This is a genomic window from Streptomyces sp. NPDC058662 (genome assembly GCF_042716255.1).
Lineage (GTDB): Bacteria > Actinomycetota > Actinomycetes > Streptomycetales > Streptomycetaceae > Streptomyces.
In genome coordinates this window covers 12114-69784 of record NZ_JBHXRU010000020.1, presented here as the reverse complement: position 1 = coordinate 69784, position 57671 = coordinate 12114, and the positions used below count along the sequence as shown (strand labels likewise).

Below are 57671 nucleotides of genomic sequence, written 5' to 3'. Positions count from 1 at the left end.
CCTCGACCACCGCTTCGAGGTCGTCCGACGGCGCAGCGAGTTCCGCCGCACCAAGCGCCGCGACCGCCTGCACCTGGTCGAGGGCCTGCTGGTGGCGCTCATCGACATCGACGAGGTCATCCGGCTCATCCGGGACAGCGAGAACTCCGCGCAGGCCAAGTCCCGGCTGATGGAGCGGTTCTCGCTGAGCGAGGTCCAGACCCAGTACATCCTGGACACCCCGCTGCGCCGGCTCACCAAGTTCGACCGGATCGAGCTGGAGTCCGAGCGGGACCGGCTGACCGGCGAGATCGACGAGCTGACGGGGATCCTGGAGTCCGACTCCGAGCTGCGCAAGCTGGTCTCGGCGGAACTGGCCTCGGTCGCGAAGAAGTTCGGGACCGAGCGGCGCACCGTGCTGCTGGAGTCCGCCGGCACCGCGGTCGCGACGGTCCCGCTGGAGGTCGCGGACGACCCGTGCCGCGTGCTGCTGTCCTCGACGGGCCTGCTCGCGCGTACGGCCAACGGCGAACCGCTGCCCGAGGAGGAGGGCGGCAACCGCGCCAAGCACGACCTCGTCGTCTCCCAGGTCGCGGCGACCGCCCGCGCCGACGTCGGCGCGGTCACCTCGTACGGGCGCCTGCTGCGGCTCTCCGTGATCGACCTGCCGCAGCTGCCGGACACGCACGCGGCGCCGAACCTGGCGGGCGGCGCACCGGTCTCGGAGTTCCTCTCCGGGCTGGAGGCGGACGAGACGGTGGTCTGCCTGACCTCGCTGGACGAGGCCTCGCAGGGACTGGCGCTGGGCACCGAGCAGGGCGTGGTCAAGCGCGTCGTGCCGGACTACCCGGCCAACAAGGACGAGCTGGAGGTCATCAGCCTCAAGGACGGCGACCGGATCGTCGGCGCCGTCGAGCTCCGCACGGGCGAGGAGGACCTGGTCTTCATCACGGACGACGCCCAGTTGCTGCGCTATCCGGCGGGCCAGGTGCGCCCGCAGGGCCGCCCGGCCGGCGGCATGGCGGGCATCAAGCTCGCCGCCGGCGCGAAGGTGATCCACTTCTCCGCCGTGGACCCGGCCCGGGACGCCATGGTGTTCACCGTGGCGGGCTCGCACGGGACCCTGGACGACTCGATGCGGTCGGGGAAGCTGACCCCCTTCGACCAGTACCCGCGCAAGGGCCGGGCCACCGGCGGCGTGCGCTGCCAGCGGTTCCTCAAGGGCGAGGACGTGCTGGTACTGGCCTGGGCCGGGGGCAACCCGGTCCGCGCGGCGACGGCCAACGGCAGCCCGGCCGGGCTGCCGGAGGTGGACCCGCGGCGGGACGGTTCGGGGATCCCGCTGCCGGCGTCCGTCGCCGCCCTGGCGGGAGCCGCGCTCCAGTGAGTACGAGGTCATTCGGGTGGTACGTCCGGGGGACGTACCACCCGAATGGCGACTAGTGTTTTCCCTCTTGGCACTGTCGGGTGGGGCGGGGAGACACGCAGCTGATGAGTCGTCGGTCGGGCCAATTGATCGGAGACTGGGCCGAGGCCCAGCGCCGGCAGCAGCAGACGCAGCTGATCCAGCAGCGCGAGGCGGAACGCCGGCAGCGGGACCACGAACGCGACGCGGCCCGCGGCCGGCGGGAGCAGCAGGCCGCCCACCGGCAGCGCCGCGAGGCCGAGGCCCGGCGGCAGACCGAACTGATCGAGACGGAGGTGGCCCGGCTGCGCGGGCTGCTGGCCGCAGGGTGCCGGGCGCCGGCGTTCCGGATGGCCGCGCTGGTCCGGTCCGAGCAGCCCGCGCCCTTCGACCCCGGCACGCTGGGCCACCCCGTACCGATGCCTCGCATCGAGCAGTTCCAGCAGCAGGACGCCGGCTGGACGCTCGGCTCCAACCGGCGGGGGGAAGCGGAGCGGGAGGCGCACGCCCGGTACACCCGGGCCTGGCAGGACGCGACCGCCGCCGAGGCCCAGCGGCAGCGGCAACTGGCCGCGTACCGGCAGCAGTACGACCGGTGGGCGGCGGAGCAGCTCGCGGGGGCGCGCGCGCACAACAGCGGGCTCGCCGAGCTGGCCGGGGCGCTGCGCGCGGGTGATGTGGAGGCGGCGGTGGAGTACTTCTCGGCCGCCCTGTACGCCTCGACGGCCTGGCCGGAGTCGCTGCCGAGGCAGGTGGCGGCGGCGTACGACCCGTCGGCGCGCCAGCTCGTCCTGGACTGGGAGCTCCCCGGTTTCGCGGTGGTGCCGGAAGCCAGGTCGGTGCAGTACCTGCCCAGTACGGACCAGGACAGGCCGAAGCCCCGTCCGGCCACGGAGCGGCGCGCACTGTACCGGGACCTGCTGGCGCAGTGCGTCCTGCTGGTGGTGCGCGAGCTGTACGCGGCGGACGAGTTCGGGGTGCTGGACTCGGTCGTGGTGAACGGCTTCGTGGACTGCCACGATCCGGTGACGGGGCAGGAGGCGCAATTCGTACTCGCCGCCGCGGCGGTGGCGCGAACCGCCTTCGCGGGGCTGCGGCTGGAGCAGGTCAGCGCGGTGGACTGCCTGGTGGACGGGTTGCGCGGGCAGCTGTCCGCGCGGCCCGACCAGCTGGCCCCGGTCCGGGCGGGGCGCCGGCCGGACGAGGTCGGCGGAGAGGTCGTCAGCCACGGGCACGCGGGCGGCGGCGAGGAGGAGCCCGACCTGTTCGCGATGGATCCGATCGCCTTCGAGAACCTGGTGGCCGAGCTCTTCCGGGCGATGGGCATGGAGGCGGTCACGACGCAGCGGTCGGGCGACGGCGGAGTCGACGTCGAGGCGCTGGACCCGGCCCCGATCCGCGGCGGCCGGATCGTGGTGCAGGTCAAGCGCTACCGCAACACCGTGCCGCCCACGGCGGTACGGGACCTGTACGGCACGGTGCAGGACAAGGGGGCGAACAAGGGGGTGCTGGTCACCACCGCGTCCTTCGGTCCCGGGTCGTACACCTTTGCCAACGGCAAGCCGCTGGAGTTGGTTCCCGGAACCAGGCTCGTGGAGCTGCTGCACCAGTACGGGCTGCGCGGGCGGCTCGGCGGCGGTCCCGCGGCCGAGGTGCCGGCGCGGCCGGCGCCCGACCCCGCCCCCGCCGCGGACCACAACGTGCTCGGCATGTCCTGGTCGGGCGCGGTCGCACTCGACGTGTGCGCGATGGTCTGCGCGGGCGGCCGGGTGCTGAGCGAGGAGCACTTCGTCTTCTACAACAACCCCCGGACACCGGACGGCTCGGTACGGGCCCGGGCCCACGCGGAGCCCGACAAGGCCGCCCTGGAGGTCGCCTTCGACGCCCTGCCGGCGCGGGCCGACCGGCTGGTCCTCGTCGCCGCGATCGACCCGGAGGCCGATCCGCACGCCGACCTGGCGGGTTTCACGGACGCGCGGATCCGGCTCCTCGACGCGGCGGGCGCGGAGGTGGGGCGGCTGGAGGTCTCCGACGGGCGGGCCGGTGAGACAGCCCTGGTACTGGGCTCCTTCCGGCGCCGGGCGAACGGCGACTGGGACTTCGTGATCGGCGGCAAGGGCTACCGGGGCGGCCTGGAGGACCTGCTGCGGGAGTACGGCGTGGAGGTCGCGTAGCCGGCGGCCGGGAAGCCGACGGCGGGCAGGCGGGCCGACGGCCGCCCGGCCGCCCGCGCCGGCTTCAGTACCCGGCCGGTCCGAGGCCCGGGCGCGGGTCGGGGTCGAGGTCCGGGTCCGGGTCGAGGTCCGGATCCGCGACCAGGTCCGGATCCGCGAGCGGGTCCAGCTCCGGATCCGCGAGCGGGTCCAGCTCCGGACCGGCGTCGTCACCCGGGGCCGGCGCCGGCCCCGGCGGCTGCGCCACGTACCGCAGCACACCCCACATGCTCTCGGGGCCGGCGTCCTGCGGCGCCGCCTCGCGGCATTCCCCCAGTGCCCGGAGCAGCCCGGGGCCGTCCGTGCCGGAGCCGATCAGGACGAGCCGGGTCGTGCGCGCCTCGCCGCGGCCCCAGGGCTGCGGGGCGAAGCGGAGGAACCGCCCGACGGCGTGGACCTCGTACCGCTCCTCGTGCCCGGGCACGCCGAAATAGACGAAGCCCTTGATCCGGTAGAGCCCGGCCGGGCGCCGGTCGAGGAAATCGATGAACCGGCGCGGGGACAGCGCCTGCTCGGAGACGAACTCCACGCTCTCGTACGCGGCGTGCGCGTGCGCGTGCGGGTGCGCGTGGCAGCCGTCGTCGGCCTCCGCGAGCAGGTCCTCGAAGGAGAGCTGCCCCCGGGTCTGTGTCCAGGGGCGGCGGTCGAAGAGCAGCTCGGGGTCGATCCGCCCGTGGTCGGCCGCCACCATCGGGGTGCCGGGGGCGCAGAGCGCGGCGAGCTGCGCCTCGATCCGGGCCCGGGCGGCGGCGTCCACGCGGTCGGTCTTGTTGAGCACCACCAGATCCGCGACGGCGAGGTGGCGGTCCGTCTCGGGATGCTTGGCCCGCGTGGCCTCGAACTCGGCGGCGTCCACGACCTCCACCATGCCGCCGTAGCGGATGTCCGGGTTCTCGCTGGCCATCAGCATCCGGATCATCTCCTGCGGCTCGGCCAGCCCGCTCGCCTCGATGACGATCACATCGATCCCGTGGACGGGCGCGGCGAGCTTCTCCAGGTACGCGTCCAGCTCGCTGCCGTCGACGGCGCAGCACAGGCAGCCGCCGCCGAGGGAGACCATCGAGTCCCCGACCTGGCCCGCAACCGACATGGCGTCGACCTCGATCGAGCCGAAGTCGTTGACGACGACCCCGATCCGGGTGCCGCCCCGGTTCGCGAGGAGGTGGTTCAGCACGGTGGTCTTGCCGGCTCCGAGGAAACCGGCGAGGACGACGACGGGGAGGGGCTGCCTGCTGTTCACCCGGTCGATCGTAGTCAACCGCCGCCCGCCGCGGCCCGTGCCGGGGGCGGCTGCCGGTCCGGTGGCGGTGGCGGCCCGGCCGCGGGGTCAGGGCCGCAGCCAGACCGCCGTGTCCTGCGGGATCAGCCCCGTGCCGTCGAGGGGGGAACTGGCCAGCAGGACGTTCGCACCGCCCGGCAGCGGAACGGGCCCGCCGGACAGGTTGGTGACGCAGAGCAGCCCGTCGGGGCGGGTGAAGGCCAGCACTCCGGGGGGCGCGGGCAGCCATTCCAGCGATCCGCCGCCGAAGCCCGCCGCCCGCCGGCGCAGCCCGAGGGCCGTCCGGTACAGGGTCAGCATGGAGTCCGGATCGCCGTCCTGCCGGTCCGCCGCGTACACAGCCCAGCCCGCGGGCTGCGGGAGCCACGGGTCCCTCCAGGGCTCGGCGGTCCACGGCAGCGGGACCCGGCAGCCGTCCCGGCCGGGGTCGGTGCCGCCCGACCGGAAGTGCATGGGGTCCTGAATCCGGCTGAGCGGTACATCAGCTTCCGGAAGGCCCAGCTCCTCGCCCTGGTACACGTACACCGCACCGGGCAGCGCCAAGGTCAGCAGCGCGGCGGCGCGCGCCCGCCGGGTGCCGAGCGCCAGGTCGGTCGGTGTTCCGAAGGCCTTGGCCGCGAAGTCGAAGCCGGTGTCCGCGCGCCCGTAGCGGGTGACGGTACGGGTCACGTCGTGGTTGCTCAGCACCCAGGTGGCCGGCGCGCCGACCGGGGCGTGCTCGGCGAGGGTCTCCTCGATGGAGGTGCGCAGCCGTGCGGCGTCCCAGGGGCAGCTGAGGAAGGAGAAGTTGAAGGCGGTGTGCAGCTCGTCGGGGCGCAGGTAGCGGGCGAAGCGCTCCGAGTCGGGCAGCCAGACCTCGCCGACGAAGACGGCGCCGTACTCGTCGGCGACGGCGCGCCAGGAGCGGTAGATGGCGTGCAGCTCGTCGCGGTCGATGTACGGGTGGGTCCCGCCGGGCCAGGGCTCGGCGGGGCGCCCGTCGAGATCGGGCAGGGCGGGGTCCTTCGCGAGGAGGGCCGCGGAGTCGATGCGTACGCCGGCCACGCCCCGTTCGAACCAGAAACGCAGCACCTCCTCGTGCTCCCGGCGCACGGCGGGATGGTCCCAGTTGAGGTCGGGCTGCTGCGGGGTGAAGAGGTGCAGGTACCACTCCCCGTCGGGTACACGGGTCCAGGTGGCGGCGCCGTTGAACTGGGAGGGCCAGTCCCCCGGGGGCAGTTCGCCGTGCTCGCCCCGGCCGGGCCGGAAGTGGAAGAGCTCCCGCTCGGGGCTCCCGGGGCCGGCCGCGAGGGCGGCCCGGAACCAGGCGTGCTGGTCCGAGACGTGGTTCGGCACGATGTCGACGATCGTCCGGATACCCATCCCGCGCGCTTCGGCGATCAGTTTCTCGGCCTCGGCGAGGGTGCCGAACGCGGGGTCGACGGCCCGGTAGTCGGCGACGTCGTAGCCGCCGTCGGCCAGCGGGGAGAGGTACCAGGGCGTGAACCACAGGGCGTCCACGCCGAGGTCGGCCAGGTAGGGCAGGCGGGATCGGACACCCGCGAGATCGCCCGTGCCGTCCCCGTCGCCGTCGGCGAAGCTGCGTACGTACACCTGGTAGATGGCGGCCGAGCGCCACCAGTCGGCGGCGTTCTCGGGCGGGGGGAGGTCGGCCACGAGGGGTCCTTTCAGGGGTCCGCGGCGGTTCAGGGGCGTCCGGCTCGGGGTGGTCGGCACGCGGTCGGCGCGCAGTGGGCAGGTGATGGGCATGCGTTCGACCACGCGGTCAGCCCTTGAGGGAGCCCGCCGTCAGACCGCTCATGATGTTGCGCTGGAAGATCAGGAAGATGAGGAGGGTGGGCGCCGAGGCCATCGCGAGCGCGGCGACCAGGTGGTTCTCGGGGACTCCGGAGGCCAGTGAGTAGATGCCGACGTTCAGTGTCTGCAGCGCCGGGTCCGGCAGCGTCAGCATCGGCCACAGGAAGTCCTTCCAGACGCCCACCACCGCGAAGATGGACACCACGCCGAGGACCGGCCTCGACATCGGCAGGACGACGGAGCGCAGGGTGCGCAGGGTGCTCGCCCCGTCGATGGCCGAGGCGTCGAGGATCTCCCTGGGGATGGAGTCGAAGAACCGCTTCAGCAGGAAGATGTTGAAGGCGTTGGTGACGGACGGCAGCCAGATCACCCAGGGCGTGTTGAGCAGGTTCCGCTCGATCAGGGGCATGTCCAGGACCGTGAGGTACTGCGGCACGACCAGCACGGTGGCCGGGATCATCAGGGTCGCCAGCATCATGCCCAGCACCGCCTTGCCGAGGACGGGCCGCAGTGCGGACAGCGCGTAGGCGGCGGCCACGTCCAGGACGAGCTGGAAGGCGAGCGCCCCGAAGGCGTAGTAGAGGGTGTTGAGGAGCAGCCGCGCGAGGTCCATGACCTTCCAGGCGGCGGTGTAGTTGGCGGTGTGCGGGGAGTCCGGTACCAGGGTGGGCGGGACCTGGGCGAACTCCGCGGTGCTCTTGAGGCCGCCGGCGACCATCCAGTAGAGGGGGCCGAGGAAGACGAGGGTGAAACCGGCCACGACCAGGACGAGGACCGTCCAGTAGAGGACTCGGCCGCGGGTGCGGGCCAGTTGGGTCGGCGATATCAGCGTGCGCTCTGCCATGTGAAGTACTCCCCCGTCAGCTCTCGTTGTCGCGGCTCAGGCGGACGTAGACGGCGGAGAAGCCCGCGAGCAGGACGAGCAGGCACAGGCCCAGCGCCGCCGCACCGCCGTAGTGGTTGAAGCTGAAGGCGTACTGGTAGATCAGCACGACGACGGTGGTGGTCGAGCCCTCCGGACCGGCGCCGCCCGTCAGCAGGAACGGCTCGACGAACACCTGCATGGTCGCGATGACCTGCATGAGCAGCATCAGGGAGAGGATGAGCTTGGTCTGCGGGATCGTGACGTGCCAGATCTTGCGCAGCAGACCGGCCCCGTCGAGCTCGGCCGCCTCGTAGAGCTCGCCCGGGATGCCCTGGAGGGCCGCCAGGTAGATCAGGGTGGCGCCGCCCATGTTCATCCAGGTCGAGGCGATGACGACCGAGAGCATCGCGGTGTCGGTGGACTGCAGCCAGTCCTGCGCGGGCAGGTGGAGGGCCTCCAGCGCCCGGTTGAACAGGCCGTGTCCGGGGTCGTAGAAGTACTTGAAGAGCAGGACCGAGGCCACGGGCGGCAGCATCACCGGCAGGTAGACGAGGAGCCGCAGGTAGGCGCGCGCGTGGCGGAGCTCGTTCAGGACGAGCGAGACCGCGAAGGGGACCGCGAAGCCGAGGACGAGGGCGAGGCCGGTGAACTGCAGGGTGTTGCGCCAGGCCTGCCAGAAGTTCGGGTCTCCGAAGACGTAGCGGAAGTTGTCCCAGCCGACCCAGCGGGTGGCGCCGCCCTCGGTCGTCTGGAAGGCCAGGAGGAACTCCCGGACCATGGGGTACCAGGAGAAGAAGGAGAAGCACAGGACGGCGCCGATCAGGAAGCCGTGGGCCGTGAGGTTGCGCTTGAGCGCCCGCGAGAACTCCGCACGGGAGGGTGGGGTCAGGGTGGGGGCCGGCATCGCCGCTCGCTCCTCGGGGGTCGTCGCATCCGGGTCGCGCCGCCGGCGGCCCGGGAGGTTCTCCGGTCGGGGCGGGACCGGCGCCGCGGACCGGGGAGGCCGGCCGCCGCGTCCCGCCCCGGGGCGCTACTGGTTGGCGAGCACCTGGTTGACCGCCTTCTCCGCCTCGCCGAGCAGCTGCGCCGGGTCGGCGTCCTTGCTGGTGAGGACGCCCGACATCACCTTGTCGAGGACCTTGTAGACCTCCTGCGCCTTCGGCGGCTCGGCCTTGCCGGGCACGGGGTTGTCCAGGAAGGCCTTGAAGTTGGCGACGGGCATGGTGGCGTTCGCCGCCTTCAGGGCGTCGTCCTGGGCCTTGCTGGCCCCGGTGAAGAAGGCGGGCTGGGGCAGGCCGACGGGAAGGCCGTCGGCCTTGCTGCGGTCGTACCGGAACTGGCCCTTGCCCACCGCGAGGGTCTTGAAGTTCAGCCACGCGACGGCCGCCTTGATCTTGTCGGGCGAGCTGCCCTTCTTGATCATGTAGCCGTTGCCGCCGGCCAGGGTGCTCGCGCCGCCGGGAATCGGCCCCATGCCGAAGTTGTCGTACTTCGCGCCCAGCTGCTGGACCATGTACGTGATGTCGTCGGGCGCGGCGAGGAACATGCCGAGCTTGTCCGAGGCCATCTGCTTCTGCAGGTCGCCCCACTTGAGCAGCTGGGTCCGGCCCATGCTGTCGTCCTCCCAGCGCATGGCGTGCAGGTTCTGGACGATCTGCTTGCCGGTGGGGTTGTTGAAGGCCGCCCTGCCGTCCGCACCGACGATGTCGCCGCCCATCCCGTACATGGTGGCCGTGTAGTGCCAGCCCCCGGTGTTGTCGACGCTGTACTCGCCGAAGCCGGCGACGCCGTTGCCGAGGGCCGCGATCTTCTTGGCCGCCGCCCGGACCTCGTCCCAGGTGCGCGGCGGGGCGTCGGGGTCGAGGCCCGCCTGCTGGAAGAGCGTGCGGTTGACCAGCAGGCCCATCGTGTAGTTGCTGGTGGGCAGGCCGTAGAGTTTTCCGTCGCGCCGCAGGACGTCGAGCACGCTCTTGTCGATGTCGTCGAGCGCCGGCACCGAGGCGGGGGTGACGTAGGCCGCGACGTCCTCGGCTCCGTCGTTGTCGAGGACCTGCTGGAGATCGGTGAAGTAGGCGTAGAAGACGTCCGGTTGGGACTTGGCCTTGAGCATGGCGGTGAAGCGCGGCGGCTCCAGGCACTGGCCGGGGGTGGAGCGGCCCTCGATCGTCACGTTCGGGTACGTCTTGTTGAACTCCGCGACGTCCTCCTTCCACTGCTTGAGCTCGGCCGCCTTGGCCGTCGGCGGCATGCAGTCGATGGAGAGGGTGACCTTGGTCTTCGGGTCGAGCGGGGGCGGTGGCGTCGGTGGAACCGCCGCCGGCCGGGGGCTGGTCGTCGGTGCCGCTGCTGCTCGTGCCGCAGGCCGCGAGGGCGGTGGCGGCGAGCGCGGAGACGAGGGCTGCCGCGACATTGCGGCGGATGTTGGTTCTCATCGGTGGTCCCCTTCGAGCTTCGAGCAGGAGGCATGGGGGCGAGCGCGGCACACTCAACCACCGCCCCTAGATGAACGCAATATCCCGCGCAAAATCCGGAAGACATTGACAGCAGCCCTGTAGGACGCGGACGCGGAACGCAAAAAGGGCTCCGGAACGTCCGACGGACGTTCCGGAGCCCTGCGCGCGAGACGCGGAGACGGTACGGGTACTAGTCGCGGCGGGCCTGCGCGGTCGAGCCGCGGACCACCAGCTCCGGTTCGAAGAGCAGCTCTCCCGGCTGGACGGCGGCGCCCTGGATCTGGGCCGTGAGCAGTTCCACCGCGGCCCGGCCCATCGCCTCGATGGGCTGGCGGACGGTGGTCAGCGGGGGCTCGGTGCAGTTCATGAACGCGGAGTCGTCGTAGCCCACGACGGAGATGTCCCGGGGCACGTCGAGGCCCCGGCGGCGGGCGGCCCTTATGGCGCCGAGGGCCAGCGGGTCACTCGCGCAGATGATGCCGGTGATCCCCCGGTCGAGCAGCCGGGACGTGGCCGCGTGGCCGCCCTCCAGCGAGAACAGCGCCCGCTCCACGTGGGCAGCGGGGAGCTCGGCGCCGGCCGCGGCGGCGACGGTCTGGGCGGCCGTCAGCTTGCGCAGCGAGGGCATGTGGTCGGGCGGGCCCAGCACCAGGCCGATCCGCTCGTGCCCCAGGGAGGCCAGGTGGCGCCAGGCCTGCTCCACCGCGACGGCGTCGTCACAGGCCACGCACGGGAAGCCGAGGTCCTCGATGGAGGCGTTGATCAGCACCACCGGGACCTTGCGCTCGGACAGCAGCCGGTAGTGCGCGTGCGGGGCGTCGGCCTGCGCGAAGAGCCCGCCGGCGAAGACCACGCCGGACACCTGCTGCTGGAGGAGGAGCTCGACGTAGTCGGCCTCGGAGACCCCGCCGGTGGTCTGCGTGCACAGCACCGGGGTGAGTCCCTGCTGCGCCAGCGCGCCGCCGATGACCTCGGCGAAGGCGGGGAAGATGGGGTTCTGGAGTTCCGGCAGGACCAGCCCGACCAAGCGGGCCCGCTCACCGCGCAGCTGCGTGGGGCGCTCGTAGCCGAGGACGTCGAGGGCGGTGAGCACGGACTGTCGGGTCGCGTCCGAGACGCCCGGCTTGCCGTTGAGCACCCGGCTGACCGTTGCCTCGCTGACCCCCACCTTCTTCGCCACTTGAGCAAGTCGTCGCGTCATGAGCGCAAGACTAGCGCAAGGAATGCAAGCGCCTTGCAGTTCGATTACAGCCAGTTTGGCGTACGGAAGCGCTGCCCGGAAGGGGTGAGGAGCCACTCCCCCGGGCAGCGTTCCGCGCGCCCGCTACGGCAGTTGGTTGATCCGGAACGTCGAGGTCGTGTTCCGCACGTCCACGGCGTTCCCGCTCATCCTCAGGTTGTGGAACGTGACCTCACCGACCGCCGGCCCCTGCCCGGCCTCCGGCATCTCGTTCGCCCAGAGGCCGAAGCCGGATTTCGCGTCGAAGGCGTCGCCGCTCTTCCTGGCCCCGGTGATGGTGACGTCCCGCAGGACGGTGTCCGTGATCGGGTTGACGGGCCGGCCTCCGATGTACTGCGTCTGGAACATGATGCCGCTGTACGTAGGGTCGACGATGTCGACGTTGTTGATCCGGATGCCCTGGAAGACCTTCGAGGCCGAGAAGACCCAGATGCCCGGGAAGGTCTGCGCGCCCCAGAAGTGGCCGCCGGCCCGGACGATCGAGATGTTCTCGAACGTGGTCGGATCCGTCCCGAAGCCGTTCATCGGGTACCCGAAGTCCAGCGAGCTGATGGTGATACCCGAGTAGACGAGGGTGTCGGCGATGTGGATGTTGCGGAAGGTGTTGTTGAAGCCGCCGTAGACGGCCACCCCCGCCGCGCGCCAGGTGAGGATCGTGGTCAGGTTCTCGTAGATGTTGTTCTTCATGTCGGCGCCGCCCGCGTCGATCGCGGAGAAGAGGGCGAAGCTGTCGTCGCCCGTGGACCGTGCCTCGTTGTTGGTCACGAGGTTGTCCGTGCTGCCGTTGGTCATGTTGATGCCGTCCGCGAACATGTCGCGGATCCGGGAGTTCTTGATCGTGATCCGGTCGGTGTTGGCGCCCCAGTACAGGCACACCATGTGCTCGTTCCAGATGTTGTCGATCGTGATGTCGGAGACGTTGGCGAAGTCGAAGACCTTGCCGGGGCCGTCGATGCGCGAGGTGTAGTTGCCGAAGTAGGCGAATCCCGTGAAGGAGGAGCCCTTCGCGGTGCCCTCCGCACGCCAGCCGATGTCGGTGTTGTCCTGGGTCGCGGGCGCGTGGAAGCGGGTGAACCACGGTCCGGCGCCGGCCACCCGGACCGCCTTGCCGTACACCTGGAACTTGGCGGCCGTCGCGTACTCGCCCGGCGGCAGGTAGACGCCGACGAGCTTGCCGGTCGTGTCCATCCGGACCTTGTCCAGGGCGTTCTGCACGTCCTGGTGGGTGAATCCGGTCGGCACGGTGTAGGTGGCCGGGTCCGGGTTGGGGAGGACCGCGGCCTGCTCCAGGCTCACGAAGTCGATGGCGTAGGTGGAGGTGTTCGCCGCGTCCTTCTGGAGCCGGATCCGGCTGCCCGCCGGGACGGTCTCGCCCAGCAGGATGTTGGCCTCGTCGTAGATGTGGCGCGGGGCCCCCGAGCCGGGCGCGTTGCCCGGCGAGGCCTCGGCCCCGTACAGCCAGGCGTACTTGGAGGTCAGCGGCAGGACTTTCCTGAGCGTGCCGTCGACGTAGACGTTGATCGTGGAGTCGATGCCTCCGCCGCCGGGGGCGTCCGGGATGGAGAACCGCGTGACCAGGGTGTTCGTCGCGGCGCGGGTGGTGAACTCGACGTACTCCCCGGTCGCGTCGAGGTTGACCGCCCTGCGGCCGGAGGCCTCGCCCGCGATGTCTCCGACGGTGCGGTTGGGACCGACGACCGTCGCGCCGCCGCCGGCCACCCCGTCCTCCGCCTCGTACATGTCGAAGGGCATGTTCGCGCCGCGTCCCACGAACAGCGGCTTGGACGAGGTGTTGTTGCCGCGCTTGACCGGTAGTTCATTGGCGTCGTCGGCGAGGACCACCTTGACGGTGTACTTGCCGTTCGCGGCCGGCCAGCTGCCGAGCGCGATCGGGGCCGTGGACGCGCCGGGGGCGAGCGCGCCGCTGAAGGATCCCGTCAGAGTGCGGACGGTGGCGCCGCCCGCGTCCTGGAGGAGGAGGGTGACCCCATGGGTGCCGGAGGCGGCGGCCACGGAGCCCTGGTTCCGTACGGTGACGGTGAACCCCACGGCCTGACCGGCGGCCGGCGCGCCGGGCGACCAGCTCACGGCCGAGGCGACCAGGTCCGAGCTGTCGACCGGGCGGACCACCAGCGGGGCGCCCGTCCAGGTGTTGTTGGTGTCGTTCTGCTCGACGACGGTGTTCGCCTCGTCGACGATCGCGCTCAGCGGGTAGCTGCCCGCGTCGCGCGGGGTGATCGCGGCGCTGACCGCGGCCCCGGTTCCCGCCACCAGGGCGGGCACCTGCGCCGTACCCACCGTCGTGCCGCCGAGCTTGAAGGCGACGGCGGTGGCGGGGGCGGGCGCCGGCCCGCTGTTGCGCACGGTGGCGGACAGCGTGACGGAGTCCGACTCGACCGGGGCGGCGGGGGCGGCGCTGAGGCCGGTGATCTCCAGGTCGGGGTTGGGCGCCGGCACCCCGATGATCTGGAACTCGGCGATCTGTCCGTTGGACGAGCCGGTGTTGGCGGTGAAGCGCAGCTGCACGTCGGCGACGCGGGCGCCCAGGGGGACGGTGACGGTGTTGCCGGACGCCGGGTCGAAGGCGTAGTCCCTGGCCGCGACCAGGGGGGTGACGCCCGCGGCGCTCTGCTCACGTCCGAGCACCTGGATGTTCTGGGTGCGGGCGCCCCAGGCGCTGTCCGGGTTGAGCTTGAGGACCAGTCGCTCGACGTCGGCATTGGCGCCGAGCCTGACCGTCAGAGTGCTCGGGTAAGCGCCGGCCGCACCCTCCCAGTAGGTGGCGGTGCTGTTGTCGTTGGCGTTCTCGGCGACGAAGGTGTGGATCACCGAGGAGCCGGTGACCGGCTTGCCGACGGCCAGGTTGGAGCCGCCGCCTCCGCTGCCGTTGCGGGTCACGGTGTTGCTGGCGGCCGAGCGGTTGCCGGCGGCGTCCCTGGCGCGCACGACGTAGCTGACCGTGGCGGTGGCCGGCTGGGCGTCGGTCCAGGTGGTGGCGCCGCCCGCGACCGTGGTGCGCAGCACGTTGTTCGCGTACACCTCGTAGCCGGTGACGGCCACGTTGTCGGTGGACGCCTGCCAGGCCAGGGCGATCCGCCCGGCGGCGGGCTCGGTGAGGGTCAGGGCCCCCGGGGCGGTGGGCGCCTGGGTGTCGCCGGTGTCGCCGGCGCGGGTCACGCTGTTGCTGTTCGCCGACTGGTTGCCGGCCGCGTCCTTGGCCCGGACGTGGTAGGTGACGCTCACGCCGGTGGGCTGGGTGTCGGTGTAGGTGGTGACCCCGCCGGCGACACTGGTGCGGAGCTGGTTGTTCGCGTAGACGTCGTAGCCGGTGACGCCGGTGTTGTCGGTGGCGGCCTGCCAGGTGAGCCGGATCTGGCCGGTGGCGGGCTCGGTGTACGCGAGCCCGGCCGGCGCGGTGGGGGCCTGGGTGTCGCCGCTCTGCGGGCCGTAGATCTCCAGCTCGGACAGCTGGCCGCCGGGCTGTACGGAGTTCTGCGAGATCAGCACGCGGACATGGCGGGTCGTGGCGGCGTCGAAGGCGACGGTCACGGCCTTGCCACCGGCGGCGTCGAAGGCGCGGGGCTCGGCGGCGGTGAGGTCGGTGAAGTCCGTGCCGTTCACGCTGCCCTGGATCTTCAGGGTCTGGGTGCGCGGGCCCCAGCTCTCGGGCAGCCGCAGGACCACCCGGTGCACGCGCACGGCGACGCCCAGGTCGGCCTGGATCCACTGGGGCATGGCGTTGTTCACGCTCTCCCAGTAGCTGGCGGTGTTGCCGTCGTTGGCGTTGGCCGGGAGGTAGGCCTGGGTGCTGCTGCTCGCGGTCAGGGTCTTCCCGAGCGCCAGGTTGACCGAGGACTCGCCGGGGGCGCGCACCTCCAGCTCGGCGAGCTGCGCGGCCTGCCAGCCCGTGTTGGCGGTGATGTCGACGCGGACGTAGCGGGTCTGGCCGGCCGGGAAGGCGATCGCCACTGTGTTGGCGTTCCCCGGGCCGAAGGCGTACGTCGCCGAGCCGACCAGGGTGGTGAAGGCGGTGCCGTCGGCGCTGCCCTGCACGGAGAGGGTCTGGTTGCGGCTCTCCCAGGCGGCGGGCAGCTTGAGCACCACCTGGTCGACGCGGGTGGTGGCGCCGAGGTCGGTCTGCACCCATTGCGGGAGGGAGCCGCCGGCGCTCTCCCAGTACGACGACTGGTTGCCGTCGGTGGCGTTGGCGGCCGTGTGGGCCCCGTTGGTGCTGCTCGCGGTCGCGGGCCGGCCGGCGGCGATGCTCGGACCCCCCGCCGCGGCGCTCAGCGCGGGCCATCCCAGCAGCAGTAGGGCCGTGCTGAGGAGGGCGGCCAGGGCCCGCCGTCTCCAGTTGAGGCTTCTCATATGTCCTCGTCCCTCGGTATGAGTTTTCCGAACCAGGTGAGACAGGAATTTGCGTCGTGCCGTGCGAGAGTTGCAGAGAGCTGCTGCGTCGTCTACCGCCTTGACGGCATTTCCAGACAGATATTGCTTGCGCAAGCTGGGCGCAACTAACGCAAGCGATTTGCGTAGCAGCCGGAAATACCGCTTGTACCGAAGCCGACCTACCGTTGCTCCTCATGCGGTTCCCCCTCATGAGCGCTCGGCGCCTCGGGCTGCCCAGACGGGCGGTCTCCCAGATCCTGCTCACCCAGCTGGCCATCGCCGGCGGGGTCGTCCTGCTGGCCACCGGGCTGTTCCTCGCCCCGCTCAGCGCCCAGCTCGACGACCAGGCCATGCGCCGCGCGCTGGCCATCGCGCAGAGCGCGGCCGCCGACCCGTCGCTGGCCGCCGGACTGCTGGCCGCCGGCCCCACGGCCGACGGGCCCGTGCAGTCGTCGGCCGAGCGGATCCGCCGTGCCACCGGCGCCGAGTACGTGGTCGTCCTCGACCTCGGCGGCATCCGCCGCTCGCATCCCAGTGCCGACCGGATCGGGCTGCCCGTCTCCACCGACCCCCGCCACGCGCTGGCGGGCCGGGAGGTCATGGAGATCGACGAGGGGACCCTGGGCCGCACCGCGCGCGGCAAGGTCCCGCTCCTCGCCGCCGACGGGGAGATCGTCGGCGCCGTCTCGGTCGGTATCGCCTACGACAGCGTCCGCGACCGGCTGCTCGGAGCCATCCCGGGCCTGCTCGCGTACGCGGGCGGCGCGCTCGCCGCCGGGGCGCTCGTGGCCTACCTGCTCTCCCGCCGGATCCAGCGGCAGACCCGCGACCTCGCCTTCTCCGACATCGCCGGCCTGCTCGCCGAGCGGGAGGCCATGCTCCACTCCATTCGGGAAGGCGTGATCGCGCTCGACCGGGCCGGACGCGTCCGGCTGGTCAACGACGAGGCCGCGCGCCTGCTGGGCCTCGCACCGCAGTCCCCCGACGCCGTCACCGGCCGCCCGCTGGACGAGGTGCTCGGGGAGGGCCGCACCGCCGACGTCCTGTGCGGGCGGGTCACCGGCCGCGACCTGCTGACCGTCCAGGGGCCCCGGGTCCTGGTCGCCAACCGGATGCCCACCGAGGACGGCGGCGCCGTCGCCACCCTGCGCGACCGCACCGAGCTGGAGCGCCTGGGACGCGAGCTCGACTCCACCCGGGGCCTGATCGACGCCCTGCGCGCGCAGGACCACGAGCACGCCAACCGCCTCCACACCCTCCTCGGTCTGCTGGAGCTCGGCCTGCACGAGGAGGCGGTGGAGTACGTGACGGAGGTCGCCGGCGTGCACCGCACCACCGCCGAGCAGGTCACCGAGAAGGTCCACGACCCCCTGCTGGCGGCCCTCCTCGTGGGGAAGGCGACGGTCGCGGCCGAGCGCGGCGTCCCGCTGCGCCTCGCCGGCAGCACGCTGCTGCCCGATCGCCTGGTGGACCCGGGCGGCCTGGTCACGATCGTCGGCAACCTGGTGGACAACGCCGTGGACGCCGCCGCCGGCTCGCCGGCGCCCCTGGTCGAGGTGGAGCTGCGCGCGGAGGGCCGTACCGCCGTGCTGCGGGTGCGCGACAGCGGCGCCGGAGTCCCCGCCGCGCGCCGCGAGGAGATCTTCACCGAGGGCTGGTCGACCAAGCAGCCCGAGGCCCACCGCGAGCGCGGGCTCGGCCTCGCCCTCGTACGCCGCCTCGCGGAGCGGCAGGGCGGCAGCGCCCGGGCCGGTGCAGCAGCGGACGGAGGGGCGGAATTCTCCGTCGAACTCCCGGAGGCCCTGCGGTGAACGAGACCCCGATCCACGTATTGGTCGTCGACGACGACATGCGTGTTGCCCGGATCAACGCGGCGTACGTGGCGAAGGTTCCCGGTTTCCGGGTCGTGGCCCAGGCGCATTCCGCCGCCGAGGCCCTGGAGCTGCTCACCTCGCGCCCGGTGGACCTGGTGCTGCTGGACCACTACCTACCCGACGAGAACGGACTCGACCTGGTCCGCCGCCTGCGCCAGCGCGGCCAGGGCACCGACGTGATCATGGTCACGGCCGCCCGCGACCTCGCCACCGTCCAGGCCGCCATGCGCCTCGGCGCCCTCCAGTACCTGGTGAAGCCGTTCACCTTCGCGGGCCTGCGCGCGCGTCTGCAGGCGTACGGGAGTCTGCGCCGCACCCTGGACACCGGCGGTGAGGCCGAACAGGCCGAGGTGGACCGGATCTTCGGCGCCCTCGCCACCGCCGGGTCCCCGAACGAGCTCCCGAAGGGCCACTCGCCGACCACCGCCGAGCTGGTCCGGCACGTCCTGCGCTCCGCCGACGGGCCGCTGTCCACCCAGCAGATCGCCGATCGCGCCGGCATCAGCCGCCAGACCGCCCAGCGTTACGTCAAGCTCCTCGACCGAGCCGGCCGGGTCACCCTGACTTTGCGCTACGGCGAGACCGGCCGCCCGGAGCACCGCTACACCTGGCGTCCGTCCGACAGTTCGTGACGCGCCGACTCAGACAGCTCCGACTCAGACGGCTCCGGCGCCGGTCAGGGACCGGACCTCGGTCTCCGCGTACTTCGCCTCGTCCGGTTCCTCCGCCGAGGCGAGCGTACCGATCCAGCCCGCCGCGAAGCCCAGCGGAATGGAGACGATCCCCGGGTTCTGGAGCGGGAAGCACTGGAAGTCCACGCCCGGGAAGAGCGATTCCGGGCTGCCGGACACCACCGGGGAGACCAGCACCAGCAGCACCGCCGGAAGCAGGCCCCCGTACACCGACCAGACCGCCCCCCGCGTGGTGAACCGGCACCAGAAGAGCGAGTAGAGCAGCACCGGCAGGTTCGCGGAGGCCGCCACCGCGAAGGCCAGCCCCACCAGGAACGCCACGTTGAGGTTCTGGGCGAGCAGCCCCAGCGCGATCGCCACCGCCCCGATGCCCACGGCTGCGGCTCGGGCCACCGAGACCTCGCTGCGCTGCCGGGCGTGCCGGCGTTTGAGCGAGGCGTACAGGTCGTGGGCGACCGAGGCGGAGGAGGCCAGGGTGATCCCGGCGACCACGGCGAGGATGGTGGCGAAGGCGATCGCGGCGACGACGGCGAACAGCACGGCGCCGCCGGTGGATCCGGCGCCCCCGCCGAGGTGGGCGGCGAGCAGGGGGACGGCTGTGTTCCCGGAGGCGTTGGAGGCGCGCACCGCGTCCGGCCCGACCAGCGCGGCCGCACCGAAGCCGAGCACGATGGTCATCAGGTAGAAGCCGCCGATCAGGGCGATCGCCCAGACCACCGACCGGCGGGCCGCCCGCGCCGTCGGCACGGTGTAGAAGCGCGACAGGATGTGCGGCAGTCCGGCCGTGCCGAGGACCAGGGCGAGTCCCAGGCTCATGAAGTCGATGCGGGCGGTCCAGTCCCCGCCGTACTTGAGACCCGGGCCCAGGAACCGCGCCCCGTGCCCGCTGCGGTCGGCGGCGCTGGTGAGGAGCTGGTCGAAGTTCCCGTGGAAGCGCAGGAGTACGAGGGCGGTGAGGGTGATCGCGCCACCCATGAGCAGGACGGCCTTCACGATCTGGATCCAGGTGGTGGCGCGCATCCCGCCGAAGGACACGTAGACCACCATCAGCGCGCCGACCCCGATGACGGTCAGCGTCCGCGCCGCCGCGCTCGAATTGCCCAGGAGGAGGCCCACGAGACTGCCGGCGCCGACCATCTGGGCGACGAGGTAGAGCACCGAGACGACGACCGAGGAGGTACCGGCCGCGATCCGCACGGGCCGCTCGCTCATCCGGGCGGCGACCACATCGGCGAGGGTGAAGCGCCCGCAGTTGCGGACCAGTTCGGCGACGAGGAACAGCACCACGAGCCAGGCCACGAGGAAGCCCACCGAGTACAGCATGCCGTCGTAGCCGAACAGGGCGATCAGGCCGGAGATGCCCAGGAAGGAAGCGGCCGACATGTAGTCGCCCGCGATGGCGAAACCGTTCTCCATGGGGGAGAACAGCCGCCCGCCCGCGTAGAACTCCTCGGCCGAGCCGTGCCGGTTGCGGCTGACCCAGGTGGTGATGCCCAGCGTGACCGCGATGAAGAGGCTGAACAGGATCAGCGCGAGGGTCTGGTGCTCGGTGGTCACCGGCCGCTCCCCCTCGCCCGGGTCCGCTCCTGGTCGCGCTCCTGCTCGAAGACGGTCCAGCGCAGATCGAGCGCGGCCCGGTCCCGGCGCAGGCGCGCATGGCGGGCGTACGCCCAGGTCAGCAGGAAGGTGGTGAGGAACTGGCCGAGTCCCGCGAGCATCGCCACATTGACGGCGCCGGCGACGGGCCGGGCCATGACGCCGGGCGCCGCGGTGGCGGCGACCACGTAGGCCACGTACCAGAGGAAGAAGCCGACGGTCGCGGGGACGACGAACCGGCGGTACCGGCCGCGCACCTCCTGGAAGGCCGCGCTGCGCTGCACTTCGAGGTAGATCTCGGACGCGCGGGGCTTGGGCCGGGCACAGGGGCCGGCAGCCGGACGCGGCGGGGACGTTTCCTCACCCTCGCCCTCACCCCAGCCCACGGCGAGGGCGTCGTACCAGGGGTCGTCCAGCCGGATCGTTCCGGCATCGCGACCATCGTGCTTGTCCACCGAACTCTCCTTGTCCGCTGCCGCATTGGCCGCGTGCCCACAAGGATGTGCGGAATGGACGGTTTCCGGACTGGTGTACCGACGCTCTTCACTCCATCAGGTGATGGAGTGAAGAACGTCGGTGTGCCGTGAGCCGGTCAGGCGTCGATGCGCGACCGGTCCAGGGTCGCCGCGGAGCTGGTGATGAACTCCTTGCGCGGGGCCACCTCGTTGCCCATGAGCAGGTCGAACACCTGCTCCGCCGAGTCCAGGTCGCCGATGTTGATCCGCCGCAGGGTGCGGAAGCGCGGGTCCATGGTGGTCTCCGCCAGCTGGTCCGCGTCCATCTCGCCGAGGCCCTTGTAGCGCTGGATCGCGTCCTTGTACCGGATGTTCTTGCGCTGGTACTCCAGCAGCGTCTGCCGCAGCTCGTTGTCCGAGTACGTGTACACGTACTTGTCCTGCCCCTTCTTCGGCTGGACCAGCTCGATCCGGTGCAGGGGCGGCACGGCGGCGAAGACCCGGCCCGCCTCGACCATGGGCCGCATGTACCGCTGGAAGAGCGTGAGCAGCAGGCAGCGGATGTGCGCGCCGTCCACATCGGCGTCGACCAGCAGGACGATCTTGCCGTACCGGGCTGCGTCGATGTCGAAGGTCCGGCCCGAACCGGCTCCTATGACCTGGATGATCGCTCCGCACTCGGCGTTCTTGAGCATGTCCGAGACCGAGGACTTCTGGACGTTCAGGATCTTGCCGCGGATGGGCAGGAGCGCCTGGAACTCCGAGTTCCGGGCGAGCTTGGCCGTACCGAGCGCCGAGTCCCCCTCGACGATGAACAGCTCGCTGCGGTCGACGTCGTCACTGCGGCAGTCGGCGAGCTTGGCCGGGAGCGAGGAGGACTCCAGCGCGGTCTTGCGGCGCTGCGCCTCCTTGTGCTGACGGGCCGCGATCCTGGTCCGGGCGGCCGCGACGACCTTCTCCATCACGGCCCGCGCCTGCTGCTTGTCATCGCGCTTGGTCGAGGTCAGGAAGGCCTTGAGCTCCTTGGCCACCACGGCGGCGACGATGCGGGTCGCCGCCGAGGTCCCGAGGACCTCCTTGGTCTGCCCCTCGAACTGCGGCTCGGCGAGGCGGACGGTGACGACGGCCGTCATCCCCTCCATCGCGTCGTCCTTGACGACGTCGTCCTCGGCGACGCGCAGCAGCTTCGCCGAGCGCAGGACCTCGTTCACGGTCTTGGCGACGGAGCGCTCGAAGCCGGAGACGTGGGTGCCGCCCTTGGGGGTGGCGATGATGTTCACGAAGGACTTGACGTTGGTCTCGTAGCCCGTGCCCCAGCGCAGGGCGATGTCCACTCCGAGCTCCCGGGTGACCTCGGTGGGGGTCATGTGGCCGCGGTCGTCGAGGACCGGGACGGTCTCCTTGAAGATCCCCGTGCCGGTCAGGCGCAGGATGTCGCAGACCGCCTTGTCCTGCGCGAGGTACTCGCAGAACTCGCTGATCCCGCCGTCGAAGCGGAACGTCTCCTCGGTCTTGCCGGCGCCGTCGAGGCCGCGCTCGTCCCGGACGACCAGGGTCAGGCCGGGGACGAGGAAGGCGGTCTGGCGGGCTCGCTGGTAGAGCGTCTCCAGGTTGAGCCGGGCGTCCTTGAGGAAGATCTGCCGGTCGGCCCAGTAGCGGACCCGGGTGCCGGTCTTGCCCTTGGCCGTCCGCTTGACCTTGCGGAGGCCGTTGGCCGGGTCGAAGGGGCTGTCGGGGCCCTGCTCGGTGAACATGCCGGGAACGCCGCGGCGGAAGCTGATGGCGTGCGTCGCGCTGTTCCGGTCGACCTCGACGTCCAGCCGGGCGGAGAGGGCGTTGACCACGGAGGCGCCGACACCGTGCAGACCGCCGGAGGCGGCGTACGAGCCGCCGCCGAACTTTCCACCGGCGTGCAGCTTGGTCATGACGACCTCGATGCCGGACAGCCCGGTCTTGGGCTCGACGTCGACGGGGATGCCGCGGCCGTTGTCCCGGACCTCGACGGAGGCGTCCTCGTGGAGGATCACCTCGATGTGGTCGCAGTAGCCGCCCAGGGCCTCGTCGACGGAATTGTCGATGATCTCCCAGAGGCAGTGCATGAGGCCCCGGCTGTCGGTGGACCCGATATACATGCCGGGGCGCTTGCGGACGGCCTCCAGGCCTTCGAGGACGAGCAGGTGCCGCGCGGTGTAGTTGGAACCGTCCCGGTCTGCTCCGGACAGCAGCGCGCTGGAAGGCACGGACGTGTCGGCGGTCACGCAGTTCGCTCCTCGCTGAATTTCTTTTCTGGCCCGGTCGGGCGCAGGGGTGGCTCGGTTGTCCGTGGAAGGGTACCGAGGCCTGGTAGAGCCGATGCAACGCCACCCTCGCCCGCTCCCCACCCTAGTCCAGATACGCACGGGTGTTCGATACCCCGGGCGGGTGAAGGAAACATCACGTTCCCTTCCAGGCATGAACCATTTAGGGTTCGGGCACGTCCTCATGCACAACCTGGCACGCACGCCGGGGAGGATGGAACTGCACAAGCGAACGACTGACAACGCGAAACCGTAAAGCAACGCAATACGGCTCCTTCGCCGCCAACCGGCAACAGCCGGCCAGCTTCGGAAGGAAGTTTCGAGGAAAAGCCGCGAGCGGGAACGTTTTCGGCCTGGTTGGATGTTGACCCTGGTACGACAGCTCGTCGAGCTAGAGAAGAGGCGACGTGACTACTGTTCTGACACCCGCGACCCCGCTGACGGCCGCTGACCGATGCGACCGTTGCGGCGCCCAGGCATATCTGCGCGTCGTCCTGCTGAGCGGCGGTGAACTGCTCTTCTGCGCCCACCACGGGCGCAAGTTCGAGCCGGAACTCAAGAAGATCGCCGCGGAAATACAGGATGAGACCGAGCGGCTCACGTCCGCTCCGGCAGCCCCTGCCGAACCCGAGGACCGCTGACACAAGGCCGAACCTCGCATCCGACGAGCCAGGACCGGCCAGGCCGGTCGACGGGCGGTACTCCTGAGACCCAGGAGTACCGCCCGTCCTCATGCCCCGTTGAGCCGGACGCCCTACCCGAGCCGGTCCGCGAGTTGCCCCCGTACGGGCCGTACGGCGACTTCTGAGCCCCTCCGGGGGCCGTCCGCGATGTCTCGCGCCCCAGAGGCCCAGCCGGCCCTCTCCGAGCCCGTCACGAAGTCGGCGAGCGGGGCGACACGCGTGTACACCCCCGGGCTGTCCGCCCGCCCGCAGCCCCGTCCCCACGACACCAGACCGATGAGGGCGCCCCGCGCGACCAGCGGGCCCCCGCTGTCGCCCTGGCAGGCGTCCCTGCCCCCGTTGTCGCGCCCCGCGCACACCATGGAGTCGGCCCGGTACTGCCCGTCCGCGTCGCCCGGGTAGGCGCGGCCGCAGGCCTCGTCCGAGAGGACGGTCACCCGGGCCGCCCGCAGCCCGTACGCGTAGTCGCCGAAGCCGCTGGTGTCGCCCCAGCCGTACACGGACGCCTCGGTACCCGCCGTGTAGCCCGGGTGCCCGGCGCCGGCCATGGGGAGCACGTGGTGCGCGGGCACCGCCTCGGCGAGGTCCAGTACGGCGAGGTCGCCGGCGTTGCTCGCCGGGTCGTAGTCCGGGTTCACCCGGGCGGCGCGCACCTCGATCTCCCGGCCGTCGGTCGCGCCCAGCTCCGTACGTCCGGAGATCACCCGGAGGTCGGGAACGGATTCAACCGGACCGCCCAGCACCTGGCGCCCCAGGCAGTGCGCCGCGGTCACCACCTTCGTCGGAGTGACGACGACGCCCCCGCAGAACTGGCCGCCCCGCGTACCCCCGAACCGGTCACGGCTGGCCAGAGCCACCACCCAGGGGCTGTCGGCCACCTTCACCGGCTTCCCGCCGATCACCACGCTGTCCGCGACGGCCGGCGACACCTGCGCCAGCGGCGCCGCGGCCGCTCCCGCCGCCAGGGTCAGCGCCCCCGCCAGAGCACGGGCAAAGGGACGACGCATGAGGCCTCCTGACTCCGAGTGTGCATGACTCCACCCAGAGTGGGACGCGCGGTGGCCGTGCGCACCCGCGCACGGCCACCGGCACCACCGTCCCCGTCGGCTCCGCCGACGGTCCGTGCGATCAGTCCAGGTAGTCGCGCAGCACCTGGGAGCGCGACGGGTGGCGCAGCTTGGACATGGTCTTGGACTCGATCTGGCGGATGCGCTCGCGCGTGACGCCGTACACCTTGCCGATCTCGTCCAGGGTCTTGGGCTGGCCGTCCGTGAGGCCGAAGCGCATCGAGACGACGCCCGCCTCGCGCTCACTGAGGGTGTCGAGCACCGAGTGCAGCTGCTCCTGCAGGAGCGTGAAGCTCACGGCGTCCGCCGGGACGACGGCCTCGGAGTCCTCGATGAGGTCGCCGAACTCGCTGTCGCCGTCCTCGCCGAGCGGCGTGTGCAGGGAGATCGGCTCGCGGCCGTACTTCTGGACCTCGATGACCTTCTCCGGGGTCATGTCGAGTTCCTTGGCCAGCTCCTCCGGGGTGGGCTCCCGGCCGAGGTCCTGGAGCATCTGGCGCTGCACGCGGGCGAGCTTGTTGATGACCTCGACCATGTGCACCGGGATGCGGATGGTGCGGGCCTGGTCGGCCATGGCACGCGTGATCGCCTGCCGGATCCACCACGTGGCATACGTGGAGAACTTGTAGCCCTTGGTGTAGTCGAACTTCTCGACGGCGCGGATCAGACCGAGGTTGCCCTCCTGGATGAGGTCCAGGAAGAGCATGCCGCGGCCGGTGTAGCGCTTGGCGAGCGAGACCACGAGGCGGAGGTTGGCCTCCAGCAGGTGGTTCTTCGCGCGCCGGCCGTCCTCGGCGATGATCTCCAGCTCGCGCTTGAGCTTGGGCGCCAGCTTGTCGGAGTTCGCCAGCTTGTCCTCGGCGAAGAGGCCGGCCTCGATGCGCTTGGCGAGCTCGACCTCCTGCTCCGCGTTGAGGAGGGGCACCTTGCCGATCTGCTTGAGGTAGTCCTTGACCGGGTCGGCGGTGGCACCTGCCACGACGACCTGCTGGGCGGGGGCGTCGTCCTCGTCGTCGGAGATGACGAAGCCCTTGTTCTCGCCGCCCTCCTCCTCCTCGTCCGCCTCGCCCTTTGCCGCTTCGGGACCGTCGTCGGAGGCCTCGCCGTCCCCGGCCTCGTCGGCGTCCTTCTTGGCCGCCGTCTTCTTGGCTGCCGTCTTCTTCGCCGCGGTCTTCTTGGCGGGCGCGGCCTTCTTGGCCGCCGTCTTCTTCGCCGCCGTCTTCTTGGCCGCGGGCTCGGCCGCCGGCTCCTGTGCCAGGGCGTCCGTGGTCTCCGGGTCCGCGGCTTCCGCTGCCGGGGCGTCGGCCGCGGGCCGCGCCGTCTCCGTCTTCGCCGCGACGGTCTTGGTCGCCGTCCGCTTGGCCGGGCTCTTCGCGGCGACGCTCTTGCGGGTGGTGCGCTTGGGCGACTCCGCGGCACTGACCATCAGCGTCACACCCTCTTCCTCAAGGATCTGGTTGAGGCTGCGCAGGACATTCTTCCACTGGGTCGCAGGAATCTGGTCAGCCTCGAAGGCCCGACGCACGTCATCGCCGGCGATCTGCCCCTCGGCCTTGCCCCGCTCGATGAGCGCCATCACGGACTCGGAATCGGCGATCTCCGGCGGGAGCGTACGGGATGTGCTGGCCGACACGAACAACCTCTCGGAACGATGGAAACGGATTCCGACCCCGGGCCTCGTGGTGCTGAACCGGAGCCGACGACCACCGACTGGGGATGGGCCGGAGGCGTGGGCAGGGACCGGGGAGCTGCACAGCACCCCCAAGGGCTGCTGTCTTCCCTCCGTCGGCCATCACCTCTTAAGTCATCGCGTGACCTCGCGGAGCGTTACGCGCAATCTTCGTGGCCCGAGTCACACCCCGTATGCCGCCATGCCGGTCATGGGGTCATACGCGCGGTTTCGGCTGTCCTGCGCAGCCCGTCCGAGGGCGGGACGGGGACACGGACCCGGACGCGCGGGGCTCGGCCGTCGGGCTGCCGGGCCTTCGGGCTGCCGGGCTCTCGGTACGGGGTCGCGGGCGCGGGCTCGCGGTACGACGCTCCCGCACGGGCTTTCAGGCACGCGCCCTGAGGTATGTGCGGTGCCGTCCGGGCCGGGCAACCGGCGGGGGCGGGGCGGGGTGAACGGTGCCCGAACGCGGGTGTCGCCGGACCCGTCCGGGCCCGGCGACACCTCAGCACACCCCCGCGCCCCCGCGCGACCCGTCGTCAGTGCTCGCGCGGGGCGGGAACCACGCGCTCGACCTCCGGATGCACCGTCAGGAGCTGACGCATGGCGTTCTCGGCGCCCGTCGCGTCGCCCGCGGCCAGGGCTTCGGCCATCCGTGCGTGGTGGGCGACGTTGGTCTCGCTGGGCCGGTCGCAGGCGGCGATCGGGCTGCCGGATACCTGGAGGGCCGAGGAGACGATGCCGGAGAGGTGCTCCAGCATGCGGTTGCCGGCGACCTGGATAAGGAGGGCGTGGAACTCGTTGTCCGCGCGGGCGAAGGTGATCGAGTCGCCCTGGCCGAGGGCGTGGCCCATGATCTCGACCATGTCGGACAGGCGCTGCTGGATATCGGGACGGCCGTGGCCGGCGGCGAGGCGGGCGGCGAGGGGCTCGATGGTCCAGCGGAGCTCGTTGAGCTCGCGACGCTGGTCGTCGCGCTGGGGGCCGTAGGCCCGCCACTCGATGATGTCGGGGTCGAGCAGGTTCCAGTCGGCGACGGGGCGGACCCGGGTTCCGACGTTGGGGCGGGCGCTGACGAGGCCCTTGGCCTCCAGGACCCGCAGCGATTCGCGGACAACCGTACGGGAGACCTCGAACCGCTGGCCGATCTCTTCGGGGACCAGGGGACGGTCCGCACCGAGATCCCCGGAAACGATCATCTGTCCGAGCTGTTGGACGAGTTGGCCGTGCAGTCCGCGGCCGCGGCTGCCGGCGGCCCGGCGGCCGACCCGGCTCAACTCGACATCGGCGCCGTCCCAGCGGGGCGGTGCGACGCGGTCGGCTCCGGAGGCCTCCGCGAAGGGGTAGCGGTCGAGTTCGCCCGGGCCGGCGAGGCCGGAGTCGGCGTGGCGGGCGGCGGTCATCATGGCGTGCGCAAGGGTACTCACGAATCCTTTGTCGGCCGTGCCTTCGCGACCCTTGAGGTCTTTGGTGAAAAGCACACGAAAGGGTGATCGGCACCACCTACGCAATTGACGACTTATCGTAAGGAACCCGCCATCTACGGGAAGTTGCGGTCCGCATCACGCGAGGTGGACTTCAACAGTCCCGCGAGTGACTTCTCCCGCTCCGGAACGGTCACCAACGGACCCTGCTGCGCAGTCCGGTGAACCCATAGGCGCACAACAGGACCATCAGCGACAACACCAGCGCCGTTCCGACGGGTTGGGCCATCACCCGAAGGGCTCCGAGGACGAGTCGGTCGGCTTCGGGCGGCCACTGGACCCACGTCAGGCCCCGCAGCCGGTGCACGAGCCCGGTCACCGGGTACGCGGACGGGTCCTCCAGCACCCGGCGCACCAGCGGCACCACCATCACGGGTACGGCCAGCACGGCCGCCAGGCCGGCGGTGGCGGAGCGGAAGACGCCGGAGGCCAGGACGCCGGACCAGGCGCACCCGATGAGCAGCCCGGCCCAACTCGCCGCCGGGGACCACCACTGCGCGGGAGTGCGCAGCGGGCCGCTGTCGAAGACGAGGGCGAGGGCGGCCGCGTCCGCGGTCACGGTCAGGGCGCCGAGCATCAGGGCCAGGGCGGCGCACATGCCGAGCTTGGCGGCGAGCAGTCCCATCCGGCGGGGGACGGTCCCGCGATCGGCGGCGAGCGCGGGGTAGCGGTACTCCTCCCCGAAGGCCAGGGCGCCGAGGAGCCCCGCGCCGAGGGCGGCGGGCGGCAACGGCAGCAGCTCCGGCCAGGCGGCGAGCAACCGGTTCTGCGGGGTGTTTCCGACGCGCGCCAGCACCAGGGCGGTGAGGACGGAGACGCAGACGACGACGGCGGCCGTCAGTACGGGGGTGGCGGTGCCGAACATCCGGAGCAGTTCGTAGCGCAGCGGCCGCAGCGGCCCGCCCACGCGGCGGGCCGCCGAGGCGGGTCCGCGGGACCGGGCGGACCGCGGACGACCGTGCTCCTCCCCCGCGAAGGCCTCCGCGCGGGGGGCGCCGGGCGCGGTCGGGCCCGGCGCTCCGGCGCGTGCGGGCGGTACCGGTGACGCGGGCGCTCCGGCGTCGCCCGTCTCGTCGGCGAGCTGGTGCACCAGGACCCCGTGCCGGAAGGCCGCCTCGCCGACCTCGGCGCAACTGCTGCCGTACACGGACAGGCGGCTGCCGCTCTCCTCGACGATCTCCACGGCGCGTTGCGCCGCCCGGGCCTCGCGGCCCAGGACGTCGGCCAGTCGGGCCGCGTGCGGGGTGCGCACGGCGACCCTCGGCCGGAGCCGGGTCCGGGCGAACTCGGCGGCGTCCTGGTCGGCGACGAGGCGGCCTGCCTCGATGCTGACGACCCGGTCCGCGCTGCGGGCGGCCTCCTTGGCGTCGTCCGTGGTGAAGAGCACGACTCCGCCGAGGTCCGCGTGGCCGCGCAGCAGCCCGTGCAGCCAGCCCCGCTCCCGGGGCGAGAGTCCGGCTCCGGGTTCGTCGAGGAGCAGGGTGCACGGGTCGGCGAGCAGCGCCGCCGCCAGTGCGACCCTGCGCTCCATTCCGAGCGAGAGCGATCCGAGCCGCTCGTCCCGCAGGCCTCCGATGCCGACGACCTCCAGCATGGTGTCGGCGCGGGAGGCCGGCACCCCGGCGGCGGCGCACAGCATCCGCAGCTGGTTGCGGACGGTCCGGGCGGGATTGCCGGGGACGTCGCCGAGCAGGACGCCGACCTCCCGGCCGGGGTGCGGGATCCGGTGGAGCGGACGGCCGCGGAAGTACGTGACGCCGCGGCCCGGTTCGAGTTCGAGCATGAGCCGCAGGGCGGTGGTCTTGCCCGATCCCGGCTCTCCGAGCAGGGCGGTCACGGTCCCCGGACGCGCCTCGAAAGTGAGGTCGTCCACGACGGGCGGGGCGGCGGGGCGGGGGGCGCTGGTGATTCCGATGGCCTGGAGCATCGCTTCTCTCGCGGGGGGTGAGACCGCTCTGCGGCAGCGTGAGTACCGCAAGCAAGATAACGCGATATGTCCGATTTTCGACGCACCGGGCCCGCACGCCGGGTTGGTGTCGCCGGGTCAGATCTCCGGACGCAGCATGGGCGGGTTGAGGAGGGTGGCCCCGCCGGCGCGGAACAATTGGGCCGGGCGCCCGCCCTGACGGGTCGTCGTCCCTCCGGCCGGCACCAGGAACCCGGGGGTCCCGGTGACCTTGCGGTGGAAGTTCCGGGGATCCAGGGCCACGCCCCAGACGGCCTCGTAGACGCGGCGCAGCTCGCCGACGGTGAACTCGGGCGGGCAGAAGGCGGTCGCCAGAGAGGAGTACTCGATCTTGGAACGGGCCCGTTCCACTCCGTCGCCGAGGATCCGGGCGTGGTCGAAGGCGAGTCCCGCCACGGACTCGTCGTCGGCGGCCAGCACCTCGTCCACGGGGGCCCAGCGCGCGCTGTTGGCATCGCCGCCCGCCCGGGGCGCCGGCAGGTCCGGAGCCAGCACCAGGTGCGCCACGCTGACGACACGCATCCGCGGATCACGCTTCGGATCCCCGTATGTCGCCAGCTGTTCGAGGTGCGCGCCGTTGCCCACGCCCGGCGAGGCCGGGTCGTGCGCGCACAGCCCGGTCTCCTCGGCGAGCTCCCGTGCCGCGGCGGCCGCGAGGTCCTCGTCCCCCCGCACGAATCCGCCGGGCAGTGCCCAGCGGCCCTGGAACGGCTGCTCACCTCGGCGGACGACCAGCGCGCAGAGCGCGTGGCGCCGCACGGTGAGCACGACCAGGTCGACGGTGACGGCGAAGGGCGGGAAGGCCGACGGGTCGTAGGGCGACATGCCGCGATCATAGTCGTCTGCCTGACGATAAACAGCGCTTTGGCGACCTTGAGGGCACTAGCCTCCCAGTTGGAGTTCATCCGCCGCCTCCTCCACCATAGCGAGGCCGAGCCTGCTGATCCGGACGGCGAACGGCTGCCCCGATACGCGCAGGCCCGAGAGCCGCAACGCCCCGAGCGGGGCTCCGGGGAGGGGGACGAGTCTGACCGTGCCCCCCGGTGCGTCGGGGCGGATGCCCGCGAGAGCGGTCAGCACGTGGATCCCGGCCGCCGCGGCCACCGCGGCGGGGCGGCACGCCGCCGGATGCGGGAGTGGCGCGCTGCCGGCGGTGCGCTGTTCGGCGGCGAACATCTCCGGCAGTCGGTACCCGAAGCACTCGGCCGCGTCCAGCAGCCCCCGGAGCAGACCGGCCGCCTCCTTCTCGAAGCCCGCCCGGGCCAGGCCCGCGACGGCCACGGCGCTCTCGTACGCGCGCACCGCTCCGGAGCGGTGGCCGAACGGGTTGTGCCCGGGCTCCCTCGCGGCCATGCTCCGCAGCCCCCAGCCCGAGTCCATGCCGGGCGCCCCGAGCAGCCGGGCCAACTGCTCCGTACGGGGGCGGTCCAGCAGTCCGGGGGCCAGGCGGCCGCCCCCGAGGAGGCCGGTGTCCAGCAAGTGGGCGGCCGCCCCCGTCAGCCGGGGCAGGGGCCGGCCGTCGGGGTGGAGCGCGGCGGCCGGACTCCCCCCGTCCGGGCCGTCGACCCAGAACGCGGACCGGAACCTGTCCCGCAGCGCGGCCGCGAAGTCCCGCCACTCCTCGCCGCCGGGCCGCCCGCAGCCGTCGAGGAGGTCGGCGCCGAGCAACGCGGCCCGGTGGGCGTGGGCCTGCGTCTCGCAGCGCCGGGGCCCCGGATCCGGATCGGCCAGGAAACCGTCCCCGCCGAGAGCGCCGCGCAGCCAGTCCAGGCAGCGTTCGGCGGCCGGGAGCAGCCGGGCCACCTCCTCCTCCGGCATCCCCCACAGCCGGGCCTCGGCGAGCACCGCCGGAAAGGCCAGCGTCGCTTCCGTTCCGGTGCACCCCGGCGGCAGCTGCGGCCCCGCCCCCCGCAGCGGGCCCGGAATCATGCCCGCGTCGGAGCCCGACGCCTCGGTCTGGGTCCGGGCCAGGATCCGCAGGGTCGCCCCCGCGAGCCCGGTACCCAGGGGCAGGGCCATCCGCGCGGCCCACAGCGACTCCGCCGGGGCGAGTCCCAGCCGCCAGGGGACCCCGGCGGCCGCGAAGGCGTCGCCGGGCCGCTCCGGGTCCCTCAGCAGCAGGGCCCGCAAATCCTCGACGCCGGTCCGCAGCCATTCCTCCGCGCGCGGGTCGTCCGCTTCGGCGCGGGCGTCGGCCAGAGGGTTCGCCACCTGGCCCACGGAGGCGCGCGCGCCGCGGTCCCGCGTGGTGCGCAGTTCGATGACGCGTGCCTCTCCGGGCCCCAGTTCGAGCTGCCAGCGCAGCAGCCCGGCCGAGGCGAGCGCGTCGTCGGGCGGCGGATCGGCGGCCGTGACGGCCTCGGCACCGCCCGCACTCCACCGCAGGCCCGCGGCGTGCACCCCGGCCGGCACCTCGGGCCCGGACCGGCCGACCGCCACCTCGGCCAGCTCCGCCAGGTCGGTGCCGAGCAGGATCTCGACGGGGACCCGTACCGGCCGGGAGGCGAAGCTGCGCACGGTGATCCGCTCGGTGCCGTCCGCGTGCCGGACCCGCTCCACCCCGATGTCCGGATCGGGACCGGGCTCGGCGCCGGTGCGCACGGTCGCCGTGAACGCGGCCCGGTCCGGGCCCAGACGGCGCCCCTGGACCGCGACCGGGTCCCGTCCGCCGACGCGCAGCACGCAACGGGACAGCAGCCGGCGCCCCGCGAGGTAGATCCCGTCGATCCCCCGCCCGGTCAGCTGGCCGTGCTCCGGCGAGATGGCCAGGCCCGGGGCCGCGACGCAGATGAGAGCGCCGTGCACAGGGGGCAGCTCGGGTCTGCGGGCGGCGGGAACCCCCGTCGGGCGGGGCGGTGCGGGGTGGGACATGGGTCGCCTTGTCTGCGCTCCGGTCGGTTCGGCTGGGCGGCGGCGCGGCCGGGCCCCCACCACCCCACAACTGAACGCCCCCGGCCCCGCCCGGGTCACGGCCCGGTTCGGCGGCCGCACGCCCGCCGTACCGGCGGCCGCCCCCCGGAGGGCCCCGAGAAGGCGCCTGAGCCGGCACCCGGGCGCACCGCGGTCCGGGCACCCCCGTCGGCTCACGACCCGCTCCCCGCGGTACGGCGGGACACGCGGCCCGGCGCCGTCCGACCCCGGCGGCCCGACGGCCGGGTACTGGCGGCGCGGCGCTTGCGGCGGGGCTCCCTGCTGCGCCGCTCCGCCCGCAGGCACTGCCTGAGCCCCTCGGGGTCGATGCCCTCGTTGCAGGCGTGGTGGAGCAGCTGCGCGAAGCGGTACTCGGCGTCCGCCCGAAGGGCCATGCCCAGCGCGATCCGGGCGGTCGGCTCGTCCCCCGTGGACCAGGAGACCCAGCCCGCGAGCGTGAGGGGGGCCGCCGCGTGCTCGTGGTACGCCCCGACGCAGCGTCGGGCCAGGGCCCGCCAGAGCCGCAGGGCCGGGGCGGCCTCCTCGCCCTCCATCCACTCGGCGGCGATGTCCCGGACCTCCCGGTCCTGGAGGCCGATGATCAGTGAGGCCGCCTCGTCGTGGGCGAGGAGTGAGTCGTCCCAGTCCTCGGCCCGGGGACCGCCCTCGATGGGCGGCGCGAGCGTCAGGCGCCGCATGAGCGTCCGGGCCAGCGCGATGGTCTCGGCGCCGACCTCCTGGCGGGAGGCGCCGTCGAGGATCTTCGGCACCAAGGCGGCCGCCGCCCGGTCCAGGGCCTGCTCCAGCTCCTCGGCCCCGGGCCCGCACAGGGGCGCGAGCCGGCCCTCGATGTCCTTGAGCGAGCCCCGGAGCCGGAGGCCGGCGAAGGTGGCCGTGGCGGCCATGACCGAGGTGCCGACCGCGGCCAGGGGGCTGCCCTCGGCCGGGCAGCAGCGTGCGTCGGGGCACACGTAGGACCAGTACCGGCCGGCGGACAGGCACAGGGCCTCCAGCACGGGCACGTCCAGTGCGCCGCAGGCGAGCCTGATGCGCTGGGCGAGTGGTCGCAGCCGGGTCATCACGCGCTGGCCGCTCTCCTCGCCGTCGGGTTCCAGGCAGAGGTAGAGCACGATGCCGTCAGGCTTCGCACCGCGGCGTTCGCTGCCCCGGATCAGGCATTCGGCCACCTGCCGGGCGGTGTCCTCCCATTCGCCGGGAGCGGTCGGAATGCCGACCCGGAGGCGGCCGCCGAAGCGCCCGCTCCCGCCGTGGACGGCGACCATGACGAGCGAGTCGGTCGGGTGGAAGCCGAGCATGTAGGGCAGGGCGTCGGCCAGTTCCGCCGGGCTGCGCAGGGTGATCTGGGTGGCGAGGGCGGAGGCGCGCTGGGTGAGGGAGGGGCGGTCGGACGGGCTGTGTGCTTCGTGGTTGTTCGTCATGTCCCGAAGGTCCCGTGCCCGATCCCTCCCCGAAAGCCCTGTGGATAACTGTTTGGCTTTCAACATCCACAGGCTCAGAGCGGCATTGGCGCAATGTCGGAGGCATCAGGTTGCATGGGGGCATGAACGCAGACCTGAGGTCCTCGGCCGACTCCGTCCTGGCCCGTCTCGTGGGCGACCCCACGGGCACCGCCACGCTGCGCGAGGACCAGTGGACGGCGATCGAAGCCCTCGTCGCGCACAAGCGGCGGGCCCTGGTCGTACAGCGCACGGGGTGGGGCAAGTCCGCCGTGTACTTCGTCGCGACCTCCCTGCTGCGCGCGAACGGCGCCGGCCCCACCGTGATCGTCTCCCCGCTCCTCGCGCTGATGCGCAACCAGGTGGAAGCCGCCGCCCGGGCGGGGATCCGCGCCCGCACCATCAACTCCGCCAACCCGGAGGAATGGGAAGGGATCCAGGCCGAGGTCGCCTCGGGCGAGGTCGACGTCCTGCTGGTCAGCCCGGAGCGGCTCAACAACCCCGACTTCCGCGACCAGGTCCTGCCCAAGCTCGCCGCCGCCACCGGCCTGCTCGTGGTGGACGAGGCCCACTGCATCTCCGACTGGGGGCACGACTTCCGCCCCGACTACCGCCGGCTGCGCACCATGCTCGCCGACCTCCCGCCGGGCGTCCCCGTCCTCGCCACGACGGCCACGGCGAACGCCCGTGTCACCGCCGACGTCGCCGAGCAGCTGGGCACCGGCGCCGGCACCGACGCGCTGGTCCTCCGCGGCCCGCTGGACCGCGAGAGCCTGAGCCTGGCCGTGCTGACCCTGCCCGACGCGGCGCACCGGCTGGCGTGGCTGGCCGACCACCTCGGGGAGCTGCCGGGCTCCGGGATCATCTACACCCTGACCGTGGCGGCGGCCGAGGAGGTCACCGCGTACCTGCGCCACCGCGGGCACACCGTCTCCTCGTACACCGGCAAGACGGAGAACGCCGACCGCCAGCAGGCCGAGGACGACCTCCAGGCCAACCGGGTCAAGGCGCTGGTGGCCACCTCGGCGCTCGGCATGGGCTTCGACAAACCCGACCTGGGCTTCGTGGTGCACCTGGGCTCGCCCTCCTCCCCCATCGCCTACTACCAGCAGGTCGGCCGGGCCGGGCGCGGGGTGGAGCACGCCGAGGTGCTCCTGCTGCCGGGCCGCGAGGACGAGGCGATCTGGCAGTACTTCGCGTCGGTCGCCTTCCCGCCCGAGGAGCAGGTGCGCCGGACCCTGGACGTCCTGGCCCATGCAAGCCGTCCACTGTCCCTGCCCGCCCTGGAGCCGCTCGTCGACCTGCGCCGCACCCGGCTGGAGACCATGCTCAAAGTCCTCGATGTCGACGGCGCCGTGCACCGGGTCAAGGGGGGCTGGACGTCGACGGGCGAGCCCTGGGTGTACGACGCCGAGCGCTACGCCTGGGTGGCCCGGCAGCGGGCCGCCGAACAGCAGGCCATGCGCGACTACGCGGCGGCGACGGACTGCCGGATGGAGTTCCTGCGCCGCCAGCTCGACGACGAGGAGGCCGCTCCCTGCGGCCGCTGCGACAACTGCGCCGGGGCCCGCTTCACGGCGGAGGTCTCCACCACCGCCCTGGACACCGCCCGCGGTGAGCTCGGCCGCCCGGGCGTGGAGTTGGAGCCCCGCAAGATGTGGCCGACCGGGCTCGCCGCGGTCGGCGTCGACCTCAAGGGCCGTATCCCCGCCGGGGAGCAGGCCTCGACGGGCCGGGCCCTGGGCCGACTGTCCGACATCGGCTGGGGAAACCGGCTGCGCCCCATGCTGTCCCCGCAGACACCCGACGCGCCGGTCCCGGACGACGTGGCGCAGGCCGTCGTGGCCGTCCTCGCCGACTGGGCCCGGGGACCGGGCGGTTGGGCGTCCGGCGCCCCGGACGCCCCCGTCCGGCCCGTGGGCGTGGTGGCGCTGCCCTCCCGCGGCCGACCCCAGCTCGTCGGCTCGCTGGCCGCGCGGATCGCCGAGGTGGGGCGGATGCCGCTGCTCGGATCGCTCGCCTACACCGACCAGGTCCCGGAGTTCGGCCTGCCCTCCTCGAACAGCGCCCAGCGGGTACGGGGGCTCCACCAGGCCCTGACCGTGCCCGCGGCCCTCGCGGAGGCTCTCGCGCAGGCGGCGGGCCCCGTACTCCTCGTGGACGACCGCGCGGAGAGCGGCTGGACGCTCGCCGTGGCCGCGCGCCTGCTGCGGCGCTCCGGCGCGAAGGAGGTGTTCCCACTGGTGCTGGCCCTCCAGCCGTAGCCCCATGCGTCATCCACGGCGGGACGGGGCAAGGATATGAACGGCATACCGGCGAATTCCGGTCGGCGGCGCCAATTGCTCGTTGCCGCATGCTCGGCGGCCGCGCGAGAATTGGAGTGCTCCCGCTCGGCTCCCCGGCGCTCTCCCGGGCCGCCGCGGCGTGCCCGCACTCCAGCCGTGCCCGTTCGCGGGCGTGTACCCGAAGGGAGGACCGTGACCTTCGGATTCACCCCGCCATCGACCACGTCCCTGGCCATGTCCACCGGCGGCGTCAGCCGGCACGGCAGGCTGCTCGAACCCGCCGAGTGGACAGCGTCCGGCATCCCGCTGCTGCGCGATCCGCGCGAGGTCGTCAGCGGCCTGCACTCCCGGCACAGCCCCGTGCCGTCCACCGCCGTGATCGCCGTACTCGACCCGGAGGAGCGGCTGGTGGCGAGCGCTTCCTTCGTTCAACGGTCGAGCTCGGCCGACGGCTGGGAGTACCGCAACGCCCTGCTGTCCCAACTGCGCCGGATCCTGCCGCACGACCTGCGGCGGCGGACCCCGGTGCGGACCGCCGTCCTGCTCTACTGCCGTGAGGGGGACGAGCGGTGGACGGAGGAGGACGGAGCCTGGATGTGGGGGCTGCGGGACGCCTGCACCCTGCACGGGCTGCGGTGCGGCGCCTACATCACACTGACACGCGGCGGTTGGCAGGTCCTGGGTGAGGGGCGCGGCGGCAGGCAGCCCGGTTCGGGCTCGCTCCCCCGGCATCTCGGCGACAGCGCAGCCGAGTTCGCCCCGCTCTCCCTGCACTCCGGGGGTGGCGCGGCGGAGGCCCTGCGCAGGACCGCCGCCCGCTGAACCCCGTATCCCCGGCCCTCCGGTACCCCGTCACGGCGCACCGCTCACAGGAGTTCCCGGAGCGGCGCCGGACGGCCGTGCCGGCCCGAGGGCGCCCCGTACCGGCCCGGGCGCCCCGCACCGAACCGCCCCCGGGCAGGCCTCACGGCCGCACACCCGGTGCGGTTACGCCGGGTCGGGGCTCCAGCGGGGCCGACCCACGGCCCGCCCCGCCCCTCGCCCGCGCCGGATACGGGGCGTCAGACGCCGGCGCCCAGAACGGAGTTGATCCGCCCCGGCTCGCCGCACACGATCAGCAGCGTCCCCGCCCGCGCGAGCGCGACCGGCAGCGCGTCCTTGAGCGCGTCACCCGGCCCGCCGTTGGCCGCGAAGACCACGACGGCACGGCCGGCGGCGCGCTGGACCTGCGCCGCGTCCGCGTAGAAGACGTCGTCCCCGGCGTCGTGCTGGGCCCAGTACGCGGCCTCGCCGAAGGACAGCTCGTGTACGGCCCACGGGTGCGGGTCGCCACTGGTGAGCACCAGGATGTCGCCGGGAGCGCGCCCGGCGTCGAGGAGGAGGTCGACGGCCTCCTCAGCCGCGTCCAGCGCGCCCTCGGCGGAGGCCGGGACCAGCTGGACCTGCGGCACGGCCGCCGAGACGGACGGCGCGGCAGGGGCCGCGGGAACGGGGCCGGCAGACGCCTGCGGCGCACGCTGCGCCGGCGGCGCGGGCAGGACGGGACCGGGGCGTCCGGGCCGCGGGACGGCGGCGGGACGCGGACCAGGTACGGGACGAGGGGTCTGCGCGGTGCGGCTCGCGGCCGGCGTGACGCGGGGACCCTGGGCACTCTCGTGAATCTGAGGCTCCTCGATGGCGGGTGTGAGAGGCATGAGGTGATATCTATCAAACACCGGTACGAAAGGTACCGGCCGGTGGCACATGCGTGCGATCAAAAATCGAAGCCGAGCTGGCCTCCGTTTTCCAACTCCAGCGACTCCTCGCTGCGGCGCACCTTCTTCAGGTGGCGCCAGCGGGGCAGCGCGTCGAGGTACGACCACGAGAGCCGGTGGTGGGGGGTCGGCCCCAGCTCCTCCAGCGCCGCGCGGTGCACGGGCGAGGGGTACCCCGCGTTGGCGGCGAAGGCGAACCCCTCGATTCCGCCGCCCGGTTCGCCGAGCTCGGCCATCATCCGGTCGCGCCGGACCTTCGCGATGACCGAGGCCGCGGCGACGGCGACGCAGGACTGGTCGCCCTTGATCACGGTACGGACCTGCCAGGGCGCCCCGAGGTAGTCGTGCTTGCCGTCGAGGATCACCGCGTCGGGCCGCACGGGCAGGGCGCCGAGAGCGCGCTCCGCCGCCAGCCGGAGTGCGGCGGTCATCCCCAGCTCGTCTATCTCCTCCGGGGACGCGTGCCCGAGGGCGTACGCGGTCACCCAGTCCTCCAGCACGCCGACGAGGGCGTCGCGCCGCTTGGCGGTGAGCAGTTTGGAGTCGGTGAGCCCCGCGGGCGGCCGGCGCAGGCCGGTGATCGCCGCGCACACGGTGACGGGACCGGCCCAGGCCCCTCGTCCGACTTCGTCGACCCCGGCGATGACCTTGGCGCCGGTGGTTGCACGGAGGGAGCGTTCGACGGTGTGGGTGGGTGCTTCGTACGGCATGGCGCCAGCAAGGTTACGCCGCCCCGCGCCGCCTGCACACCCCGGCCCCGGTCCGACGCGCACCGCGCCCGCCCCACCCGCCTCCGGGGCGGCCTCCGCTCCGCTTCGCGGAATGGCTCCTCGCGGGCCGTCGCGTGCGCGGCCGGCCGGGCCCGTCCCCCGATGGTCGGGGCCCCACCTTCGCTGGCGCACACGCCCGCGCCGAACCGGGATCCGTCGCCGCCGCACCCGTCTCCCGACCGGAACGCCCGGCCCCGACCGCCTTCCCGGTCGCTCCGGTTCCGGCTCACAGGCGCGCTGCGACCAGCCGTACGGGCGGCGCACCGGTCGGCGCGATACGTCGGGATCCGAGTGGCGCGGTCACGTTGGCGAAGGCGCGCGGGCCGGATCCCTCCGTCAGCCGAGCCGCTCGGCGATCATCCGATCGAGTCGGACTCAGTACCCGGCGGTACGGCTCCCGAAGGTCCCCAGGCGCGCGCAGACCTCGTAGGCGACGGTCACGGGGCGCTCGCGCAGGATCTGCCGGGCCCGGTACTCGCCCAGGCTCACGGCGTACCAGGGGACGTCCCCGGCGGCGGACAGGTCGTTGTTGATCCCCCGCAGGGCGCAGGACCGTCGCGGCTCGGGCAGCGCGTCCAGCGCGGGGACGGCGTCCGCCGAGAGGGACTGGAAGTAGGCCAAGTCGATCTTGCCGGTCTTCTCGAAGCGGGCGACGTTCCGTTCGGCGACCATCCCGTCCGGAGACAGCAGCCCGAAGACCAGCGCCGCGGCCGCCGCGCTCCCCGCGAACGCGCGGGGCAGCCAGCGCGCGCCGAACACGCCCGCGGCCATGATCAGGACGATGACCAGCCCGAGCCACAGCTCCATGGCCGCGACCGACACCCGCAGCCGCGTCAGCCCGTACGCGTCCACGTAGAGGTCCATGCGGCGCAGCGCGGAGGCGACGACCACCAGCGTCAGCGCGCACAGGGTGCCGAGGACGACGCGGACGAAGCGACGGTCACCCGCACGCTCGCGCGGCGCCCACCGCAGCGCGAGCGCGATCACGCCGAGGGTGAGGAGCGTGGCCCACAGCAGCTGCCAGAAGCCCTGGCGGGCGTACGCGGCGTACGTCAGGCCCGTGCTGTCCAGGACCTTCTCGTAGCCGCCGAACAGCACGGCCAGCTGGACGGCGTTGAAGCCGGCGAACAGCAGGTTCAGGACGACGAGCGGAAGGGCCCATTCGAGGCGGGACCTCGGCTTGCCGGGCGCCACCACGATGCGGTCCCAGCGCAAGGGGGCCGCCGCGGCCCGGGCCGCGGCGAGGGCGAGGACCGCGCCCAGCACGAAGAGAGCGGTACGGGCGGGCCCGTCGGCGACGGATATGTCGGGTGTCAGGCCGCCCAGCAGGTCCGCGAAGGCGGCGTCGGCGGAGGCGAACAGCGTTCCGAACAGCAGCAGGAGGATTACGGCGACACCGGTCGCCTTGGCCACGGGCAGCCAGCGGTCCTTGTTGGACCCGCCGCGCGAGCGCACGCCGGCCCAGGCCCACGCCGTTCCGGACTTGGCGGCGCCGAGGAAGCCGAGGGGGCTGAGCAGGACGCCGGGCCAGGTGCGGCTGCCGTGCAGGGCGAGCGCGCCCAGCAGGACCGCGGCGAGGATCGCCAGCACAGAGGGCCAGGCGGAGTCCCGCAGGGCGGGTACCGCGAGCAGGGCGAGGCAGCCGATCGCCCAGGCGACCGTCCACGGTCGGGCGGTACGGCCGGCCACGCGGGCGGCGGCGTACGCGGCGACGACGGCGGGCACCACCGAGAGCAGCAGGCCGGGGCCCATACCGTCGCCGAGGAGCAGGGCGCAGGCGAGACCGGAGGCGAGCACAGCGGCGAGGGTCGCCGTACCGACGGGGGCGGCCTCCGCGCTCCGCACCCGGACGGTCCACGCGGGCGGGGCGGCGGCCCTGGCCCGGGCGGCGGCCCGTTCCCGCTCCTGCCGGGCCTGCCAGACGCCCAGGTGGGTCGGCATCGGCCCGGGCGACGACGCCCCGGCCGGGCTGACGGCGGCGGGGGCGGCGACAACGGCCGCGCCGGCCACAGGCGGGACAGCGGGCACGTCGGCCGCAGGCGGGACAGCAGGCACGGCCGCGGGCGGGACGGCGGACCCCGCGGATCCGGGTGCCTCAGCCGCGCCGGCCGCCCCCGCGATCCCGGCCGCGCCGGCGGCACTCTCGGCTCCGCCCGTTCCGCCTGCCGCGCCCTTGTCGGCCGCCGCGTCCTCGGCCCCGCCCGCCCCACCGGTGTTCCCCGCCATCGGGTTCCCCTCCCCTGTCGGCAGCCCCCGGCGTTCCGGTGGGGACTGCGAAGCGGACAGAGTAGGCCGCTGACGTGCGGTGTCAGTCGATCGTCACGCCGCCTGTGTCAGGACCGTGACAAACGCGAACGGCGAGCACCCGCCGCCGTTTTGAGCTAGCGGGCCGCCGCCGGCAGCCAGCCCGGCAGGGCCTCCGTACGCGCGATCCACGCGGCCGGGAGCACCGCGTCTCCGCGCGCCCCCAGGATCCCGCCGACGATCGCGCACGTCGTGTCGACGTCGCCGCCCACCTGGGCGGTGGTCCAGAAGGCCCGCTCGTAGTCGTCCAGTGACCGCGCCGCCGACCACAGCGCGAAGGGCACCGTGTCGTGGGCGCTGGTGCGGCGTCCGCAGCCCAGTACGGCCGCGACCGTGGTCGCGTCGCCGTAGTCCAGCATGTCCCTCGCCCGCCGCAGCCCGGCGCCCACCGCGCTGCGCGGCACCAGGGCGATCACCCCGTCCAGCAGGTCGGCGGCCTTGGGCGGACCGGCCGGAGCCGCCGCCAGTGCGGCCGCCGCGGCGACGGCCATCGCGCCGCACACCGCCTCGCGGTGCTGGTGGGTGGTGTAGGCGGAGATCTCCGCCTGGTGCGTGGCCTGTTCCGGATCATCGGCGTACCAGGCGCCCAGCGGAGCGATGCGCATGGCGGCGCCGTTGCCCCACGAGCCCTGTCCGTTGAACAGTTCGGCGGCCAGGGTGCGCCAGTCCTCGCCCTCCCGGACCAGACGCAGCATCCGGTTCACGGCGGGACCGTAACCCCGGTCGAAGTCGTGGTGGTGGGCGAAGGAGAGCGCCAGCGCGTCCTGGTCGATGCGGCCGTGCTCGGCGAGCACCGCCACCACCGAGCAGGCCATCTCGGTGTCGTCGGTCCACTGCCAGGTCTCGGCGGCCGGCAGCTCGCGCCGCTTGAGGAGGGGGTAGTTCACGGGGACGAAGTACTGGGAGCCCAGGGCGTCACCCAGGGCCAGGCCGCGGAGGCTGGCCATGGCGCGTGCATTGCGCCTGTCGGTGGAGGTGTCAGAGGTCATCGCGCGCCACTCTAGCCGTCCAGGTCGTAGGGCTCGGGTGTGGTCCACCGTTCAAACGGGCGGTCCATCCGGTACCGGCCGTCGGGGCCCATCAGCAGCGTCCGGAATTCGCCGTTGCCCGGATTGGAGAGCGCCTCGAACTCGGCCACCGACCAGTGGAACCAGCGCATGCAGAACAGCCGCATCGTGAGTCCGTGCGTCACGAGCAGGACGTTCTGCGGGTGGTCCGGGGCCTCGAAGCTGCGGTAGAGGCTCTCCAGGAAGGACCCGACCCGGTCGTACACGTCAGCCCCTGACTCGCCCTGCGCGAACCGGTAGAAGAAGTGGCCGTACGCGTCCCGGTAGGCCTTCTGGAGCCGTACGTCGTCGGGGTCCTGCCAGTTGCCCCAGTCCTGCTCGCGCAGCCGCGGCTCCTCGCGCATCCGCACGCGCGCGGGGTCCAGCCCCAGTTCCTTGAAGGTCTGGAGGGTCCGGCGGTACGGGGAGACGTACGCGCTGATGGTCTCGTCCCCGAAGAGCTCGCGCAGCCGGACGCCGGCCGCGGCGGCCTGCTCGCGCCCCTTCCGGGTGAGGCGCAGGGCGTGGTCGGGCTCCCGCTCGTACACCGTGTCGTCGGCGTTTCCTTCCGATTCCCCGTGCCGGACAAGGACGATGCGCCGTGGTCGAACCATCCCACGACCCTATTCGGCCATCGGCGGGCATGCCGAACGGGCACGCCGACCGGTTTGCCGATCGTCGTACGGTCACACCGTCCAGGACGGTTCGAGGTCGACCACGTCGCCGGTCAGGGCCTCCACGTCGGCCTGGATCTGGGCGCGCAGGGAAAGCCGCTCGACCCGCTCCTGCCGGTACTTGCCGTGCTCGGCGGCCGCCCGCCACATCGAGAGCACCAGGAACTCCCGTCCCGGAGCCTCACCGAACAGGCCCCGGACCATGCCGGGCGAGCCCGCCATGGCCGGATTCCACACCTTCTCCTGCATGAGCGCGAAGTGGTCCACGCGCCCTTCCCTGACCCGGGTGTGCGCCACCCGCACCACGTCGGCGTCGGTGAAACGCGGCTCGAAGCCCGTCTTCACATCGAAGCGGTGGTCGAAGAGGGTGGCACGGAGATCGGTGTACGTGCCGTTCTGCGCGGCGGCCAGCCGGTCGTGCGCGCGGGCCATGAAGGAGTCGTAGAAGGAACGGCTCTCCCAGAAGGTGAAGACGTGCGCGACCCCCTGCCGGCCCCGGCTCCAGCCGCCGCCCTGGCCCCGGAATCCCGGCTCGCCGGGCAGCCCCGCCCACTTGCGCTGCCCGCGCTCGAACCCGCGTCGGTCCGTCACCGTGCAGCGAATCCACTTGACCAGCACGGCGCCATCGTACGGTCCCGATACGGCCCGGGTCAGTCCTCGGCGAAGTACGTCCCCACCAGTTCCGCCGCGCCCCGCCCGGGCACCCGAAGGCCGAACTCCGGCTCGAACGAATCCGGCGACCCGCCCGGTCCGGCCGCCGCGCGGCGGCGGGCACCCCGCGGTCGCATCCGGTCGTACCGGGGCCGGCACGCGGTCCGTCCGGGTACGACGAAGGGGACCGGCCGCCGGCCGGTCCCCTTCGTGCGCTGCTGGTCAGCTACCCGCGCGGACTACGTCGGATGTCGCATCCCACGCGGCTGCGCCCGGTGTCAGCTGCAGCCGCTGGTGGAGCCGCAGCCCTCGCAGATGTAGCAGGAGCCGGCGCGCTGCATCTTCGTACCGCAGGAGAAGCAGAGCGGGGCGTCCGCGGAGACTCCGAGCTGCATCTCGACCAGTTCGGCGCTGCTGTGGGCCGTCTTCGGGGCCGGTACGGGTGCGACGGCGACCGGCTTGGGGGCCGGCGGCACCGCGGCCAGCGGGGCCGACTGCGCCAGGGACTCGGTGTCCAGCTCTTCCTCGGCGGGCTCGTACGAACCGGTGTCGAGGTGGCGCTGGCGCTCCGCGGCGGAGTGGATGCCGAGCGCCGAGCGGGTCTCGAAGGGCAGGAAGTCGAGCGCGACGCGGCGGAAGATGTAGTCGACGATCGACTGCGCCATCCGCACGTCCGGGTCGTCCGTCATACCGGCCGGCTCGAAGCGCATGTTCGTGAACTTCGAGACGTACGTTTCGAGCGGGACGCCGTACTGCAGACCGACCGAGACGGCGATGGAGAAGGCGTCCATCATGCCGGCGAGGGTCGAGCCCTGCTTCGACATCTTCAGGAAGACCTCGCCCAGACCATCGTCCGGGTAGGAGTTCGCGGTCATGTAGCCCTCGGCGCCACCGACCGTGAAGGAGGTGGTGATCCCCGGGCGGCCCTTGGGGAGGCGCTTGCGGACCGGGCGGTACTCGATGACCTTCTCGACCGCCGCGCGGATGGTCTCCTCGGCCTTCTCGGTGACCTCGGCCTTGACCTCCTCCTTCTTCTTCGCGGAGAGGGGCTGGCCGACCTTGCAGTTGTCGCGGTAGATCGCGAGCGCCTTGACGCCCATCTTCCACGCCTCGAAGTAGATCTCCTCGATCTCCTCGACGGTCGCCGTCTCCGGCATGTTGACCGTCTTCGAGATCGCGCCGGAGATCCAGGGCTGGATCGCGGCCATCATGCGGACGTGGCCCATCGCGGAGATGGAGCGCTCGCCCATGGCGCAGTCGAACACCGAGTAGTGCTCGGTCTTCAGGCCCGGAGCGTCGACGACGACGCCGTGCTCGGCGATGTGGGTGACGATGGCCTCGATCTGCTCCTCCTGGTAACCCAGGCGGCGCAGGGCCTGCGGGACGGTGCCGTTCACGATCTGCATCGAGCCGCCGCCGACGAGCTTCTTGAACTTGACCAGGGCCAGGTCCGGCTCGACACCCGTGGTGTCGCAGGACATCGCGAGACCGATGGTGCCGGTCGGCGCGAGGACCGACGCCTGCGAGTTGCGGAAGCCGTTCTTCTCACCGAGCCGCAGGACGTCCTGCCAGGCCTCGGTCGCCGCGGCCCAGATGGTGCTGTCCAGGTCCTCGGTGCGCGGGGCGACGGCGTTGGCGTCGGCGTGCTGCCTCATGACGCGCTTGTGCGACTCGGCGTTGCGGGCGTAGCCGTCGTACGGGCCGACGATGGCGGCCAGCTCGGCGGAGCGCTTGTACGCGGTGCCGGTCATCAGCGAGGTGATCGAGGCGGCGAGGGTGCGGCCGCCGTCCGAGTCGTACGCGTGGCCGGTGGCCATCAGCAGGGCGCCGAGGTTGGCGTAGCCGATGCCCAGCTGGCGGAAGGCGCGGGTGTTCTCGCCGATCTTCTGCGTCGGGAAGTCCGCGAAGCAGATGGAGATGTCCATCGCGGTGATGACCAGCTCGACGACCTTGGAGAAGCGCTCGGCGTCGAAGGACTGGTTGCCCTTGCCGTCGTCGTTAAGGAACTTCATCAGGTTCAGCGAGGCGAGGTTGCAGGACGTGTTGTCCAGGTGCATGTACTCGCTGCAGGGGTTGGACGCGGTGATGCGGCCGGACTCGGGGCAGGTGTGCCAGTTGTTGATCACACCGTCGTACTGGATGCCCGGGTCGGCGCAGGCCCACGCGGCCTCGGCCAGCTTGCGGAAGAGCGCCTTGGCGTCGACCTCCTCGATGACCTCGCCGGTCATACGGGCGCGCAGGCCGAACTTGGTGCCGTTCTCGACGGCCGTCATGAACTCGTCGTTCACGCGGACGGAGTTGTTGGCGTTCTGGTACTGGACGGACGTGATGTCGTCGCCGCCCAGGTCCATGTCGAAGCCCGCGTCGCGAAGGGCGCGGATCTTCTCCTCCTCCTTCACCTTGGTCTCGATGAAGGCCTCGACGTCCGGGTGGTCCACATCGAGGACGACCATCTTGGCCGCGCGGCGGGTGGCGCCGCCCGACTTGATCGTTCCGGCGGACGCGTCGGCGCCGCGCATGAAGGAGACCGGGCCGGAGGCGTTGCCGCCGGAGGACAGGAGCTCCTTGGAGGAGCGGATGCGGGAGAGGTTCAGGCCGGCGCCGGAGCCGCCCTTGAAGATCATGCCCTCTTCCTTGTACCAGTCGAGGATCGACTCCATGGAGTCGTCGACGGCCAGGATGAAGCAGGCGGAGACCTGCTGCGGCTGGGGCGTGCCGACGTTGAACCACACCGGGGAGTTGAAGCTGAAGATCTGGTGCAGGAGGGCGTAGGTCAGCTCGTGCTCGAAGATCTCCACGTCGGCGGGCGACGCGAAGTAGTCGAAGTCCTCGCCGGCCTTCGTGTACGTCTTCACGATCCGGTCGATCAGCTGCTTCAGACCGGTCTCGCGCTGCGGGGTGCCGACCGCACCGCGGAAGTACTTGCTGGTGACGATGTTGACCGCGTTCACCGACCAGAAGTCGGGGAACTCGACGCCACGCTGCTCGAAGTTGACCGAGCCGTCGCGCCAGTTGGTCATGACGACGTCACGGCGCTCCCAGCTCACCTCGTCGTACGGGTGCACGCCGGGGGTGGTGTGGATGCGCTCGATCCGCAGGCCGCCCTTGGCGGCCCTGGTCCCCTTGGCGCGGGAACCACGTGCCGAGCTGCTCGCCGTCTCTGTCATGCCAGGCCTCCCATATGCGGGCAAAAACGCCCTAAAGTGCCATCGTTATTCCGCGGCACGGTGCTGTGTATCTGTATCTACGTCTCTTCGCCGGGCCGTCCGGCCGCTCAGCGGGGCGCGAGCACCGCTGCACGGTCCGTCCGGTCAGTCGGCGGCGGAGGCGGGCACGGGGACCGAACCGGTCCCACCGGGCCCGCGCTCATCGGGGTGAGGCCGCTGCTCGCGGAGTTCCGCGATGGCGGTCTCGAAGTCCTCAAGGGTGTCGAACGCTTTGTACACGGACGCGAAGCGCAGGTACGCGACGAGGTCGAGCTCCTGCAGGGGGCCGAGGATGGCCAGACCCACGTCGTGGGTGGTCAGCTCGGCGCTGCCGGTGGCGCGCACCGCCTCCTCGACCCGCTGGCCGAGTTTGGCGAGGGCGTCCTCGGTGACCGGCCGCCCCTGGCACGCCTTGCGCACGCCGGAGATGACCTTGGTACGGCTGAAGGGCTCGGTCACCCCGCTGCGCTTGATCACCATCAGCGAGGCCGTCTCCACCGTCGTGAAGCGACGGGAGCAGTCGGGGCACTGACGGCGCCGGCGGATCGACGTGCCGTCGTCGGTGGTGCGGCTGTCGACGACGCGGCTGTCGGGGTGCCTGCAGAAGGGGCAGTGCATGGTTCCCTCACCCTCCTTCGTGGCACGACTGAATCACCCCACGGGGCCCCTGAACGACAGCGACGGGCTCTGCCGGGGGCTCGTGGAGCAGCCACCAGCATATGCGATCCCGGGTGCCTCGGCGGACCGGGGACCGGACCGGAGACCACAACTTCTGGGCGGCGACGCTCATCCAACCACTAGATCTTGGGTTGCGGCGGATTTTGGCGACCCCGCGTGTCGCACCGCGGGACCGAGGGTGACGGGGCTTTCCGATGCCACACTGGGGGCCGACCCGGACGGTGGCGTTCCGACCGGGAAGGGTACCGTAAGCAGCGAATGCGGAGCCGAACCCGCGTTCGACAAACCGATTGTCTATACACCTCGCGAAATACCCGCGCGGGACGATCTGCGATTTTTCACTCGAACGTGTGTTTGGCGCAACCTTTCGAAAGCAACTACCGTTGTCCAGCTAGGGAGAACATTTCGAGAGGGGCCGACGTGACCACCACCGCAGACAGTGCCACCATCACTGCCCAGAACCGCTCCCAGAGCCGACTTGAGCCGGTGCATGCCATGAATGACGCAAACTCGAACCCGGAGGCGGAGGCCGTGCGCCCCGCACGCTCGCTGCCAGGTCGACCGCCAGGCATCCGCGCCGACAGCTCGGGGCTCACGGACCGGCAGCGGAGGGTCATCGAGGTCATTCGCGACTCGGTGCAGCGGCGGGGCTACCCGCCGTCGATGCGGGAGATCGGCCAGGCGGTCGGCCTGTCCAGCACGTCGTCGGTGGCACACCAGCTGATGGCCCTGGAACGCAAGGGCTTCCTCCGCCGTGACCCGCACCGGCCCCGGGCGTACGAGGTACGGGGTTCCGACCAGCCCAGCTCGCAGCCCACGGACACCACGGGCAAGCCCGCCGCCTCCTATGTGCCCCTGGTCGGCCGGATCGCGGCCGGTGGCCCCATCCTGGCCGAGGAGTCGGTCGAGGACGTGTTCCCGCTCCCGCGGCAGCTCGTCGGCGACGGCGAGCTCTTCGTCCTCAAGGTCGTCGGCGACTCGATGATCGAGGCCGCGATCTGCGACGGCGACTGGGTCACGGTGCGCCGTCAGCCCGTCGCCGAGAACGGCGACATCGTCGCCGCCATGCTGGACGGCGAGGCCACCGTCAAGCGCTTCAAGCGCGAGGACGGCCATGTCTGGCTCCTCCCGCACAACTCCGCCTACCAGCCGATTCCCGGCGATGAGGCGACCATCCTCGGCAAGGTCGTCGCGGTCCTGCGTCGGATCTGACCGAGGCCGCGTCGGGCCCGCCCCGCGCCACCTACCAGCCCCGGGATCCACTGCGCCGGTCCCGGGGCTGCTTCGCGCCCGCAGGCTACCGACCGTCCGCCTTGGCGGTGGCGTCGATGGCCGCCAGGGAGCGCCGGGCCTGGTTCCGGTCCGTGGTGTACCAGAAGTCCGGGAGCGTGGCCCGCAGGAAGCTCCCGTACCGGGCCGTGGCCAGCCGGGGGTCGAGCACCGCGACCACACCCCGGTCGCCGGTGGCCCGTACGAGACGGCCCGCGCCCTGGGCCATCAGCAGGGCGGCGTGCGTGGCCGCTACGGCCATGAAGCCGTTGCCGCCGTGCTCCTCCACCGACTTCTGGCGCGCGCTCATGAGCGGATCGTCGGGGCGGGGGAAGGGGATGCGGTCCATGACCACCAGCTGGCAGCTGGCCCCCGGCACGTCCACGCCCTGCCAAAGGGACAGCGTCCCGAACAGGCAGGTCTCGGGGTCGGCCGCGAAGTTCTTGATCAGCTCGCCGAGCGTCTCCTCGCCCTGGAGCAGGATCGGGTTGGCGAGCCGGCCCCGCAGCTCCTCCGCCGCGGCCTTCGCTCCGCGCATGGAGGAGAAGAGGCCGAGGGTGCGGCCGCCGGCCGCCTCGATCAGCTCCGCCAGCTCGTCGATCATGTCGCCGCGGGTGCCCTCCCGGCCGGGCGTGGCCAGGTGCTTGGCGACGTAGAGGATGCCCTGCTTCGGGTAGTCGAACGGCGAGCCGACGTCCAGGCCGCTCCAGACCGGTACGTCGTCCCCCTCGACCCCTTCCGCGGACAGTCCGAGGGAGGCGGCGACCCCGTTGAAGTCGCCGCCCAGTTTGAGCGTGGCCGAGGTCAGGACCACCGAGCGGTCCTCGAACAGCTTCTCCCGCAGCAGGCCCGACACGGAGAGCGGGGCGACTCGCAGGGTGGCGCCGAAGCGGTCGTGCCGCTCGTACCAGACCACGTCGTACTCGGAGCCGTTGCTGATTCGCTCCGCCACCGCGTGCACGCTCTCCACAGCGGCCAGGGCCTGCTTGCGGACGGCGTCCTCGTCGTGGACGGACTTGTCGCGGGTCGCCCCGATCGCCGAGATGACGTTGCGCGCGGCGTCCCGCAGGGACATCAGCGCGTAGCCCAGGTCCTCGGGGAGCTGCTCCAGCCGCCCCGGGAGCGCCAGCTCCATGACCCGCTCGAAGGACTCGGAGGCGGTCTGGAGGGAGTCGGCGGTCTTCTCGTCGACCAGCTTCGCGGCGCGCTTCACCGCACGGTTGACCTGCCCGGGGGTGAGCTCGCCGGTGGCGACGCCGGTCACCCGGGACACCAGCTCGTGGGCCTCGTCCACGATCAGCACCTCGTGCTGCGGCAGGACGGGGGCGCCTTCGATGGCGTCGATGGCGAGCAGCGCGTGGTTGGTGACGACCACGTCGGCGAGCTTGGCCCGCTCGCGGGCCGCCTCGGCGAAGCACTCGGCGCCGTAGGCGCACTTGGTCGCGCCCAGGCACTCGCGGGAGGACACGGAGATCTGCGACCAGGCCTTGTCCGAGACTCCCGGGGTCAGGTCGTCGCGGTCGCCGGTCTCCGTCTCGTCGGCCCAGTCACGCAGGCGCAGCAGGTCCTGGCCGAGCTTGCTCGTCGGAGCGGCCGCTTCGAACTGGTCGAAGAGCCCCTCCTCCTCGTCCTGCGGCGCCCCTTCGTGCAGGCGGTGCAGGCACAGGTAGTTCGACCGGCCCTTGAGCATGGCGAACTGCGGCCGGCGGCGCAGCTGCGGGTGCAGCGCCTCCACCGTCCGGGGCAGGTCGCGCTCGACGAGCTGCCGCTGGAGGGCGAGCGTCGCGGTGGCCACGACCACGCGCTCGCCGTGCGCGAGCGCCGGCACCAGGTAGCCGAGGGACTTTCCGGTGCCGGTACCGGCCTGGATGAGCCGGTGTGAATTGCCGTCGATCGCTTCGGCGACGGCTTCGGCCATGGCCACCTGGCCGGGGCGCTCCGTGCCGCCGACGGCGGAGACGGCGGCGTGCAGCAGGTCGGGGAGGGAGGGCTTCGTCATAGCACTGCCAACCCTACGGGTCCGCACCGACAGTGACCGCACCGGTGAGGAATCACGGCCGGTGCAGGGGGTTGGGCACGGTGCCGTGCTGGACGGCGTGCGGCCGGTCGGGGCGGTCGCGGTAGCCGTCCTCGTAGAGCCGGTTCCGGTTCAGGCACAGCCGTCCGATCCGTTCGCCGAGCAGCTCGAAGAGCTCGTACCGGTCCTTGAGCTCGGGGAACCGCGCCTGGTGGCGCAGGATCTCGGCGCGGACGAGCGACCAGAACGCGGCCTCCGGCACGTCCAGGCGGTCCTCGCAGAGGGCGGAGAGGTAGCGGAAGACTCCGACGAACAGCCCGGAGTGGATGAACTGCGGCAGGAAGTCGGCGGGCTCGGTGAGGAGGACCGCGCGGACCTCGTCCGGCAGGGAGGCCAGCTCGGGCAGCGGTTCGGCGCTGATGTTCACGTCGTCGACGAAGTCCTTGACCGCGAGCCGTACCGGGACGTCGTGCTCGTCGAAGATCACGATCGCGTTCTCGCCGTGCGGGGAGAAGACGGTGCCGTAGCGGTAGAGGAAGTGCAGGAGCGGCGGGAGGAGGGCGGCGAAGAGGCGCTGGAGCCAGACGGTGGGGGTCAGGCCGGAGCGGGCGACGAGCTCCTCGGTGAAGGACCGGCCGCGCGGGTCGGTGTGCAGGAGCGAGGCCAGCGTACGGGCGCGCTCGCCGGGTGCGAGGCGACCGGTCAGGGGCTCGCGCCAGATCGCGCCGAGGAGCTCCTTGTACTGGTACGGGACCTCGGGGAGCTGCGTGTAGACGGGGTGGCGGACGGTGACCGAGGCGACCTCGCCGAGCAGGACGACCCCGCACTCGTCGCGGAGGAAGGGGTCGGTGTCGCGGAGGGAGTGGATCCAGGCGGTGACGGCGGGCGCGGCTGCGGCGAGGTCGGAGGGCAGGCCGCGCCAGACCATGGTGTTGAAGACGGAGAGCGGGAGTTTGACGCTGTGCCGGTCGGGGCGGGTGAGGTTGAGGAAGGTGCGGATCGACTGCTGGGGCAGGCGCACGTCGGGATCGGCGGGGAGCGGGACCAGGGCGCCGGAGGCGAGCGCGGGGGCGAAGAGGGGGAGGACGACCTCGTCCCACTGCCAGGGGTGCACGGGGAGGTAGAGGTAGTGCAGCGGGTCGAGGCCCCGGTCCCGCAGGGCTTGGTCGAAGGCGGTGCGGGTGGCGGGGTCGAGCTCGGCGGCGTAGAGCCGGGCGGGTTCCTCCAGGCCGGCGGTGCCCCGGTAGTCGGCGAGGGAGGTGTGGGCGGCGAGCCAGGGCAGCCGTTGTCGCGTGCGGGCCTCGGGGGTCCAGGCGTCGGTGTCGGAGGCGGAGAGGCCGATGCGTCCCTTGTTGAGGACGAGCCAGGGGTGGCCGGTCTGGTGTCCTTCGAGGGCGGCGTAGTCGAGGTCGGCGAGGACGTCGGCGGTGAGCGCGGTGTGGTCGATGCGGGCGTCGGCGGCGAGAGTGGCGCTGAGCTCGCGGACGAGGTGGCCGAGGGTGGCGCCGTCGAGGCGGAGCAGCGTGCGGGCTCGGATCAGGAAGGCGTACGGGTCCCCGAAGGCGGCCGGGGGCCCCGGGTCGGGCGGCGGCGGGGTGAGGGTGATCGTGTCCGGGGCGACCTGCCAGCTGTCGTACGCGCGGCGGCGGGCCCGGAAGCCGAGGCTGCTGCCGTCGTCGAGGGTCAGGGTCCAGGCGTCGCCGGTGGCGGACGGTGCGGGGACGGGGCGGATGATCTCCTCGTAGGCGAATTCGGAGAGCATTTTCGCGAGGAAGCGGCGGGCGGCGAATTCCCAGGTCTCTGCGTTGATTTCGGGGGGTGTACAGGGGTGTTGGGGTGAGGCGGGCACCGGGGGTTCGGCGGAGTCGGGGGCGGCGGGGTAATTCGTCACGGGACTCCTCGGAGATCGGGAACTTCGCTTCGTCACGCAGAGTTATCAAGGGGAGAGGCGCGGTGCCGGCGATCTCGGTCGGGGCGCGCGGGGCGGCGGTCAGAGGAGATTGCGCAGCGCCCGCTCCCGGATCATCAGGGCGGCTCGTTTCTCGGGAAGGTCGATTTCCGCACAACAGCGGAATCCGGAGCTCAGGAAGGCCGATACGGAGGGGGTGTTGCGGATGTCCGGTTCGGCGATCACGCGCGTGCAGCGGGGGCGGTTGTCGAGTACCAGGTCGGCGACCGCGCGGAGCAGTGCGGTGCCCAGACCCCGGCCGCGGTTCGTGCCGTCCCCGATGAGCAGGTGGATACCCGTGTCGTGGGGGCGCGCCGCGTAGTGGCGGGAGATCGGGTCGAGGTCGGCCCGGTAGATCTCCCAGTAGCTCATCGGGGTGCCGTCGAGGATGCCGAGGCAGGGGGTGCTGCTGCCGTCTCCGTCGAGTTGCGCCCGTAGGTGGGCGGCCGTGACGGCGGCGGGGCCGGCGAGTTCCCAGTAGGCGGCCACCTCGGGGTCGTTCATCCAGCCGGTGAGGAGCTCCAGGTCGCGGTGGGGGCGCACGGGTTCGAGGCGGAACCGTCCGGCGGGGGTGGTGGCGTGGCCCCAGGTGGCGGGGGAATCCAGCAGGTCGGCTTCGGCGAGGAGCGGCAGCAGTTCCGCGCTGAGACGCGGCGCGACGGTGCGGGCGGCGGGGTGTGCCCGGCGGTCGGCCGCGCCGGCGGGGGCGGCGGCGGGGTGGGCGGTCGTGAGGTCGGTGGAGGGCATCGGGGCTCTTCTCCGTGTCGCTGCGGGAGGCGTCAGTCGTGAAGGGGGTTGGTGATGGTGACGTAGACCGACTGGCTGTCGACGGGGCCGACGAGCTCGTCGAGACCGCCCAGGCGGGTGAGGAGGTTCGCCTTGCAGCGAAGGGTGGGTGAGTCGAGCAGCTGGGTGGGGAGCGGGCCCAGGTCCGCGGCCTTGCCGAGGAAGCGGCGGAAGGCGGCGAGCAGGACGCGTTCGTCGGCGAGCCGTTGTGATCCGAAGGCCCCGATGAGGCCGAGCACGTTGTTGATGCCGAGGTAGTAGGCGAAGCGTTCGTCAGTGACGGCGTCGGGGACGAAGGTGTCGCTGGCGCTGCCGATGCCGGGGAGCCGGTGCTGCAGTTCCGCGCGGCGGGACTCGCGGAAGTAGTAGCCCTGGTTGTCGCGGAAGCGGCCTCCGACGGGCCAGCCGTCGGGGTCGAGGAGCACCAGGGTGTTCTGCTGGTGCGCTTCGAGGGCGATGCCCGCGAGTGCGTCGAAGGCGAGCACGGGCCGCACGACGTGGTCGAGGTAGCGCAGGAACCACTCGGCGCTGACGGCGGCCTTGGTGCGGCCGGTCGCGGCGGAGAGGCCGGTGACGGCCTCGGCGAGCCGGGAGCTCATGGCGTCGCGACCGGGCCAGGGGCGAGGTGAGGTGAGCGCGGCGATGCACACGGCGTCGTCGCCCGGGCGGAAGGGGTTGTGGCGGAGCAGGGCGTCGAGTCCGGGTACGGGGGCGCCGTCCGGGGTGTCGACGGCGACCCAGGCGGGGTCGCGCACGATGTCGAAGCCGGGGTGGGCCGCCTGCCACTGCTCGGCGAGTCCGGTGCGCAGGAGCCGGTGCACCTCGACTCCGCGGTGCAGTTCCTTGCGGAGGTTCTCGCGGCGGGAGTTGGTGATGCGCAGGCCGAGGGACAGCTTGAGCATCACGGGCGCGCCGGGGCGCAGCACGGTGCGGACGGAGGAGGTCGGGTACCAGGGGTCGCCGTACGGGCCCAGGTCGTGCAGCAGTCCGGCGTCGCGGAGGGCGGCGACGGCGGGACGTCGGAGCAGGTCGTGGGCCTGCCACGGGTGCAGGGGAAGGGGGGTGGTGCCGGCGGGGAGCGGGATGCCCGGGGCGAGGCGGCCCAGGAGCCGGGCCGCGGGGACGGGGCGTCCGCGCTCGGTCCAGGCGGAATCGGTGGCGAGGACGGAGGGAGCGACGGCGAACCAGTGGAGGGGGAAGGAGCCGTGCAGTTCGGGCGAGTAGCGGCGCGCGTCGGCCTCGGAGAGCCCTTCGCGGCTCTTCGGGTCCGGCTGGAGGGGGTGGCCGAGGAGGAGTGACTGCTCGGCGGTGAGGAAGCGGTCCTCGCCGATCGGGGGCGGGGCGGCGGGGCGCTGCCGGCGGTCGGCGATGAACTCGGCGGTGCGGCGCACCGAGTCCGCGACCCGGCCGACGAGGTCCGTGGCGGCGCCGACGCCGCCGGCGCCCTCCCGGGCGACGAGGGCGGCGAGGGTGACGGCGTCCAGGGCGGGGGCGTCGGCGGGGGCGCCGTCGAGCCGGGCGGGGCCGAAGCGGTGCCAGCCGGACGGCGACCAGTGCCGGACGGGGGCGGTCAGTGAGGTGCCGGAGGCGGGGAGGGAGATACGCAGAGGGGTCCCGGCGGGGCCCTCGGGACGGCGGAGTCCGGCTTCGCGGACCCAGCACCGAAGGAGGTTCTCCACGGCTGCGGCCTCGGCGGCGGCGGCCGGGTCGGGATGGTCGAGGGGCTCGGACGGCGTCCGCACCACCGCCTGCCGGAGGCTCCGGGGGCCGGGAGTGCCGTCGCTCTGACGCGGCACGGTGGCCGTGGCGGGGCGGCCCGCCGACGCGCACTCGTCCGCGCGCCGCGCCCCACCGGGCACCACACCCTCCCGGCCGGGCCCCCGATCCGCCCCACCGGCCTCGCCCGACCGGTCCGGGACGGGCGGGGCCGACCCGGGCTGCGGGTCGGCGGACCGGGCGGTCGCCGGGAGGCACTCGCCGGGCGCAGCGGGCTCCGCCGGGCCAACCGGGACGGGCGGAGGCGACCCGGGCTGCGAGTCGGCAAACCGGGCGGTCGCTGGGAGGCACTCGCCGGGCGCAGCAGGCTCCGCCGGGACGAGCGGAGGCGACCCGGGCTGCGGACCGGCACACCGGGCGGGGGCCAGGGGGCACTCGCCGGGCGCAGCAGGCTCCGCCGGGCCAACCGAGACGGGCGGAGGCGACCCGGGCTGCGGGTCGGCAGACCGGGCGATCGCCGGGAGGCGCTCGCCCGGCTCCTGGCCGGGCGCGGCAGGCTCCTCAGGGCGGACAGGGGTGGGCCAGGGCGAGCCGGGGTGCGGGCCTACGGGCGCGGCGGTGGCCGGGAGGCGCTCGCCGGGCTCCTGGCCGGGCGCGGGGCCGTTGCCAGCCGTAGGGGTGGCGGTCGGCGCGCCCGCCGGGGGCCGCGCGCTGGGTTCCGGGCTGTGGCCCGGGGTGACCGGTGGCGCGTCGCCGGGCGGGTTCGGCGGGGTGGGCGGCGTCGGGACGGAGTGCGGGGCCGCCGGAGGGCGGGCGGTCGCGACGGCGGGCGATGACGGCTGCCGCTCCGCCGGGGTCTCCGTGCGGGCTCCCAGCACCTGGTCCGGGGTGGTGGGGACTGGGGATGCCGACTGCCGTACGTCCGCCGAACGTACGGCAGTCGAGGACCGCTCCGGCGGCGGAGGCGGCGGTTCGCCAGGGGCCGAGCCCGAGGTTCCCTGCGAGGTCGCCAACGGTCGCCCGGCCGCGCCCGGCGCCCCCGTAGGTGTGGCGATCTCGCCCGCGGGCGAGGTTGACGCCGACGCCGTGGGCTGCGCGGCCGTCGGGGAAACCGCCGGCCGCAAAGTGTTGGGTGCGTGTGCGGTGGACGTCGGCACCACGGGAGGTTCGGCGGAAGCCGACGCCGCTGGGGGCAGGGTCGTGTTGGACGCCCACGGGGCGCCCGGCGCAGGCGCTCCTGACACCACCGCCGCCGGCGCTACCGACGCCGAAGAGGCTGCGGGCGGGGCCGTTGCCGATGCGGGAGCGGGTGACCACGGGGTGCCCGACGCGGGCGCTCCCGACGTCGACGCAGCCGAGGGCGCCGGCGAAACCGACGCCGCAGGGGGTGCGGGCAGGGCCGTGGCCGTTGCAGGAGCGGGCGGCCACGGGATGCCTGACGCGGGCGCTCCTGACGCCGTCGCTGCGGGGAGCACCGGCGAAACCGACGTCGTTGAGGGTGGCGGAGCCGAGACCGTAGCGGATGGAGGCAGAGGCGACGCCGCAGTCGGTGCGGACGGGGTCAACGGCGTTTGCGGTCCGGGCGGAGCCATGGCGGAGTTCGGTGCGGGCGGAGTTGTGGGCGTGGGCGGTGGGGGTGGAGTCGTGGACGTGAGTGACGGAGGCGGAGCAGCCACCGTGGCGGGTGCGGTCAGGGACGTGGTCGCCGGAGGAACGGGCGGCCAGGCCACGGCGGGGGCGAGCGCTGCTGACGCCCACGCCGGAGGAGGCCCGGACGGATCCGATGCCGTAGGCGATGTGGGAAGAGCTGTGGCCCTGGGTGGTACGGGCAGAGCCGCTGCCGTACGGGGTGCCGGCGGAGCAGGCGCCGCAGGGGGTGCGGGCAGGGACGTGGCCATCGGGGGGAGAGGTGGCCAGGCGCTGGGAGGGGCGAGCGCTGGCGACGCCTGCTCCGCGGGCGACACGGGCAGGGTCGCGGCCCGCGGGGGGACCGGCGGCCAAGCGACGGCGGGCGCGAGTGCTGCCGCCGCCGACACCGAAGGAGGTGCGGGTGGATCCGACACAGCAGGCGGCACCGCCGAGGCGGACCCCGTGGGCGGTGGGGCCGGAGACGGCCCCGCAGGCGACGTGGCCGCAAGCGACCCCGTAGGCGGTGCGGCCGCAGACGGCCCCGCAGGCGACACCGGGAGAGCCGACACCGTAAGTGGCGCGGGCGAAGCCGACTCTGCATGGGACGTGGGCGAGGTCGATTCCGCAGGCGACGTGGGCGAAAGCCACGCCGTCGACGATGTGGCCGGGGGCGATGCCACAGGCGATACCGGTGGAGCCGACGGGGGCGACGAAGCAGCGAACGGGGTGGCCGGGGGCGGGGTGGCCCCGGGCGGGGAAGCGGCCAATGCGGCAGCCGCAGGTGAGGCAGCCGGGCGCGGGGCGCCCCAAGGCGGGATGGCCCCGGGCGGAGAAGCGGCCAATGCGGCAGCCGCAGGTGAGGCAGCCGGGGGCGGGGCGCCCCAAGGCGGGATGGCCAGGGGCGGGGAAACGGCGAACAGGGCGGCCGCAGGCGAGGCAGTCCGGGGCGGGGTAGCCCCGAGCGCGGTGGCCACGAAGGGGGCGGCCCCGGGCGAAGTGGTCGCGAAGGGGGCGGCCCCCGGCGGGGTGGCGGCGAAGGGAGCGGCCCCCGGCGCGGTGGCCACGAAGGGGGTGGCCCCGGGCGAAGTGGTCGCGAAGGGGGCGGCCCCCGGCGGGGTGGCGGCGAAGGGAGCGGCCCCCGGCGCGGTGGCCACGAAGGGGGTGGCCC

The 57671-nt window shown here is 72.8% G+C and carries 36 protein-coding genes and 2 pseudogenes (1 of these 38 only partly in view); 9 read left to right on the top strand and 29 right to left on the bottom strand.

The features are described from left to right. A protein-coding gene (locus tag ACFWUQ_RS10605) for a DNA topoisomerase (ATP-hydrolyzing) subunit A (protein ID WP_384535690.1) crosses the window boundary here: on the top strand, positions 1-1366 show its 3' portion. The gene continues 1094 nt to the left of window position 1, outside the view; only the last 1366 of its 2460 coding nucleotides appear in the window; the start codon falls outside the window, past its left edge; the stop codon is at positions 1364-1366. Positions 1367-1470: 104 nt separating this feature from the next. Beyond that, the gene (locus ACFWUQ_RS10600) at positions 1471-3558 is read left to right on the top strand and encodes a restriction endonuclease (RefSeq protein ID WP_384535688.1); all 2088 of its coding nucleotides are present in this window, start codon (positions 1471-1473) and stop codon (positions 3556-3558) included. Between the two features lie 64 nt (positions 3559-3622). On the opposite strand, the gene ACFWUQ_RS10595 is transcribed toward ACFWUQ_RS10600, so the two are convergent. The 7 genes and pseudogenes from ACFWUQ_RS10595 to ACFWUQ_RS10565 form a co-directional block, all read right to left on the bottom strand. Further along, complete coding sequence (locus ACFWUQ_RS10595; protein ID WP_384535685.1) at positions 3623-4837, bottom strand: CobW family GTP-binding protein; 1215 nt, start codon at positions 4835-4837, stop codon at positions 3623-3625. 87 nt (positions 4838-4924) lie between these two features. Then, on the bottom strand, positions 4925-6625 hold the full coding sequence (locus ACFWUQ_RS10590) for an alpha-amylase family glycosyl hydrolase (protein WP_384535708.1): 1701 nt from the start codon (positions 6623-6625) through the stop codon (positions 4925-4927). A 16-nt stretch (positions 6626-6641) separates the two neighbouring features. Further along, the gene (locus ACFWUQ_RS10585) at positions 6642-7517 is read right to left on the bottom strand and encodes a carbohydrate ABC transporter permease (RefSeq protein WP_384535682.1); all 876 of its coding nucleotides are present in this window, start codon (positions 7515-7517) and stop codon (positions 6642-6644) included. A 16-nt stretch (positions 7518-7533) separates the two neighbouring features. Then, positions 7534-8442, bottom strand: coding sequence for a carbohydrate ABC transporter permease (locus ACFWUQ_RS10580; protein ID WP_384535679.1), 909 nt, complete (start codon positions 8440-8442; stop codon positions 7534-7536). Between the two features lie 126 nt (positions 8443-8568). After that, positions 8569-9970, bottom strand: a pseudogene (locus tag ACFWUQ_RS10575) (ABC transporter substrate-binding protein). A gap of 211 nt (positions 9971-10181) precedes the next feature. Continuing rightward, the gene (locus tag ACFWUQ_RS10570; protein ID WP_384535676.1) at positions 10182-11192 is read right to left on the bottom strand and encodes a LacI family DNA-binding transcriptional regulator; all 1011 of its coding nucleotides are present in this window, start codon (positions 11190-11192) and stop codon (positions 10182-10184) included. A gap of 123 nt (positions 11193-11315) precedes the next feature. After that, positions 11316-15599, bottom strand: a complete 4284-nt coding sequence (locus tag ACFWUQ_RS10565) for a discoidin domain-containing protein (RefSeq protein WP_384535674.1) — start codon at positions 15597-15599, stop codon at positions 11316-11318. 215 nt (positions 15600-15814) lie between these two features. Between ACFWUQ_RS10565 and ACFWUQ_RS10560 the strand changes: the two genes are divergently transcribed. Together ACFWUQ_RS10560 and ACFWUQ_RS10555 are read left to right on the top strand one after the other, a co-directional pair. Next, entirely contained in the window at positions 15815-17431 is a 1617-nt protein-coding gene (locus ACFWUQ_RS10560; protein WP_384535672.1) for an ATP-binding protein, read from the top strand. Beyond that, positions 17428-18126, top strand: a complete 699-nt coding sequence (locus tag ACFWUQ_RS10555) for a response regulator (protein ID WP_384535670.1) — start codon at positions 17428-17430, stop codon at positions 18124-18126. The genes ACFWUQ_RS10560 and ACFWUQ_RS10555 overlap by 4 nt, the downstream gene beginning before the upstream one ends. A 24-nt stretch (positions 18127-18150) precedes the next feature. On the opposite strand, the gene ACFWUQ_RS10550 is transcribed toward ACFWUQ_RS10555, so the two are convergent. The 3 genes from ACFWUQ_RS10550 to ACFWUQ_RS10540 form a co-directional block, all read right to left on the bottom strand. Further along, entirely contained in the window at positions 18151-19743 is a 1593-nt protein-coding gene (locus ACFWUQ_RS10550; protein WP_384535667.1) for a cation acetate symporter, read from the bottom strand. After that, positions 19740-20237, bottom strand: coding sequence for a DUF485 domain-containing protein (locus ACFWUQ_RS10545; protein WP_384535665.1), 498 nt, complete (start codon positions 20235-20237; stop codon positions 19740-19742). The genes ACFWUQ_RS10550 and ACFWUQ_RS10545 overlap by 4 nt, the downstream gene beginning before the upstream one ends. Before the next feature lie 137 nt (positions 20238-20374). Then, complete coding sequence (locus ACFWUQ_RS10540; RefSeq protein ID WP_384535662.1) at positions 20375-22495, bottom strand: type IIA DNA topoisomerase subunit B; 2121 nt, start codon at positions 22493-22495, stop codon at positions 20375-20377. A 446-nt stretch (positions 22496-22941) separates the two neighbouring features. Here ACFWUQ_RS10540 and ACFWUQ_RS10535 point away from each other — a divergent pair, with 446 nt between their 5' ends. Continuing rightward, positions 22942-23175 carry a hypothetical protein gene (locus ACFWUQ_RS10535; RefSeq protein ID WP_150517480.1) on the top strand — a complete coding sequence of 78 codons (234 nt, stop codon included), beginning with the start codon at positions 22942-22944 and terminating at the stop codon, positions 23173-23175. Between the two features lie 113 nt (positions 23176-23288). Here the strand turns inward: ACFWUQ_RS10535 and ACFWUQ_RS10530 are convergent, their stop codons facing one another. From ACFWUQ_RS10530 to ACFWUQ_RS10500, 7 genes are all read right to left on the bottom strand, one after another. Beyond that, a complete protein-coding gene (locus ACFWUQ_RS10530; RefSeq protein ID WP_384535659.1) occupies positions 23289-24224 on the bottom strand; it encodes a S1 family peptidase in 936 nt (311 codons plus the stop codon). A gap of 121 nt (positions 24225-24345) precedes the next feature. Beyond that, the gene (locus ACFWUQ_RS10525; protein WP_384535656.1) at positions 24346-25917 is read right to left on the bottom strand and encodes an RNA polymerase sigma factor; all 1572 of its coding nucleotides are present in this window, start codon (positions 25915-25917) and stop codon (positions 24346-24348) included. A 575-nt stretch (positions 25918-26492) separates the two neighbouring features. After that, positions 26493-27434, bottom strand: coding sequence for a FadR/GntR family transcriptional regulator (locus ACFWUQ_RS10520; RefSeq protein WP_384535653.1), 942 nt, complete (start codon positions 27432-27434; stop codon positions 26493-26495). 136 nt (positions 27435-27570) lie between these two features. After that, a complete protein-coding gene (locus tag ACFWUQ_RS10515; RefSeq protein WP_384535650.1) occupies positions 27571-29364 on the bottom strand; it encodes an ATP-binding cassette domain-containing protein in 1794 nt (597 codons plus the stop codon). A gap of 117 nt (positions 29365-29481) precedes the next feature. After that, complete coding sequence (locus tag ACFWUQ_RS10510) at positions 29482-30228, bottom strand: NUDIX domain-containing protein (protein WP_384535647.1); 747 nt, start codon at positions 30226-30228, stop codon at positions 29482-29484. Positions 30229-30285: 57 nt separating this feature from the next. Further along, positions 30286-32274, bottom strand: a complete 1989-nt coding sequence (locus tag ACFWUQ_RS10505; RefSeq protein WP_384535644.1) for a glycogen debranching N-terminal domain-containing protein — start codon at positions 32272-32274, stop codon at positions 30286-30288. A gap of 212 nt (positions 32275-32486) precedes the next feature. Then, positions 32487-33752 carry a DUF4192 domain-containing protein gene (locus tag ACFWUQ_RS10500; protein ID WP_384535641.1) on the bottom strand — a complete coding sequence of 422 codons (1266 nt, stop codon included), beginning with the start codon at positions 33750-33752 and terminating at the stop codon, positions 32487-32489. Between the two features lie 122 nt (positions 33753-33874). On the opposite strand from ACFWUQ_RS10500, the gene ACFWUQ_RS10495 reads away from it, so the two are divergent. After that, positions 33875-36034, top strand: a complete 2160-nt coding sequence (locus ACFWUQ_RS10495) for a RecQ family ATP-dependent DNA helicase (protein ID WP_384535639.1) — start codon at positions 33875-33877, stop codon at positions 36032-36034. A 213-nt stretch (positions 36035-36247) separates the two neighbouring features. Then, entirely contained in the window at positions 36248-36877 is a 630-nt protein-coding gene (locus ACFWUQ_RS10490; RefSeq protein ID WP_384535637.1) for a hypothetical protein, read from the top strand. A gap of 239 nt (positions 36878-37116) precedes the next feature. Here ACFWUQ_RS10490 and ACFWUQ_RS10485 read toward each other — a convergent pair whose 3' ends face one another. The 8 genes from ACFWUQ_RS10485 to nrdR form a co-directional block, all read right to left on the bottom strand. Further along, on the bottom strand, positions 37117-37749 hold the full coding sequence (locus ACFWUQ_RS10485; RefSeq protein ID WP_384535634.1) for a hypothetical protein: 633 nt from the start codon (positions 37747-37749) through the stop codon (positions 37117-37119). Positions 37750-37808: 59 nt separating this feature from the next. Further along, positions 37809-38519, bottom strand: a complete 711-nt coding sequence (locus ACFWUQ_RS10480) for a ribonuclease HII (protein ID WP_384535631.1) — start codon at positions 38517-38519, stop codon at positions 37809-37811. A gap of 435 nt (positions 38520-38954) precedes the next feature. Next, on the bottom strand, positions 38955-40805 hold the full coding sequence (locus ACFWUQ_RS10475) for a DUF4173 domain-containing protein (protein WP_384535629.1): 1851 nt from the start codon (positions 40803-40805) through the stop codon (positions 38955-38957). Between the two features lie 155 nt (positions 40806-40960). Next, complete coding sequence (locus ACFWUQ_RS10470; protein ID WP_384535626.1) at positions 40961-41872, bottom strand: ADP-ribosylglycohydrolase family protein; 912 nt, start codon at positions 41870-41872, stop codon at positions 40961-40963. 11 nt (positions 41873-41883) lie between these two features. Further along, positions 41884-42543: a histidine phosphatase family protein gene (locus ACFWUQ_RS10465; protein ID WP_384535623.1), complete on the bottom strand. Its 660-nt coding sequence runs from the start codon at positions 42541-42543 to the stop codon at positions 41884-41886. A gap of 72 nt (positions 42544-42615) precedes the next feature. Then, a complete protein-coding gene (locus tag ACFWUQ_RS10460) occupies positions 42616-43221 on the bottom strand; it encodes a YdbC family protein (RefSeq protein WP_384535621.1) in 606 nt (201 codons plus the stop codon). A 311-nt stretch (positions 43222-43532) separates the two neighbouring features. Further along, positions 43533-46421 carry a vitamin B12-dependent ribonucleotide reductase gene (locus ACFWUQ_RS10455; RefSeq protein ID WP_384535618.1) on the bottom strand — a complete coding sequence of 963 codons (2889 nt, stop codon included), beginning with the start codon at positions 46419-46421 and terminating at the stop codon, positions 43533-43535. Positions 46422-46565: 144 nt separating this feature from the next. After that, positions 46566-47078 carry a transcriptional regulator NrdR gene (nrdR, locus tag ACFWUQ_RS10450; protein ID WP_384535616.1) on the bottom strand — a complete coding sequence of 171 codons (513 nt, stop codon included), beginning with the start codon at positions 47076-47078 and terminating at the stop codon, positions 46566-46568. A gap of 480 nt (positions 47079-47558) precedes the next feature. On the opposite strand from nrdR, the gene lexA reads away from it, so the two are divergent. Then, complete coding sequence (gene lexA, locus ACFWUQ_RS10445) at positions 47559-48350, top strand: transcriptional repressor LexA (protein WP_384535613.1); 792 nt, start codon at positions 47559-47561, stop codon at positions 48348-48350. Positions 48351-48435: 85 nt separating this feature from the next. Here the strand turns inward: lexA and ACFWUQ_RS10440 are convergent, their stop codons facing one another. From ACFWUQ_RS10440 to ACFWUQ_RS10425, 4 genes are all read right to left on the bottom strand, one after another. Continuing rightward, positions 48436-50406, bottom strand: a complete 1971-nt coding sequence (locus ACFWUQ_RS10440; RefSeq protein ID WP_384535611.1) for an ATP-dependent DNA helicase — start codon at positions 50404-50406, stop codon at positions 48436-48438. 52 nt (positions 50407-50458) lie between these two features. Continuing rightward, positions 50459-52315, bottom strand: a complete 1857-nt coding sequence (locus ACFWUQ_RS10435; RefSeq protein ID WP_384535609.1) for an IucA/IucC family protein — start codon at positions 52313-52315, stop codon at positions 50459-50461. Between the two features lie 99 nt (positions 52316-52414). Continuing rightward, complete coding sequence (locus tag ACFWUQ_RS10430; RefSeq protein ID WP_384535606.1) at positions 52415-53119, bottom strand: GNAT family N-acetyltransferase; 705 nt, start codon at positions 53117-53119, stop codon at positions 52415-52417. Between the two features lie 32 nt (positions 53120-53151). Continuing rightward, entirely contained in the window at positions 53152-55017 is a 1866-nt protein-coding gene (locus ACFWUQ_RS10425) for an IucA/IucC family protein (RefSeq protein WP_384535603.1), read from the bottom strand. A gap of 2452 nt (positions 55018-57469) precedes the next feature. On the opposite strand from ACFWUQ_RS10425, the pseudogene ACFWUQ_RS10420 reads away from it, so the two are divergent. Beyond that, positions 57470-57671, top strand: a pseudogene (locus ACFWUQ_RS10420) (glycosyl transferase); the annotation flags it as partial.

Excerpts from the sequence above, each read along its gene's own strand:
- ACFWUQ_RS10515 (WP_384535650.1), bottom strand. The coding sequence starts at position 29,364 with ATGCTCCAGGCCATCGGAATCACCAGCGCCCCCCGCCCCGCCGCCCCG.
- ACFWUQ_RS10485 (WP_384535634.1), bottom strand. The coding sequence starts at position 37,749 with ATGCCTCTCACACCCGCCATCGAGGAGCCTCAGATTCACGAGAGTGCC.
- nrdR (WP_384535616.1), bottom strand. The coding sequence starts at position 47,078 with ATGCACTGCCCCTTCTGCAGGCACCCCGACAGCCGCGTCGTCGACAGC.
- ACFWUQ_RS10600 (WP_384535688.1), top strand. The coding sequence starts at position 1,471 with ATGAGTCGTCGGTCGGGCCAATTGATCGGAGACTGGGCCGAGGCCCAG.
- ACFWUQ_RS10455 (WP_384535618.1), bottom strand. The coding sequence starts at position 46,421 with ATGACAGAGACGGCGAGCAGCTCGGCACGTGGTTCCCGCGCCAAGGGG.
- ACFWUQ_RS10510 (WP_384535647.1), bottom strand. The coding sequence starts at position 30,228 with ATGTCGCCCTACGACCCGTCGGCCTTCCCGCCCTTCGCCGTCACCGTC.
- ACFWUQ_RS10465 (WP_384535623.1), bottom strand. The coding sequence starts at position 42,543 with ATGGTTCGACCACGGCGCATCGTCCTTGTCCGGCACGGGGAATCGGAA.
- ACFWUQ_RS10580 (WP_384535679.1), bottom strand. The coding sequence starts at position 8,442 with ATGCCGGCCCCCACCCTGACCCCACCCTCCCGTGCGGAGTTCTCGCGG.
- ACFWUQ_RS10560 (WP_384535672.1), top strand. The coding sequence starts at position 15,815 with ATGCGGTTCCCCCTCATGAGCGCTCGGCGCCTCGGGCTGCCCAGACGG.
- ACFWUQ_RS10590 (WP_384535708.1), bottom strand. The coding sequence starts at position 6,625 with ATGCCCATCACCTGCCCACTGCGCGCCGACCGCGTGCCGACCACCCCG.
- ACFWUQ_RS10495 (WP_384535639.1), top strand. The coding sequence starts at position 33,875 with ATGAACGCAGACCTGAGGTCCTCGGCCGACTCCGTCCTGGCCCGTCTC.
- ACFWUQ_RS10585 (WP_384535682.1), bottom strand. The coding sequence starts at position 7,517 with ATGGCAGAGCGCACGCTGATATCGCCGACCCAACTGGCCCGCACCCGC.
- ACFWUQ_RS10565 (WP_384535674.1), bottom strand. The coding sequence starts at position 15,599 with ATGAGAAGCCTCAACTGGAGACGGCGGGCCCTGGCCGCCCTCCTCAGC.
- ACFWUQ_RS10530 (WP_384535659.1), bottom strand. The coding sequence starts at position 24,224 with ATGCGTCGTCCCTTTGCCCGTGCTCTGGCGGGGGCGCTGACCCTGGCG.
- ACFWUQ_RS10505 (WP_384535644.1), bottom strand. The coding sequence starts at position 32,274 with ATGTCCCACCCCGCACCGCCCCGCCCGACGGGGGTTCCCGCCGCCCGC.
- ACFWUQ_RS10475 (WP_384535629.1), bottom strand. The coding sequence starts at position 40,805 with ATGGCGGGGAACACCGGTGGGGCGGGCGGGGCCGAGGACGCGGCGGCC.
- ACFWUQ_RS10570 (WP_384535676.1), bottom strand. The coding sequence starts at position 11,192 with ATGACGCGACGACTTGCTCAAGTGGCGAAGAAGGTGGGGGTCAGCGAG.
- ACFWUQ_RS10470 (WP_384535626.1), bottom strand. The coding sequence starts at position 41,872 with ATGACCTCTGACACCTCCACCGACAGGCGCAATGCACGCGCCATGGCC.
- ACFWUQ_RS10500 (WP_384535641.1), bottom strand. The coding sequence starts at position 33,752 with ATGACGAACAACCACGAAGCACACAGCCCGTCCGACCGCCCCTCCCTC.
- ACFWUQ_RS10480 (WP_384535631.1), bottom strand. The coding sequence starts at position 38,519 with ATGCCGTACGAAGCACCCACCCACACCGTCGAACGCTCCCTCCGTGCA.
- ACFWUQ_RS10440 (WP_384535611.1), bottom strand. The coding sequence starts at position 50,406 with ATGACGAAGCCCTCCCTCCCCGACCTGCTGCACGCCGCCGTCTCCGCC.
- ACFWUQ_RS10430 (WP_384535606.1), bottom strand. The coding sequence starts at position 53,119 with ATGCCCTCCACCGACCTCACGACCGCCCACCCCGCCGCCGCCCCCGCC.